This is a genomic window from Flavobacterium flabelliforme, assembly GCF_017948675.1.
In the GTDB taxonomy this organism is placed as follows: Bacteria; Bacteroidota; Bacteroidia; order Flavobacteriales; family Flavobacteriaceae; genus Flavobacterium; species Flavobacterium pygoscelis.
Map to the genome: position 1 here is coordinate 230686 of NZ_JAGFBU010000004.1, position 57671 is coordinate 288356.

At 31.8% G+C, this 57671-nt stretch carries 51 protein-coding genes (2 of these 51 only partly in view); 12 read left to right on the plus strand and 39 right to left on the minus strand.

Going from position 1 to position 57671, the window contains the following annotated elements; genetic code table 11:
• Nucleotides 1–331 carry the final stretch of a response regulator transcription factor gene (locus J3S90_RS11560; RefSeq protein ID WP_188050455.1) on the plus strand. Its footprint begins 386 nt before the window's first position, so the window shows 331 of its 717 coding nt (coding positions 387–717); its start codon lies off the left edge, out of view; the stop codon is at nucleotides 329–331.
• Nucleotides 332–388: 57 nt separating this feature from the next.
• Here the strand turns inward: J3S90_RS11560 and J3S90_RS11565 are convergent, their stop codons facing one another.
• The 8 genes from J3S90_RS11565 to J3S90_RS11600 all read right to left on the minus strand — a co-directional run bounded on the left by J3S90_RS11565 (nucleotide 389) and on the right by J3S90_RS11600 (nucleotide 8457).
• Entirely contained in the window at nucleotides 389–1129 is a 741-nt protein-coding gene (locus J3S90_RS11565; protein WP_210646315.1) for an acyl-[acyl-carrier-protein] thioesterase, read from the minus strand.
• Between the two features lie 30 nt (nucleotides 1130–1159).
• Entirely contained in the window at nucleotides 1160–2080 is a 921-nt protein-coding gene (gene miaA, locus J3S90_RS11570) for a tRNA (adenosine(37)-N6)-dimethylallyltransferase MiaA (RefSeq protein ID WP_210646316.1), read from the minus strand.
• 158 nt (nucleotides 2081–2238) lie between these two features.
• Nucleotides 2239–3069 carry an ion transporter gene (locus tag J3S90_RS11575; protein WP_188050458.1) on the minus strand — a complete coding sequence of 277 codons (831 nt, stop codon included), beginning with the start codon at nucleotides 3067–3069 and terminating at the stop codon, nucleotides 2239–2241.
• A gap of 25 nt (nucleotides 3070–3094) precedes the next feature.
• Nucleotides 3095–4456: an exonuclease domain-containing protein gene (locus J3S90_RS11580; RefSeq protein ID WP_210646317.1), complete on the minus strand. Its 1362-nt coding sequence runs from the start codon at nucleotides 4454–4456 to the stop codon at nucleotides 3095–3097.
• Nucleotides 4457–4563: 107 nt separating this feature from the next.
• The gene (locus J3S90_RS11585; RefSeq protein ID WP_210646318.1) at nucleotides 4564–5226 is read right to left on the minus strand and encodes a YggS family pyridoxal phosphate-dependent enzyme; all 663 of its coding nucleotides are present in this window, start codon (nucleotides 5224–5226) and stop codon (nucleotides 4564–4566) included.
• A 34-nt stretch (nucleotides 5227–5260) separates the two neighbouring features.
• Nucleotides 5261–6481: a DUF1015 domain-containing protein gene (locus tag J3S90_RS11590; RefSeq protein WP_210646319.1), complete on the minus strand. Its 1221-nt coding sequence runs from the start codon at nucleotides 6479–6481 to the stop codon at nucleotides 5261–5263.
• Nucleotides 6482–6560: 79 nt separating this feature from the next.
• The gene (locus J3S90_RS11595; protein ID WP_210646320.1) at nucleotides 6561–7448 is read right to left on the minus strand and encodes a 3-hydroxyacyl-CoA dehydrogenase family protein; all 888 of its coding nucleotides are present in this window, start codon (nucleotides 7446–7448) and stop codon (nucleotides 6561–6563) included.
• A gap of 43 nt (nucleotides 7449–7491) precedes the next feature.
• Nucleotides 7492–8457, minus strand: coding sequence for a Gfo/Idh/MocA family protein (locus J3S90_RS11600; protein ID WP_188050463.1), 966 nt, complete (start codon nucleotides 8455–8457; stop codon nucleotides 7492–7494).
• 154 nt (nucleotides 8458–8611) lie between these two features.
• Here J3S90_RS11600 and J3S90_RS11605 point away from each other — a divergent pair, with 154 nt between their 5' ends.
• Entirely contained in the window at nucleotides 8612–9253 is a 642-nt protein-coding gene (locus tag J3S90_RS11605) for a protein-L-isoaspartate(D-aspartate) O-methyltransferase (RefSeq protein ID WP_188050464.1), read from the plus strand.
• Between the two features lie 42 nt (nucleotides 9254–9295).
• Here J3S90_RS11605 and J3S90_RS11610 read toward each other — a convergent pair whose 3' ends face one another.
• The 3 genes from J3S90_RS11610 to J3S90_RS11620 all read right to left on the minus strand — a co-directional run bounded on the left by J3S90_RS11610 (nucleotide 9296) and on the right by J3S90_RS11620 (nucleotide 11441).
• Nucleotides 9296–10345 carry a Fic family protein gene (locus tag J3S90_RS11610; RefSeq protein ID WP_210646321.1) on the minus strand — a complete coding sequence of 350 codons (1050 nt, stop codon included), beginning with the start codon at nucleotides 10343–10345 and terminating at the stop codon, nucleotides 9296–9298.
• An 84-nt stretch (nucleotides 10346–10429) separates the two neighbouring features.
• Nucleotides 10430–10882: an SsrA-binding protein SmpB gene (gene smpB / locus J3S90_RS11615; protein ID WP_210646322.1), complete on the minus strand. Its 453-nt coding sequence runs from the start codon at nucleotides 10880–10882 to the stop codon at nucleotides 10430–10432.
• A 73-nt stretch (nucleotides 10883–10955) separates the two neighbouring features.
• A complete protein-coding gene (locus J3S90_RS11620; RefSeq protein ID WP_210646323.1) occupies nucleotides 10956–11441 on the minus strand; it encodes a histidine phosphatase family protein in 486 nt (161 codons plus the stop codon).
• Between the two features lie 48 nt (nucleotides 11442–11489).
• On the opposite strand from J3S90_RS11620, the gene J3S90_RS11625 reads away from it, so the two are divergent.
• Nucleotides 11490–11717 carry a VF530 family protein gene (locus J3S90_RS11625; RefSeq protein WP_210646324.1) on the plus strand — a complete coding sequence of 76 codons (228 nt, stop codon included), beginning with the start codon at nucleotides 11490–11492 and terminating at the stop codon, nucleotides 11715–11717.
• Here the strand turns inward: J3S90_RS11625 and J3S90_RS11630 are convergent.
• The 3 genes from J3S90_RS11630 to J3S90_RS11640 form a co-directional block, all read right to left on the minus strand.
• A complete protein-coding gene (locus J3S90_RS11630) occupies nucleotides 11714–12265 on the minus strand; it encodes a DUF3575 domain-containing protein (protein ID WP_210646325.1) in 552 nt (183 codons plus the stop codon). The two genes, J3S90_RS11625 and J3S90_RS11630, sit on opposite strands and share 4 nt — an antisense overlap.
• A 109-nt stretch (nucleotides 12266–12374) precedes the next feature.
• Nucleotides 12375–12923 (minus strand): GNAT family N-acetyltransferase, encoded by a 549-nt coding sequence (locus J3S90_RS11635; RefSeq protein ID WP_210646326.1) that lies wholly within the window; start codon nucleotides 12921–12923, stop codon nucleotides 12375–12377.
• 125 nt (nucleotides 12924–13048) lie between these two features.
• Nucleotides 13049–13786 carry an aldose 1-epimerase family protein gene (locus J3S90_RS11640; protein WP_317192541.1) on the minus strand — a complete coding sequence of 246 codons (738 nt, stop codon included), beginning with the start codon at nucleotides 13784–13786 and terminating at the stop codon, nucleotides 13049–13051.
• 180 nt (nucleotides 13787–13966) lie between these two features.
• Between J3S90_RS11640 and J3S90_RS11645 the strand changes: the two genes are divergently transcribed.
• Complete coding sequence (locus J3S90_RS11645; RefSeq protein ID WP_210646327.1) at nucleotides 13967–16231, plus strand: M1 family metallopeptidase; 2265 nt, start codon at nucleotides 13967–13969, stop codon at nucleotides 16229–16231.
• Between the two features lie 80 nt (nucleotides 16232–16311).
• On the opposite strand, the gene J3S90_RS11650 is transcribed toward J3S90_RS11645, so the two are convergent.
• From J3S90_RS11650 to J3S90_RS11660, 3 genes are all read right to left on the minus strand, one after another.
• Nucleotides 16312–17352 carry an agmatine deiminase family protein gene (locus J3S90_RS11650; protein WP_210646328.1) on the minus strand — a complete coding sequence of 347 codons (1041 nt, stop codon included), beginning with the start codon at nucleotides 17350–17352 and terminating at the stop codon, nucleotides 16312–16314.
• A 2-nt stretch (nucleotides 17353–17354) separates the two neighbouring features.
• Nucleotides 17355–18242: a carbon-nitrogen hydrolase gene (locus tag J3S90_RS11655; RefSeq protein ID WP_188050474.1), complete on the minus strand. Its 888-nt coding sequence runs from the start codon at nucleotides 18240–18242 to the stop codon at nucleotides 17355–17357.
• A 515-nt stretch (nucleotides 18243–18757) separates the two neighbouring features.
• Nucleotides 18758–21469 (minus strand): S8 family serine peptidase, encoded by a 2712-nt coding sequence (locus J3S90_RS11660; RefSeq protein ID WP_210646329.1) that lies wholly within the window; start codon nucleotides 21467–21469, stop codon nucleotides 18758–18760.
• Between the two features lie 607 nt (nucleotides 21470–22076).
• Here J3S90_RS11660 and J3S90_RS11665 point away from each other — a divergent pair.
• The 4 genes from J3S90_RS11665 (at nucleotide 22077) to J3S90_RS11680 (ending at nucleotide 29225) form a co-directional block, all read left to right on the plus strand.
• Nucleotides 22077–22907 (plus strand): M57 family metalloprotease, encoded by an 831-nt coding sequence (locus J3S90_RS11665; RefSeq protein ID WP_210646330.1) that lies wholly within the window; start codon nucleotides 22077–22079, stop codon nucleotides 22905–22907.
• A gap of 400 nt (nucleotides 22908–23307) precedes the next feature.
• Nucleotides 23308–27693, plus strand: a complete 4386-nt coding sequence (locus tag J3S90_RS11670) for a PKD domain-containing protein (protein ID WP_210646331.1) — start codon at nucleotides 23308–23310, stop codon at nucleotides 27691–27693.
• Between the two features lie 17 nt (nucleotides 27694–27710).
• Nucleotides 27711–28712, plus strand: a complete 1002-nt coding sequence (locus J3S90_RS11675; RefSeq protein ID WP_210646332.1) for a PorP/SprF family type IX secretion system membrane protein — start codon at nucleotides 27711–27713, stop codon at nucleotides 28710–28712.
• Nucleotides 28713–28943: 231 nt separating this feature from the next.
• Nucleotides 28944–29225 carry a hypothetical protein gene (locus J3S90_RS11680; RefSeq protein WP_188050477.1) on the plus strand — a complete coding sequence of 94 codons (282 nt, stop codon included), beginning with the start codon at nucleotides 28944–28946 and terminating at the stop codon, nucleotides 29223–29225.
• Between the two features lie 152 nt (nucleotides 29226–29377).
• Here J3S90_RS11680 and clpB read toward each other — a convergent pair whose 3' ends face one another.
• The gene (clpB, locus tag J3S90_RS11685; protein WP_188050478.1) at nucleotides 29378–31981 is read right to left on the minus strand and encodes an ATP-dependent chaperone ClpB; all 2604 of its coding nucleotides are present in this window, start codon (nucleotides 31979–31981) and stop codon (nucleotides 29378–29380) included.
• Between the two features lie 145 nt (nucleotides 31982–32126).
• Between clpB and ytxJ the strand changes: the two genes are divergently transcribed.
• Entirely contained in the window at nucleotides 32127–32516 is a 390-nt protein-coding gene (ytxJ, locus tag J3S90_RS11690) for a bacillithiol system redox-active protein YtxJ (RefSeq protein WP_210646333.1), read from the plus strand.
• A 74-nt stretch (nucleotides 32517–32590) separates the two neighbouring features.
• Here the strand turns inward: ytxJ and J3S90_RS11695 are convergent, their stop codons facing one another.
• From J3S90_RS11695 to fahA, 14 genes are all read right to left on the minus strand, one after another.
• Nucleotides 32591–33775: a hypothetical protein gene (locus J3S90_RS11695; RefSeq protein ID WP_210646334.1), complete on the minus strand. Its 1185-nt coding sequence runs from the start codon at nucleotides 33773–33775 to the stop codon at nucleotides 32591–32593.
• Nucleotides 33762–34757 (minus strand): DUF2157 domain-containing protein, encoded by a 996-nt coding sequence (locus tag J3S90_RS11700; protein ID WP_188050481.1) that lies wholly within the window; start codon nucleotides 34755–34757, stop codon nucleotides 33762–33764. Before J3S90_RS11700 ends, J3S90_RS11695 begins: the two co-directional genes overlap by 14 nt.
• 193 nt (nucleotides 34758–34950) lie before the next feature.
• Nucleotides 34951–35523, minus strand: a complete 573-nt coding sequence (locus J3S90_RS11705; RefSeq protein WP_188050482.1) for a hypothetical protein — start codon at nucleotides 35521–35523, stop codon at nucleotides 34951–34953.
• A 106-nt stretch (nucleotides 35524–35629) separates the two neighbouring features.
• Nucleotides 35630–36910: an argininosuccinate lyase gene (gene argH / locus J3S90_RS11710; RefSeq protein ID WP_210646335.1), complete on the minus strand. Its 1281-nt coding sequence runs from the start codon at nucleotides 36908–36910 to the stop codon at nucleotides 35630–35632.
• Nucleotides 36911–37118: 208 nt separating this feature from the next.
• The gene (locus J3S90_RS11715) at nucleotides 37119–38189 is read right to left on the minus strand and encodes a M20 family metallo-hydrolase (protein ID WP_210646336.1); all 1071 of its coding nucleotides are present in this window, start codon (nucleotides 38187–38189) and stop codon (nucleotides 37119–37121) included.
• Between the two features lie 52 nt (nucleotides 38190–38241).
• Nucleotides 38242–39087: an acetylglutamate kinase gene (gene argB, locus J3S90_RS11720; RefSeq protein WP_210646337.1), complete on the minus strand. Its 846-nt coding sequence runs from the start codon at nucleotides 39085–39087 to the stop codon at nucleotides 38242–38244.
• An 11-nt stretch (nucleotides 39088–39098) separates the two neighbouring features.
• Nucleotides 39099–40079 carry an N-acetylornithine carbamoyltransferase gene (locus J3S90_RS11725; RefSeq protein WP_210646338.1) on the minus strand — a complete coding sequence of 327 codons (981 nt, stop codon included), beginning with the start codon at nucleotides 40077–40079 and terminating at the stop codon, nucleotides 39099–39101.
• 182 nt (nucleotides 40080–40261) lie between these two features.
• Complete coding sequence (locus tag J3S90_RS11730) at nucleotides 40262–41398, minus strand: aspartate aminotransferase family protein (protein ID WP_210646339.1); 1137 nt, start codon at nucleotides 41396–41398, stop codon at nucleotides 40262–40264.
• 145 nt (nucleotides 41399–41543) lie between these two features.
• Entirely contained in the window at nucleotides 41544–42521 is a 978-nt protein-coding gene (gene argC / locus J3S90_RS11735; RefSeq protein ID WP_210646340.1) for an N-acetyl-gamma-glutamyl-phosphate reductase, read from the minus strand.
• A 42-nt stretch (nucleotides 42522–42563) separates the two neighbouring features.
• Entirely contained in the window at nucleotides 42564–42968 is a 405-nt protein-coding gene (locus J3S90_RS11740) for a hypothetical protein (RefSeq protein ID WP_210646341.1), read from the minus strand.
• A gap of 31 nt (nucleotides 42969–42999) precedes the next feature.
• Nucleotides 43000–44193, minus strand: coding sequence for an argininosuccinate synthase (locus tag J3S90_RS11745; protein WP_210646342.1), 1194 nt, complete (start codon nucleotides 44191–44193; stop codon nucleotides 43000–43002).
• Nucleotides 44194–44301: 108 nt separating this feature from the next.
• On the minus strand, nucleotides 44302–44919 hold the full coding sequence (locus tag J3S90_RS11750; protein ID WP_210646343.1) for a GNAT family N-acetyltransferase: 618 nt from the start codon (nucleotides 44917–44919) through the stop codon (nucleotides 44302–44304).
• A gap of 470 nt (nucleotides 44920–45389) precedes the next feature.
• On the minus strand, nucleotides 45390–46577 hold the full coding sequence (locus J3S90_RS11755) for a hypothetical protein (protein WP_210646344.1): 1188 nt from the start codon (nucleotides 46575–46577) through the stop codon (nucleotides 45390–45392).
• Between the two features lie 433 nt (nucleotides 46578–47010).
• On the minus strand, nucleotides 47011–48294 hold the full coding sequence (gene fahA / locus J3S90_RS11760) for a fumarylacetoacetase (protein ID WP_188050493.1): 1284 nt from the start codon (nucleotides 48292–48294) through the stop codon (nucleotides 47011–47013).
• A gap of 107 nt (nucleotides 48295–48401) precedes the next feature.
• Here fahA and glyA point away from each other — a divergent pair, with 107 nt between their 5' ends.
• Together glyA and miaE are read left to right on the plus strand one after the other, a co-directional pair.
• Nucleotides 48402–49676: a serine hydroxymethyltransferase gene (gene glyA, locus J3S90_RS11765; RefSeq protein WP_188050494.1), complete on the plus strand. Its 1275-nt coding sequence runs from the start codon at nucleotides 48402–48404 to the stop codon at nucleotides 49674–49676.
• Between the two features lie 114 nt (nucleotides 49677–49790).
• Nucleotides 49791–50384, plus strand: a complete 594-nt coding sequence (gene miaE / locus J3S90_RS11770; protein ID WP_188050495.1) for a tRNA-(ms[2]io[6]A)-hydroxylase — start codon at nucleotides 49791–49793, stop codon at nucleotides 50382–50384.
• Between the two features lie 33 nt (nucleotides 50385–50417).
• Here miaE and J3S90_RS11775 read toward each other — a convergent pair whose 3' ends face one another.
• Complete coding sequence (locus tag J3S90_RS11775) at nucleotides 50418–50987, minus strand: pentapeptide repeat-containing protein (protein WP_210646345.1); 570 nt, start codon at nucleotides 50985–50987, stop codon at nucleotides 50418–50420.
• A 78-nt stretch (nucleotides 50988–51065) separates the two neighbouring features.
• Nucleotides 51066–51500, minus strand: coding sequence for a DUF6526 family protein (locus J3S90_RS11780; RefSeq protein WP_210646346.1), 435 nt, complete (start codon nucleotides 51498–51500; stop codon nucleotides 51066–51068).
• A gap of 218 nt (nucleotides 51501–51718) precedes the next feature.
• Here J3S90_RS11780 and J3S90_RS11785 point away from each other — a divergent pair, with 218 nt between their 5' ends.
• Nucleotides 51719–52762: an NAD(P)-dependent alcohol dehydrogenase gene (locus J3S90_RS11785; RefSeq protein ID WP_210646347.1), complete on the plus strand. Its 1044-nt coding sequence runs from the start codon at nucleotides 51719–51721 to the stop codon at nucleotides 52760–52762.
• Between the two features lie 122 nt (nucleotides 52763–52884).
• Here the strand turns inward: J3S90_RS11785 and J3S90_RS11790 are convergent, their stop codons facing one another.
• The 5 genes from J3S90_RS11790 to kdpB form a co-directional block, all read right to left on the minus strand.
• Nucleotides 52885–54612 carry a histidine kinase dimerization/phospho-acceptor domain-containing protein gene (locus tag J3S90_RS11790; RefSeq protein ID WP_210646348.1) on the minus strand — a complete coding sequence of 576 codons (1728 nt, stop codon included), beginning with the start codon at nucleotides 54610–54612 and terminating at the stop codon, nucleotides 52885–52887.
• Nucleotides 54613–54629: 17 nt separating this feature from the next.
• A complete protein-coding gene (locus J3S90_RS11795) occupies nucleotides 54630–55757 on the minus strand; it encodes a sensor protein KdpD (RefSeq protein WP_121926613.1) in 1128 nt (375 codons plus the stop codon).
• Nucleotides 55758–55907: 150 nt separating this feature from the next.
• Nucleotides 55908–56993 carry a porin gene (locus tag J3S90_RS11800; RefSeq protein WP_210646349.1) on the minus strand — a complete coding sequence of 362 codons (1086 nt, stop codon included), beginning with the start codon at nucleotides 56991–56993 and terminating at the stop codon, nucleotides 55908–55910.
• A gap of 73 nt (nucleotides 56994–57066) precedes the next feature.
• Nucleotides 57067–57627, minus strand: a complete 561-nt coding sequence (locus J3S90_RS11805) for a K(+)-transporting ATPase subunit C (RefSeq protein WP_210646350.1) — start codon at nucleotides 57625–57627, stop codon at nucleotides 57067–57069.
• A 13-nt stretch (nucleotides 57628–57640) separates the two neighbouring features.
• Nucleotides 57641–57671 carry the final stretch of a potassium-transporting ATPase subunit KdpB gene (gene kdpB, locus J3S90_RS11810; RefSeq protein WP_188050504.1) on the minus strand. The gene runs 1979 nt beyond the window's last position, so the window shows 31 of its 2010 coding nt (coding positions 1980–2010); the start codon falls outside the window, past its right edge — the gene reads right to left on this strand; it ends in the stop codon at nucleotides 57641–57643.

The window sequence follows — 57671 nt, forward strand, 5'->3', positions numbered from 1 at the left end:
AACAGAACAAGTACAGTTTGAATTTAATATTGGTAAATTCCATTTGAATTCTAAATTGCGTTTCTTGACGTTTAACAACGAAGAACCAATAAAACTGTCTCCTAAAGAGAATGAATTATTAAAGATGCTAATTCTTCATGAAAATGATTTAATGCCAAGAGAGTTGGCTTTGACTAAAATATGGAGAGATGACAACTATTTTACTTCAAGAAGTATGGATGTTTATATTGCTAAGTTGAGAAAATACTTGAAACTTGATGAAGATGTTGAGATTTTAAACATTCACGGAGAAGGATTTAGATTAGTTGTTAAAAACAAAGTAAAGGAATAAATAAAAAAAGGCTTCAATTTATTGAAGCCTTTTTTATTTACTGTATTTTCTATTATCTTACTTCCAATTTAGTTGGAGCGCAAAGCTTGTCTTATCTTCTTTAGTGATACTAAAAATAGTTTCGCTCTGAGATATACTTTCATGAATAAGTACATGATCTTTTAATGATAATTCTTTTAAAAAGTTCATTTCAAAACTTTCTATTTTTTGACTTAAAATTAAATTTTCATCTACTAAATCCATACACCATTCTAAATATTTTACATTATTTACATGGTTTACAATATCTAAATCGGATAGGAAGACCTTTTTTTCAAAAAGAACTTCCTTTTCATGATTCAAATTAATTTTAGAAAATCCGTGATTTGTAGCTTTTTTTTCTGGATATAAGTCAAAGTGTTCAAAGGGCAATGCTAACGCTTCTGGACGACGTTTTTGGGTATTGAAAACAGCCCAAAATGTCTCAGAGCCAATTATTTTTTCACCATTCAAGTGCATTTCTAAGGCACGAACAGAGCGTGAATTTTCAAGAGAGTTAATCCATGTGGTAACTGTTACTTTATCACCAGATTTAGGTAGTTTTTTGATTTCAACTCGCATTCTGCTTAAAACCCATGCTTGATCAAATTCTTGCATATCTGTAAAACTAATTCCCCCAGTTTCAGAATGCGCTGCCGCTGTTAATTGTAAAAGATTACATAAATCTGTATATTTTAAATATCCGTTTGGAGCACATTGTGTAAAGTTGATATCCCAATCTTTGCTTAATATTGAGGTGAAATTTGAAGCTATTGGCATTGATAGTTTTTTTAAGAATTAATTATTTAATTATTGTTTAATGGAATTGATATATGAAATTACTTTTTCAATTGGAGTTTCAAAATCAAACCATTTTGTTTTTTCATTTCTTTTAAACCAAGTTAATTGCCTTTTAGAAAACCTTCTCGTGTTTTTCTTTATTTCTTCGATGGCAAATTCCAATGAAATAGCATGATGAAAATAACTAAATAATTCTCTATAACCTACAGTTTGAAGTGCATTTAAATCTCTGTAAGCATATAATTTTTTAGCTTCGGCTAGTAATCCTTCGCTCATCATAGTATCTACACGCTCGTTGATTCGGTTATATATTATTTTTCTATCTGCTTCAAGACCTATTAAAATAGGAGTGAAGTTTCGAGTTTTTTCTTTTTGATTTAAAAAAGAAGAATAGGGTTTGCCAGAACCCAAACAAACCTCGACAAAGCGCATCATGCGTTGCGGATTTTGTAATGTTTGTGGATTTTCAAGATTTAAAACAGCATAATACGTTGGGTCTAGTTCTTGTAGTTTTTGCTGCAAATAACCAATTCCTAATTTTTCATAACTTGAATTTACTGCTGTTCTTAATGATGTATCAATTTCTGGAAATTCATCAAAACCTTTAAGAATGGCATCTACATATAGTCCGGATCCACCCACTAAAATGGCATGATCGTTTGTTAAAAATAATTCTTCTAATTTTGAAAGGGCTTCTTTTTCATAGTCGCCTACCGTATAATTTTCGAAAACTGATTTATTTTGTATAAAGTGATGTTTGGCTGCTGCTAATTCTGAAATGCTTGGTACAGCTGTTCCTATACTCATTTCTTTGAAAAATTGTCGGCTATCGCAAGAGAGTATTTCGCAATTAAAGTAATTGGCCAAAATAATACTCCAGGAAGTTTTTCCGATGGCTGTTGGTCCGACTATAGTGATTAGATATTTCATATTTTTTAGCCCAGATAGAAACGAAAACCCCGGAAGTAGTAAAGTTTTTTTTCTTGGTATAAAAGAGCGATCAGAGTGAGCTCCTTTTATGCCTTAGAAAAATTACTGTAATAGTGAGGAGTTGTAGTGTAAAGCTGGATTGGCTTCTGGTTAATAAATTAAAGTGCTACTCCACAATGATAACAAAATTTTGCGTTATATTCTTGTCCCTCAGTACCACAATTGGGACAAGGATTTGTTGCTTTTGGAATTCCTTTTTTTGCATTATAATTGGCAAATTCTGCCGATACAATTCCTGTGGGAACTGCAATTATTCCGTAACCCATGATCATAACAATTGATGCAATTGATTGTCCTAAAGGTGTTATAGGAGATATATCGCCATAACCTACGGTTGTTAATGTTACAATTGTCCAATAAATACTGATAGGAATACTACTAAATCCGCCTTCTTTTCCCTCTACAACATACATTAGAGAACCTATAATTACGCTACTTATGAGCATAAAATACATAAAAATGAGTATTTTTCCTTTGCTGGCAACCAAAGCTTCTTTTAGATTAATAGATTGATTGGAGAATTGTGGATGTTTTAATATTTTAAATAATCGTAAAAGACGTACGGCACGCAAAACAGATAAAACACTGGTTCCTACGAAAAATAATGAAAAATACATAGGCAAAGTAGCCAGTAAATCGATTATTCCGTAAAAACTAAAGATGTATTTTACAGGTTTTTTTAGTGATATGATTCGGAGAATATACTCTATTGTAAAGAAAACAGTAATTACCCATTCTAGTGCAATAAGTTCGAAATGGTATTTTTGATCGAATCCTTTTACGGTTTCTAACATTACAATGATGACACTTACGACTATTACTCCCAGTAATACGAGATCAAACAATCTTCCGTAAGCTGTATTGGTTCCGTATATGATAATATTTACTCTTTGCCTGAAGGTGTCGAATTTTGACTTTATTCTTTCCATAAATTAGGTGTTGATTAATATATGTTTAGAATTTTAGAGTTTTAATTGTTTTATTTTTTCGAATATGTGCCTGAATAATATTCTTGGTGTCTCTGTTGTTTTGCATCGGAATAATAATATTTCTCAGTATATCGATATTATTAATTTGATAGTTTAAATCGTAAAAAGCATATCCTTTATAGATTCCGTTTTCTATTAAAACTGCCGATCTTTCACTAATAGTTCTCCCTTTGTCTTGGATAATCATGTTTTGATTTTCAAAACTGTTTTTATTCATAAATTCAGTTACTCTGGCATTGTAAACTTCGGGACTTACCTTATCAATACAAGCTCCATCACATTCTTTTATGCTGTATTGAAAACAACTTGTTTTAGTCTCATAGAGACCAGTAAGTTTTTGACACAAATTATAATGGGATGTAATTCTAAACAAGGCATTTTTTGCTTCTTGCAAAGAGGCAAAAGAGGTAATTTCTTTTTTACGACCGTCTGCTTTTTGTATTTTTAAGTTTAGATATCCTTTCTCATCCTTTTCAGTGTACAAAGCATATTGAAATATACTTTTTCGCTGTGCTCTGTTTAAAATAGGTTTGTTTATTTTTATTTCTTGACTTTCTTTCAATAAGGCAATCAATTCGCTTCCGGTTTCTTCATAAGTAACCGTAAAAACTTGTGTTTGAATTTTTTTGCATTTAGCAGAAGTTCCAGTAAAATGCTGGTTGATTCGCTTTTTTATATTTCTACTTTTACCAATATAGATTAAATTGCTCTTTACATCATGAATATAATAAACGCCTGTTGTTGTTGGCAATTTTGAAACGATATCTAGTAATTTTGGAGCTATTCCTTTCTCTACTTCTAGTTTTATGAAATCTTTTACAATTTCTTTTTCTATGTCTTTTTCTAAAAGTATTTTGAATAATTTGATAGTTGCAAGTGCATCTCCACTGGCTCTATGTCTGTCTGCCATTGGTATTCCCAGTGCACGAACTAACTTACCTAAACTGTGTGAAGGTTGTTCAGGTAATAATTTTTTAGATAATTCTACGGTACATAATGTTCTGGCTTGAAAATCATACCCCAATCGTCTAAATTCTGTTCTTAAAATTCGGTAATCAAAAGAGGCGTTGTGGGCTACAATAACGCAATCGTTTGTTATTTCGATGATGCGTTTGGCTACTTCAAAAAATTTAGGAGCAGAGCGCAACATGGCGTTATTAATTCCAGTGAGTTTAACTACAAAGGGTTGTATTGGAATTTCAGGATTTACTAAACTAATGAATTGATCAATTACTTCATGACCATCAAATTTATAAATGGCGATTTCCGTAATTCCTTCTTCGTTAAATTGACCTCCTGTGGTTTCTATGTCTAGTATTGCGTACAAATTTCAGTATTCAGTTTTTAGTAATCAGTGTTCGGTGATTATTCTTCGGGATTAAAAATTTGTTTTTCAAAATCTGAAATCAAAAATAGTTAATCAGAAATCACCAATCAGTTTCTTCCGCCAAAGATACTACTTCCTATTCGAACCATTGTGCTTCCGCAATCAATTGCCATTTGATAATCACCAGACATTCCCATAGAAATAGTATTAAGTTGAGAATTTTTAGGATTAATTCTTTGTAGATTTTCAAAAATATTTTTTAAATGCGAAAATTCTTTTTTCACTTGGTCTTTATCATCTGTAAAAGTTGCCATTCCCATTACACCTATTATTTGAATGTTTTTCATTTCCTCAAACAAAGAGGAGGAGACAAGAGCTATTAGTTCCTCTTGGTTTAGTCCAAACTTAGTCTCTTCTTCTGCAATGTGAATTTGTAACAAACAATCAATAATTCTGTTGTTCTTTTTTGCTTGTTTATCAATTTCTTGTAACAATTTTAAACTATCTACACCATGAATTAAATGAACAAATGGCGCCATAAATTTAACTTTATTGGTTTGAACATGTCCAATCATATGCCAGATTATGTCTTTTGGCATTTCTTGATATTTCTCGGCCATTTCTTGAATTTTGTTTTCACCAAAAATTCGTTGTCCAGCCTCGTAAGCTTGCATTAAATCTGATACAGGTTTAGTTTTTGACACAGCAACCAGCGTTACTTGTTTTGGTAAAGTAGATTTTATAGAAACTAGGTTTTCTGCTATTGCCATTTTTTAATCTTTTAATAGTGTTTTTTAATATAATTTAAAATTCATAAATCACTAAACCGCTTCTAAATTTAGGCTCTATAAAAGTGCTTTTTGGAGGCATTATTTGATTTTCATGGGCCAAAGCTTTAATTTCTTCAATATTTGAAGGGAATAAAAGGAAGCCAACTTCAAATTCTCCTTGATCAATTTTATTTTTCACCTCTAAAACAGATTGTTTTCCTGAAAGGTACTCAATTCTTTCATCATTGCGCAAATCCTCTATTCCTAGTAGTGGTAATAATACTTTTTTGTATAAAATTTGAGTGTCCAAAGATTCTAAAGAACTATTAATTTCATCCTTCTCTTTTCTTAATATTAAACTATAAAATTCAGAATCAAGATACATTCCAAAATGATGTTTTTCAAGCGGTTGAAAAGGCTGCTGGTATTTGTTTTCGATAATGAAATTATTTTCTAAAGCCTTAATGAAATCGTGTTTTGACAATCCATTAAGATCTTTTATCAATCTATTGAATTCGTATATTTTTACATTATTTTCTGAAATTAAATAACTTAAAATATGGTTTTTTGAAGTGTTCTGTTCGTCTTTATTTTCTTGAGAAAGCATTTTCAAGGCTTCGGTACGATGATGACCATCAGCGATATAAAGACTTTCCGTTTTTTCGAAAATATTTTGCAACCAATTAATTTCTAGAGTGTCTTCTATTTTCCATAGATAATGAATTTCTTTTTTGGTTGTCGAAAATTCAAAGTCAGCCAATTTTTGGCAACAATTAAAGATCCAATTTTCAATGGTTTTATTATCAGGATACGTCATTAGTACAGGTTCTGTATTGAACTCTGCATGTTGCATATACTCTTTTAATAATCGCACTCTAAAAGCAATTATATCTTCGTGTTTTTTTATAACATTATTGCAATAATCCTCTACACTTGTTCCTACGATAATACCTGTAAAGGAGTGTGTTTTGGTTACAATTTTATGAATATAAATAGCAGGTTTTTTATCTTTAATTAAAATAATTTCATTTTTAAATTCCTGATACTTTTGATGTACTTGTCGGTATCTTTTTTCAAAAGAAACGGTTTCTTGATTGGTATAGGCTGGTTTTAATATGTGCAAAAAGGACAATGGATTAAAGTCTAATTGCGCTGCTAATTCCGCATTTACATATTCTTCGTAGGAACGACAAGTCACTAAGCAGACTTTGTCTCTTGTAGGTCTGACTGCTTGAAAAGGAACAATTTTAGCCATAAAGCATTAGAAATTAAAAATTAAAAGTCAAAAGTCTCTGTACAATAATACAAAGACTTTTGACCTTTAAGAATGAAAATTATATAAATTGTTTCGAAATTTTTTCTGCTTTTTTATTTACAGAATAATCGTAAAAACCTTCACCAGATTTAACACCCATTTTCCCTGCTCTAACCATATTTACCAATAGTGGACAAGGAGCATATTTAGGGTTTTTGAAACCATCATACATCACATTTAAAATAGCCAAACAAACATCAAGTCCAATAAAATCGGCTAGTTGTAAAGGTCCCATAGGATGCCCCATTCCCAGCTTCATTACCGTATCAATTTCATAAACACCTGCAACCTTATTGTATAAAGTTTCGATTGCTTCATTGATCATTGGCATTAGTATTCGGTTAGCAACAAAACCTGGATAATCGTTTACTTCAACTGGTGTTTTTCCCAATTGAACAGACAACTCCATAATCGTTTTTGTTACTTCGTCAGAGGTATTGTAGCCACGAATAATTTCTACCAATTTCATAATAGGAACTGGATTCATAAAATGCATACCAATTACTCTTTCAGGATTCGTTACAACGCTTCCAATTTGAGTAATAGATATAGAAGAAGTGTTGGTAGCTAGTATCGTATTGTGAGCACAAGCCTCATTGAGTTGTTTGAAAATATTCAGTTTTAGTTCTACATTTTCTGTAGCCGCTTCTACTACTAAATCTACTCCAACAACACCATCTTTGATATCAGTATAGGTGATAATATTGGTGATTGTTTTTGCTTTGTCCTCATCAGTTATTGTTCCTTTAGAAACCATTCTGTCCAGATTCGCAGCTATAGTAGCCATTCCTTTATCCAATGATTTTTCGGATACATCAATTAATTTAACTGTAAAACCACTTTGAGCAAAGGTATGTGCTATACCATTTCCCATTGTTCCTGCTCCAATAACTGCTATTGTTTTCATTATTTATTTAAATTATAATATATGATTAGTTTTTTTTTGAATATTATTTATCAAAACAGTCAATAATTTGATAGGCCACTCTTAAAGCTTCAGTTGCTTGTTCTAAAGTTACTATGGGACTGGTATTGTTTGTAATTGCATCGGCAAAAGACTCTAATTCATCCAAGATAGCATTGTTTTGCTCTACATCAGGATTAGAGAAGTAGATTTGTTTTTTTACTCCTTCGGCATTTTGCAAAATCATATCAAAATCTCCAGGAACTTCTGGTGCATCTTTCATTTTTACGACTTCACATTTCTTTTCTAGAAAATCAACAGAGATGTAAGCATCTTTCTGGAAAAAACGTGATTTTCGCATGTTTTTCATCGATATTCTGCTTGCCGTTAAGTTGGCAACACAGCCGTTTTCAAATTCAATACGAGCGTTTGCTATATCTGGAGTATCACTAATTACGGATACACCGCTGGCGCTAATTTTTTTTACTTTAGACTGAACCACACTCAAAATGGCGTCAATGTCATGGATCATTAAATCTAAAACCACGGGAACATCGGTACCACGAGGATTAAATTCTGCTAAACGATGGGATTCTATAAACATTGGGTTATCAATCATGTTTTTCGTTGCAGAAAATGCAGGATTAAAACGCTCCACATGACCGACTTGACCCTTTACATTATATTCTTTTGACAAAGCAATTATTTCCTCGGCTTCTTCAACAGTATTAGAAATAGGTTTCTCTATAAAAACATGTTTACCCGATTTAATTGCAACTTTAGCACATTTATAGTGAGAGAGAGTAGGGGTTACAATGTCAATAACATCAACAGCATGTATTAGAGTGGCAATAGTACTGAAATTTTTATAACCAAATTCTTTAGAAATTTTTTCTGCATTTTCTTGATTAGGGTCGTAAAAACCCACTAATTCATATTTTTCAGATTGTTGTAATAAACGCAAATGTATTTTTCCTAGGTGACCTGCACCTAATACTCCAATTTTTAGCATAATGATGTTCTTTCTACAAAAATAGGAATAAAAATTAAAATTCAATTTTTTAAAATACCAAATTGTATTGAAATCATAATAAATTCATCTGTAATTTGCTACTTGCTTATTGGTTTTATTACTTCTATTTTTACCAAAAAAATAATATTTAATTTTGAAAGATACAGCCAAACATCAAGGACTTCGGAATCAATTAGTAAGCGTTTTAGAGCAAAAAGGTATTACTGATAAAAGTGTTTTGGATGCGATAAAAAAAATACCAAGACACTTATTCTTAGATTCAAGTTTTTCGGATCATGCCTATCAGGATAAAGCATTTCCCATTGGCGCAGGTCAAACTATTTCTCATCCCTATACCGTAGCTTTTCAATCCCAATTGTTAGAGGTGCAAAAAGAAGATAAAGTCCTAGAAATAGGCACGGGTTCAGGTTATCAAACAGCGGTTTTATGTAATATGGGTGCAAAAGTGTATAGTATTGAGAGACAGAATGAGCTGTTTAAGAAAACATCTATTTTGTTTCCAAAACTAAATATTAGACCCAAACATATTTCATTTGGAGATGGTTATAAAGGATTACCGGGTTACGCTCCTTTTGATAGTATTATTGTAACTGCTGGAGCTCCTTTTATACCACAACCTTTGATGGCACAACTTAAAATAGGAGGTAGGCTCGTTATTCCACTTGGTGAAGAGGTGCAAATTATGACATTATTAATTCGAGTAAACGAAACTCAATTTGAAAAACATGAGTTTGGAGAGTTCCGATTTGTTCCTTTATTAGAAGATAGAAATTAATAAAAATGCCCAATTCCTTTTTTTAAGTAGTTGGGCATTTTTTTATTGACTAATAATCCCGATGTAACGTGCTAAGTTTTCTTTTTGAGTTTGAGCAACAAATAGCATAAAATCTTCTTTATTATTTTTATTTTGAATGGTTTCCAGTGTTTGATTGTATTGTATTCTACTTTCGTAATCTCCTTTTATATTTGTAATTACATAACCATTTTGCAATAAGATTAAATTCATAACTAATCGAGCGGTTATTCCGTTTCCATCAATAAATGGGTGAGTTTTTGCTAAACGCTCGTGTAGTTCTGCAGCCAAAACAATTGGATGTATCTTATTTTTATTGGCTTCATACCAAATAAAAAACGCTTCCATTTCATTGGGAATAGCATTTGGTTGAGGCGGAATGTAGGTACTTCCTTTTATCATTACCTGCACTTTTCGATACCGTCCAGCCTCTTGAGGAAGAATTCCTCTCAAAATTAAATTATGAATGGATAAAAACTCCGCTTCATTAAACGATATTTTTTTTTGAGCCAAATCTTTTATAAAAGTTATAGCTTCCTGATGATTAATTGCTTCTAGATGTTCTCGCATGCTTTTTCCGGCAATTGTTATGCCTTCATTAATCACTAAATCCGTTTCGCGAAGCGTCATGGTATTTCCTTCCAGGCGATTACTCTCATAAGTATATTCTAACTCTAACGCTGTAGTAATGCTAGAACTTTCATACTGACGGAATGTGTCTAATTTTGCTTTTAATATATCTATCTCAGTTAAAATTTTCTGTAGTGCTGCAGATAATATAATGGTTGTTGATTTATTTTGAGATCTAATTTCTTGCTCTGCGACTATCAAAGCTTTTAATGCAAATTCATCTTGACCAATTTCGTGAAGAATTTTTTCTTTGAGCCATACAATCATTATGGTTTCTAAATCAATTTCTAATAAAGAAGCTAGTTTAATAACTTGATCTCTGGTGGGTTTACGAGTTCCGCTTTCAAACTTGCTGATTAATGCTTGATCAATCCCTAATAGTTGTGCTACTTCTCTAGTTTTGAGATCTTTTATTTCTCTTGCGTTTTTAAGTAGTGTTTTCATTATTAAGTATTGATTGTGTTTGTCTTGACAAATTCAGTCAATTTTTTAGCTACAAAGAATCGATTTTATGTTTTAAAATTAATTTTAAAACGCTTTTTTTATTCTATCAAGATCTCTTTTTGTGTCTTGTTCTTTCAAGGATTCTCGCTTGTCATACGTTTTCTTTCCTTTACAAAGACCAATTTGTAGTTTAGCTAATCCTTTTTCATTGGTAAATAATTTCAAAGGAACAATTGTCAACCCTTTTGCTTGGACACTTTTCAGTAAACCTTTGAGTTCCTTTTTTTTCAAAAGTAATTTGCGTTCACTTCTGGCTTTATGGTTGAATTGATTACCAAAAGTATATTCTTCAATATAAGTATTAATAGCAAAAAGTTCATTATTACTAAATTCACAAAAACTCTCTGTGATATTTGCCTTGCCCAATCGTATCGATTTTATTTCGGTTCCAGCCAAGACGATTCCAGCAGTAAATGTTTCGATTATTTCATAGTCGAATTTAGCTCTTTTATTGAATATGTTTATAGTTTTTAGCATAGTGTTGCAAAGGTATAATAAAAAAGAAAAGATCCTTAATAATCAATAATAATTAGATTTTAGAAGCATTCTTTTAGCGTAATTTTAAGAGTTGATAATTTATGGCCTCTCCAACTATTGTTACAATATAAAGATTTCCAAAAGTGTTGTCCGGAATATCAGTATAAATATTTTGTTCAATCATTTGATTAACAAAATTTGGTATGGTATTACTATGACCAACAATCAAAACTTTTTTGCCTAAATTTTCTTTTTTAAAAGATTCAATATCAATCATTTTAGGATTGTATTTTGTAATACTGAGTTTTTGACTTAGTGCTGTTGGTGTTACCGTTTGTAGGGTTCTATTATAATCAGTTGCATAAATGGCATCTAAATTTATGTTAGAAAATAATTCGTTCCATATTTTGGCTCTTTCAGTACCCATTTCAGATAAATTAGGATTTTTAGAATCATCTACTTTCTCTGCATGTCTAATAAAATAATAGGTAGTTACTTTGTTTTGTGCAAAACTAACTTGCAAAACAAAAAAAGTCACTAACCATAAATATTTTTTCATTTTTACTAATTTTAAAATTTGTTCTTTATCGTTTTATATATTTGCAAAATGGAAAATTCAAAATCAAAAGATCCTCTTCACGGAATCACATTATTAAAAATAGTAGAGCAATTAGTAGCACATTATGGCTTTGATACCTTGGGGGAGCTGATAAAAATTAAGTGTTTTACAGATAATCCAAGTGTTAAATCATCTTTGACTTTTTTACGAAAAACAGATTGGGCTAGAAAACAAGTAGAGGAATTATATATTAGTTCACTACCAAAATTCAGTTAATTTAATTTGTAGGAAACCATTACACCGCCACGATAAGGAAGCCATTCGCCACTTTTGTTGTATTTTTTAGCACCATCATAGCGTATTTCTGTATTAAAATCATATGCTTTATAAAAACCTTGATGTGATCCTCCTCCTAAAAAACAATCCAACATAAATTTCTCATTTATTTTTACCTGATAGCCAACAGTTGCTCCAATAAAATAGCCAAAACCTTTTTCGTAATATGGTGTATTTAAATAATTCCATTTTTGAAAATTGAAAATACTCATACCGATATGAGCCCCAGCATAAAAACCATTATATTTTTCTTTAAAATGGAAGCGATATTCTGGTGTAAAAGTGTAAAACTCTCGAGGTTTGCCATTGACAGATTTCCATAAAGAGGCTAAAACATCAAATTGTAACGTTGATTTTTCACCAATACTTGTTTCAATACCAACATTTGGAACTGTTAATAAGGTAGTCAAAGCATTTGCTTTAATGTAAGTTTGACCAATTGATAATACAGAGAATAAAAGAAAAGAGGTAATAAAAAATTTTTTCATAAAAAGTAATAGCTAATGCTTTTAAATTATAGGTATTAATAAAAGCGCTACAAATATAAAGATTTATGTTTTGTTTTTGGTTAAGGAATCTAATTTAGTGTTATCCTTATTATTTATTTAAAATAGTATAAACGGCACTATCTAAAAAGCGTCCATTAAAGAATTCGTTTTCTATGAAGTGAGCTTCTTTCTTAAAATTATTCTTTTCTAAAACTTTTGCCGATCCTAAATTATCAGGATCAATAACCGCCTCAATAGAATGTAATTTCATGACTTCAAAGCCATATTTTACTACTTCTTGAACGGCTTCAGTCACAATTCCCATTCCGTTAAATTCGGGTAATATCATATAACCTATTTCAGCTCTATAATGTTCTGGTTTTATTCTATAATGACCTATAATTCCAATTAGTTTTGGATCTCCTTTGTAAGTTATAGCCCAATTAATTCCCTCATTACTTTCTATTTTCGATTCTATCATTGCTATATGAGCTAAGGCTTCTTCGTTAGTTGTAACTAAGGGTCTTGGGATATATTTCATTGTTTCGGGGTTAGATCGCAATGCGAAAACCTCTTTTAGATCATTATTATCGACTCTTCTTAGGAGTAGGCGCTCTGTTTCTAAATTATGAAAGGGAGTAAAATTTATATTTAGCATAACTTTAATTTTTAGAATATTTCGATACTGAATTTTGATTTGAAAGTTTCTGATGCATTTAGAATCTGGATTCCCTCTTTTTCATCTAGCTTTCCGGAACTTTTATTTGTATCGGAATATCCAAACTAAGGTTCTATGCATATAAAAGGCGCATTTGGTTTTGTCCATATTCCCAAATCTTGAAAATCTTGAAAGCAGACCTTTAAACGAGGTTTTTTATTATCTATAATTGTCAATGATTTAGATTGTATGTTTTTAAAAATTAACGCATCATTTTTGAATAGTTCGTAGTTCAAATCTATTTGTTTGTTTTGCAATTCTAGACTTTTTGTTCGATCAGAAATCAAATTATTTTCTAAAAGGTAATATTGTAAAGTATCTTGTTTTTCAAATTCAATTGAGTAATTTTCAAAATGATTTGGTAAAGCAAAAGCAGGGTGAGCACCAATAGAAAATGGCATTGATGTACTACTGTTGTTAAATACGGTATAATCTACTATTAAATTTTTTTCAAGCAAAGTGTATTGTATTTGTAGCTCAAATAGAAACGGATAAACTTTTAATGATTCTTCTGAAGATTGCAAAGATAAAACAACACTATTTTCTTTTTGATCTAGTATTTTAAATTCCATTTCTCTGGCAAAACCATGTCTTGACATGTTATATTCTTTGTTGTTTATAGTATAACAGTCATTTTTTAAAGTGCCAACTATAGGAAATAGAATAGGAGAATGTTTCCCCCAGAAAGCAGGATCTCCTTCCCACATATATTCCTGTGCATTGTTATCTTTTAAGGAACATAATTCGGCTCCCAAAGTTTCAATTTGAGCTTTTAATTTTGAATTTGTAATAGTAATTGTCAAAATGGTTCTTAATAATAGTTATAAAAATAATAATGTAAATATATTTTAATTTTCCTGTAAAAAGAATATAAAATAGGGAGGAATTTTTCATAAATTTTATTAATTTTTAGGTATTACAATGAATATAATTTAAGATTTGAATTATTTTTCATTAATTTGGTGCTTAAATAATAAAATAAAATGAAAAACATTCGCATCGGAGTCATTTTAAAATTGACTTTATTAATGGGAGTTAGCTCGATCTGGGCTCAACAAAATGCTACTAATGCACCAACGAATCCTATTTCCAAATACGATTATCATGATGCATTTGCACCGTTTTTTTACAACAATAACGGAACAAGTACTCGATCTGCTAGTGGTCAGCCTGGTGCTGAATATTGGCAAAACAGAGCAGATTATAAATTAACAGCTAAACTAAATGAGGCTACCAACGAAATCTTAGGTTCTGGATTAATTACTTATACTAATAATAGTCCAGATAAAATGAATTTTGTTTGGATGCATTTAGATCAGAATTTATTTAAATCAGACTCTAGAGGAAATGCAGTTGTACCCCTAACAGGAAGTCGTAATGGAGCACAAGGACAAGCATTTGATGGTGGTCATAAAATCAAATCAGTAAAAGTAGTCAGTACTATAAAAGGTAAAACTACCGAAACAGAAGCTAAATATTTAATTACAGATACAAGAATGCAAGTTTTTCTTCCTCAAGTATTAAATCCAAAAGGAGGAGCAGTTAAAATTAAAATTGATTTTTCTTTTACTTCTCCATTAGAAGGATCGGATAGAATGGGAGTGCTAGAAACTAAAAATGGTAAAATTTTTACAATAGCACAATGGTATCCTAGAATGTGTGTGTATGATGATATTAGAGGTTGGAACACCAATCCGTATTTGGGTGCTTCAGAATTCTATTTAGAATATGGTGATTTTGATGTAAGTATTACTGTTCCTTCTAATCATATTGTGGTGAGTTCAGGAGAATTGCTAAATCCTAATGCAGTTTATTCTGCCGAAGAATTGAAACGTCTAGAACAAGCAAAGCAAAGTGATAAAACTGTTTTTATACGTACTGCAGAAGAAGTAGCAAAATCTTCAAAAATGGCTGTGTCGTCAACTAAAACATGGAATTTTAGAATAAAAAATTCACGTGATTTATCTTGGGCCTCTTCTGCCGCTTTTATTTTAGATGGAGCAAAAATTAATTTACCAAGTGGTAAAAAATCTTTAGCCTTATCTGTTTATCCTCAAGAAAGTGCTGGTAATGATGCATGGGGACGTTCTACAGAATATACTAAGGGATCTATCGAGAACTATTCAAAAAGATGGATGGAATATCCTTATCCTGTAGCTACCAATGTAGCAGGAAATGAAGGTGGTATGGAATATCCAGGAATCGTTTTTTGCAGTTGGGAGTCTAAAGGAGCAGATTTGTGGGGCGTTACAGATCATGAATTTGGTCATATTTGGTTTCCTATGATTGTAGGTTCTAATGAACGAATTTTTGGATGGATGGATGAGGGATTCAATACTTTTATCAATTCTGTGAGTTCAGTAGATTTTAACAATGGTGAATATAAAGAACCAAAAGCCGATTTGCACCAAAGAGCAGAATATTACACCAATCCAAATCTTGAGACTATAATGAGTTCTCCAGATAATATGAAAGAAGCTAATATTGGTGTACTAGCTTATGCAAAACCAAGTTCAGGTTTAATTATTTTAAGAGAACAAATTTTAGGAGAAGAGCGTTTTGATCTCGCTTTACGTACTTATTTAGAGCGTTGGGCATACAAACATCCTATGCCAGATGACTTTTTTAGAACTATAGAAAATGTTGCTGGTGAAGATTTGGGTTGGTTCTGGAGAGGTTGGTTTCAAAATAACTGGCGTTTAGACCAAGGAATTAATAGTATAAAATATGTAAAAAATGATCCTAAGCAAGGAATTGTAATAAATATTGAAAACTTCGAAAAAATGGCAATGCCAGTAATTTTAGAGGTGAAAACTAAAAGTGGTAAAATAAGTCGTATCAATCTTCCGGTTGAAATTTGGCAAAAAAATAAATCATGGTCATTTAAACACGAATCAACAGAAGAAATTGAAAGTATTGTAATTGATCCAGATCATATTTTGCCAGATAGTAATGTTACAAACAATACATGGACAGCAGATAAAGGTTTAGTAGAAAAGGATATTATATTAGATGGCTATTTAGGTGTTTATTCTACTAAAATGTCCCCATTAAAAATTACTTTTTCAGAAAAAAATGGTGCTTTAAAAGCATTGATAACAGATTATCCTGCCTTTACAGTGCAACCAACTGGTAAAAATAATTTTGAATCAAAACAAGCTGGTCTTAAATTTGAATTCAATGAAAACCTTAAAGGTTTCAATATGATTACTTCGGATGGTCAAAAAATTGAATTTACTAAAGATTAGTGTTTTTTAAGGAACAAAAAAAAGACTTGTAGCATTTTGCTACAAGTCTTTTTTTGTTTACTGTATTTTAGAATATTAATCTATTCTGGAATTTGTTGGCTTAAACAGTGTAAAGTACCAAAACCCCAAATAAAATCAGTACAACTAATTCCGATAACTTCTCTATCAGGAAAACATTCTGAAAGTATGTTTAAAGCTACTCTATCATTTGAATCGTTGAAAGTAGGAACCAAAACACAATTGTTTAAAATTAAGAAATTAGCGTAACTAGCCGGCAAACGCAATCCTTCAAAATCCAAACGTTTTGGCATTGGTAAAGCTACAATTATAGGTGATTTACCATTTTCTAATTTGGCATTTTGTAACCTTTTTAAGTTGTCTTGCAAAGGTTTGTAATTATGATCTTTTGGATCTGTTTCCACGATTGTAACAATAGTGTCTTCGTTTACAAAACGACATAAATCATCAATGTGTCCGTGTGTATCATCTCCTTCAATTCCATCACCTAACCAAATTACATTTGTGATACCCAGATATTCTTTGAACACAGCTTCGTAATCCTGTTTGGTGAAATTTGGGTTTCGAACCTGAATACTTGGATGCATCAAGCATTCTTCGGAAGTTAATAAAGTTCCTCTTCCGTTGCTATCAATAGCGCCCCCTTCTACAATTACGGGTTTTCCTTTGTACATTACTTGCGTAACAGGAATATTTAGAAACTCGCCTACAGTAGCAGGAACATGTTTATCTAATTGAATGTTTTTATATTTTGCCCAACCATTAAAATTAAAGTTTAATGCTTCTCTTTCATTTCCGTTTTTAACAATAATAGGACCTGAATCACGCATCCAACTTCTATTGGTTTTCTGAATGATATAGGAAATATTAGTCAATACAACATGAGCTGTTTCAAGCATTATATTGACTTTTTCTTTTTGATTCTCATCTGCAACAACTAAAAAAACAGACTCGAAAGAAGCCACTTTTTTAATAAATTCTACAAAAGCCCATTTAACGGCTTCATATTTCCCAGGCCAATCATTACCATTGTGAGGAAAACAAAGTAAAACACCTTGTTGTTTTTCCCATTCAGCAGGAAATCTTCTGTTAGTTGTACTCATAATTAGTCGATTGCTCTTTTTGTAATATCCCCAAAAGCGTCAATTCTTCGGTCTCTAAAAAAGGGCCAGTTCTGACGTACGTTTTCTTGTAAATCCAAATCAACTTCGGCAATAAGGATTTCCTCTTTATCATGTGAAGCTTGCGCTAAGATTTCTCCTTGAGGTCCTGCTATAAAAGAAGCGCCCCAAAACTGAATTCCAGCTGTATCAGGTAAATATTGTTCTAAACCAATTCTGTTTGCAGCAGCAACATAAACTCCATTCGCAACTGCATGACCTTTCATAACGTTCATCCAAGCGCCATACTGGTTTTCGCCATATTGCTCTTTTTCTTGTGGATGCCATCCAATAGCCGTAGGATAAAATAAAACCTCAGCACCTTTAAGCGCAGTCAATCTTGCTGCTTCAGGATACCATTGATCCCAACAAATTAATGTTCCAATTTTTCCTTTTTGTGTAGGGATTGTTTTGAAACCTAAATCCCCAGGGGTAAAGTAGAATTTCTCATAAAAATGGGGGTCATCTGGAATATGCATTTTACGATATAAACCTGCTTCAGAACCATCTGTATCAATGATGTAAGCACTATTGTGATAAATTCCAGCCATTCTTTTTTCGAAGAAAGGAACAATGATTACCACACCTAATTCTTTTGCTAAAGCGCTAAAAGCTATAAACGAAGTACTGTAAAGAGGTTCTGCTAAAGCAAAATTATCTACATCCTCACTTTGACAAAAATAATGACTGCTGTATAATTCGGGTAACGAAATTACTTCGGCACCAAGTTTTGCAGCATCACGAACCCAGCTTATGCATTTTTTTAAGTTGTTTTCGGCAATATCATTTAGGTTCAATTGAATGACTGCTATTTTGTATTTTTTGTTTGGCATGACTAAAATATTTAACTGCAAAAATAGTGAATTTTATAAGGATAAGAAAATATGTTTTTTATGTTGTTGAAATGATTTTACTAAGAAAAAACCTTTAAAATACTTTTGTTAAAACTTAGGTATGTCTAAATTTTTATGTTAAATCTCGCTATAATACTTTATGGAACTATAGAGTTTTAATTTGATGTTACTTTTTATTTTTATGATCGCTCTAACATTTAATCTAGCCTTTTCAAAATTTATATAAATCATTAATTTTTTTTAGCTCCGATTGCATTATTTTAATAGAAAAAAAAGAGAAAGGCACAAGTAAATTTTCTAAATCTCGCTCATGAGATTTTTTGTTTAGTCATAAGTTTAAATGCAGGATTTTTGTTAGTACTAATTTTATCTGTTTTGTACTTTAATTTAAGTAGGGTAAAAATAAAATCAATTATAGTAATAGGACGATAAAAATGCAATCTAATTTTGTATAGTTTGATTATTTTTATAGCTTTTACTAACTTAGTTTATAATTACATAATTATAATTTTTCCCGTTTCAATTTGACCTTTTTTGGTTACTATTTTATAGATATATATTCCAGCAAATATATCGTTGAGCGGTACACTGCTGATTTTTGAAAGAAGAGGAGTTGTAATCACATTTTGCCCAGTTAAATTATATAAGTAAAATAAAAATTGTTCTTCATTTTTAGCTTCTATGTAAAGACTTTCATTTTTTCGTACTAGAGTAGGAGTTACTAAAAATAAACTGTTAGCTAAATAATTGGTATTAATTGTGGTTGAGTTTATTATCGTATTATTCATTAGCGTTAATTTTATCTTATACTGATTATTGCCTTTTATTGGATTTTCATCCAAAAGATAAAAGTCCTTTGAACTCACATTGCTATTGGTGGCAATTATTATTTCAGATGAATTAATAATTTTAATTAAATCGATCTTTTTAATATTAAATATACTAAAGAGACCAACGTCAATTTTTACTTTATTTTCTTCATAAACTTCTGCTGCAGCTAATTTAAAATAACAATTTGAATTAGACTCGTAGACTAATGTTGACTGACTTTTAATTCCTTCACTTTTGCCAAATACTGGAGTAACTGTGTAGTTTTTTCCATCGGTATAGTGGTAGGTTGAACCAGATATTTGCTCTGTGAATTGTAAATGATCGCCTATTAATTTATAAATATTGAATAAATTAACATCAGTCGGCTTATTCCAATTTATTTCTGTAGTTCCGTCGCAAACTAAACTGGAATTTATATTTAAATCATACGAAATTGTAAAAAGATCTGATAAATAATCAACATTATTTACAGTCATTTTTAATCGTGCTTCGGCATACTTTTGTTCGGTAGGTGAATATTCAAATTGTTCTTTTTCTAAATTGACTTCTGTAGCTATTGTTTCCCATGACTGTCCCTCATTATAACTAATTGCTAATTGGCCTGTTTTCCCTGACAAAGTAGAATCCCATTTAAAAGGAGAAATTGTTTTACCATCAAACGGAAAATTATCAGTTCTAACGGGATAGTTCCATTCGAATTTATTTTCTAATTCAAATTCATAAGCTATACTGTAATCTTGAGACAAATTAGATAATAAATTTGCACTTACACCAATTGAGTAAATTCCAGCAATGGGATTGGTGACTATTATTTGCTCAATTGTATTAAGGTTATCTCTTCCCGTAACTGCTAATTCCTGGGGAGAATTAGGATTTAAAATATATGGTAAATAAACCGTTTTATTAGCTGAAATCAGCTCTAAGTCGAGGTCATTTACTAAACTAAATGCACTATTTATAGCTGCAGGCATATCGTTCCAAACCAATGTAATTTTAACATTTTTGGTTGCTGGTGGTATAGTAAGGTTATGCAAATTACGCTGATTATGATTGATGTTGCCAATTATAAATCTGTTCTCACTAATTGTTTTTAAAGATTTGTCCGCATCAATGCTACCGTAACCATATGTATAATCAGGACCCTTAGGACCTAGATCTTTAGCACTATTAATTAAAATAGCTTTTGCTAAAGCGTTATTTAAAGGTGCATTTGTGATCTTCTTAAAATGTTCTTTTAGTAAGGTCACAATGCCAGATGTAAGTGCTGTAGCATTTGAAGTGCCTTGCGTACTGTAGGCGACTAATTCCGGCTTAATTCTGCCATCATAAGCAGGACCTTTTGACGAAAAAGACATGATTTTTTCATATTGGTCAATGCAACCTATAACTATACTATTTTTTGACTGTTTAAAATTTCCAGAGAGACTTTTGAAACCTTCAGCACCTCTATTTCCTGATGAAAAAATATGAGTGAGAAAAGGGTTTGCAAATAATTGCTCATCATATGTTGCTGCTAATGATCCATAAAAATTTTCAATTTCGGTTCCATACGAATGATTTTGTGTAGTAGCTCCTTGTAAAGTTGATAGATCGTCCGGAAAAATTTTTAAAAAATCTGAGGACTGTATTTTTGATTTTTGTGCTACTCCTTTTCCTAAAATAGAGCTATTTCCCAATCCAGAAACAATGGTAGCCATGGCAGTTGCATGATCAGAGAGTTTTGTCGACTGAATACTGGAAGGAACAAGTTTATTTAGTAAGTCGATATCATTTATGTTTAAAAATTCGTCTTTTATAGAAATAATTTCATTCTCTCCTAATAGTGTAGGGAAATTATAATTTGCTTTGTTTATTTGATTAATAGTGAAATTTTGGTCTGCAATTTTAGATTCCGTTACTGGAATTAATGATTCACTGGAAACGGCTAACACACTATTTGATGAGATGACTTTGCTAATATTTTTAGAATTTGATTTAATTAGTATTAAATTATTTGTTGCTGTTCTGATAAATTGTATGGCAGCTTCATTGAGTTCATCAATTAAATCATCAATATTGTCTGTTGCCACTATGTATTGTTTGCTTTCGTCATGACTTTTGAAAGTAGCGGGTAGTTTCCAAAAATTATTTGCTGGCAAAATATTCTTCAAATCGTTTTTATCTAAAAGACTTTTTGTTTCAATAATACAATAATTTAAATCTAATTTTTTTACAATTTTCCACGATTTTTTGTGCGCATTTTCTAACGTAGAAAAATAATATTTTTGATTTTTTGCTTCACTTTCTTTCTTTATCAAATGCTTCCAAAAAGAAGAATCTTGAGAGAAGCTCATGGAATGAATTAGAATTAGCAGGTATATAAATTTTGTTTTCATTTTTTAGATTTTATTGATCCAATTTTAAGCCTGTTTATTTTACTTTGGAATAGATGCACTACTTTGATAGTAGCTTTTTTTTTGAAATTAATAGTCGATTTATCTTCTACGTTTTCATCGTAAATTGGGTTATTTATTTCTTCTAAAAATCTAAATCTTAACATTTTTAGACCCTCCTGATTTTAGTTAAAATATTTGTAAAACCTTATAGTAAAGCTTTAAAATCTAAAAATATTTCTCTAAAACAATAATTTTTTTCTTATTAAAAAAGTTAAAATTTAATTTAATTTTTATTTTTACATCGTATTTTATGATTTTATATTTGTTTTATTTTTAATTAATTATTTATTTTTTTATTGAAAAAAAAACAAATATAATTTTTTTTGATCATTTTTGATGCAATATGTGCTAAATAGTAGAAAACATTAGCTCTTTGGGATCTCAGTTAATATGTGTTAAATTGAAAATAGCAAAAATAAAAATTTGTTTTTGTTAAAATAATTTAATTTTTATTTTTAATGACTTTAATTTGTTAGTTTAGGCGTTTTGAATTTTGTAAAGCGTTCGAAAAAAGTAATATTTAACTAACCAAAATAACCATTAAAAAATGAAAAAAATTAAATCAATTTTAGCATTGACTTTCGTAGCATTGGTAGCATTATCTTGTAATAACGATGATGAGTCAAATCAAGCCAAAGCACAAGCAACAGAAATTACTCCAGAAGTTTTAAATAAACTTAGCGCATTATCTTTTAATAATAAAGATGTAAAAGTAGTAAAGCACACTAATTTAGACGGTACAATCGAAGACGTATTTTTGATTGAGGGTGATATTATTATGACTAAAAATCAATTGGAAAAAATGGATATTCACGGAGGTATTACGACAGAGCAATACCGAACTAACAATTTGGTTTCAGGACCAAGAACTATTAAGGTGGTAGGATTATCTGGAACAGGTGCATCTGCATTAAGCAATAACATGCGTGCAGGATTACAAGCAGCAATAAATAGATACAATAATTTAAATTTAGAACTAAAATTTAGTTTAACTTTTAGTTCTAGTACTAGTGGAGCAAATATAGTTGTTCGTAGAGAACAAGGTGGTGCAGGCGGAGTTGCAGGTTTTCCTTCAGGAGGTGCGCCGTTTAATTCAGTTACTTTGTATTCAGGTTTAGATACTTACAGTACTGGTGTTAATGCACACGTAGCAGCTCATGAGATAGGACATAGTATTGGTTTACGTCATACAGATTGGTTTAGCCGTCAAGGCTGTGGATCAAATTCAAATGAAGGGACTGCAGGAGTGGGAGCTATCTTGATTCCAGGAACGCCTTCAGGATATGATGCAACTTCATTAATGAGAGCTTGTTTTGGAAATAATGAAACAGGAGCCTTCAACAGCAATGATGTTACTGCTTTAAAATATTTATACTAAAGAAGTTTTAAGAACGCTTTACAAAAATAAAAGAGGCTGTTTCCTATTGTGAAACAGCTTTTTTTTTCTCCAGAAAGAAGCTAATCATTTCTCATTTATTATGTAAATAGTGTCTACTAAATACAAGAGAACATGTTTTTAAGGTAATATTTTATTACTTCACCTGAACTTCACTGAATTTTTTTAACATCCAGTAGTGTTTCTGCAGAACCGATTTTTTACACCATAAATTTAAATTATTTATTTTTATAATAATATTATTGATAATTATGTATTATTCGTATTTTACTGCCTATATGGTATTTATTATAATAAAAATTAAAAAAAAATGAAGTTTTTCGCGTAAAAATATAAATAAATATATATACTTTTACAGCCAAAAATTAACGAATTTTATTACATGAGGAATCTCTATTTTCTTGCTTATCTTTTTTTGTTACTGAATGCGTTCTCTATTTTTGCAAACAGCAAAAGAGTTGAAAAAATTGAAAAAAAAATAGAAGCCGACACAATTTATAACAAAGCATTCTTAGCCCCAGGAGTTTCTTTTAGTTTTGCAAATGATAATAGTTGTTCTGGTTCTCCAATACTATTTAAGTCAACCGTAAGTGGTGATGCTCCATTTAAATATTTATGGGATTTTGGTGATGGCAATACTTCTACTGCCATTAATCCTACTAATACATTCACATCGGTTGGTTGCGGTGTGCAAAATTTCGATGTAAAACTAACGGTTACTGATGCTAAGGGGATTAGTACATCGGTGACTAAAGTTATTTTGGTAAAACAAAAGCCAGATTTAAAATTTATAAATTTAAATGCTTTGTCAGGATCCAATTTATCTTTTGAAAGATGTGGTGATAATAATTTCAATCCAAAATATACCATTAATGTAGGTAACTCTTCTAATTCTATTTCTTGTATTTCGTCTTATACTATTGATTGGGGTGATGGGAATGTAGAAAATAATGTTACTTTCCCACGCGCGCACACTTACATGAAATTAGGTTCCTATAATATGATCATTACAGGAGCTGGAACGAATGATTGTTCTAGTGCAATTACTTATGTAGTTAAAAATTCTAACAATCCAATTGGAGCTCTTATTGCTCCAGGTAATACAACAAATTTTTGTATACCCGTTGCACCAATGGATTTTGCCATAGGTTCATGGGCATTAAACCCTTCCGATACAAATTATCAAGTGAATTATGGAGATGGAATCGTTACGAATTACACTCAACAAGATTTAGAAAGTTCACCTTATTATAATTCTCTAATTCCATCGGCTTCTCAAAATTTTCCCATACCACATACTTTTACACGTTTTAATTGTCCATCTGGTAACAATGTAACCCTAACAATAACTACTTCTTGTGGCAGTACTTATTTGATTGCTGGCCCAATTATTATATTAGATGTACCAAGAGTAAGTTTTTATGCAAATGATATTGCTTGCGTTGGTAGTGGTGTCACTTTTCATAATAATTCAATTGCTGGGTTTACAAATGGTTGCAGTACTAACAATGTGTACACTTGGGATTTTGGTGATGGAAGCGCTTTTTCAAGAGCAGTTGAGCCTATTCATTCTTATTTAACGCCAGGGACTTATACTGTTACTCTATTTGCTGAAACGCCTTGTGGTATATCGAGTAAAACAACAAAAACCATTTGTATAGAACCTGTATTAGAACCAAATTTCACCTTTGAAAAAGCTTGTGCTGGCAGTCCTTTGCAAATTACAAATACGACAGATACACGCCTAAATTGTGCTGCTGAAAGCTATTTTTGGGATATAAAAGGGTATTATGAAAGCTACTGTGGTAAAAAACCTGTGCAATGGTTTTTTACTAATGGTACGAATTCTTATTCTAAAGATCCAGTTATTAATTTTATAACACCAGGTACCTATGAATTAAGTTTGAGAACTAGAAATTCTTGCGGAATAGATCGTTATTCAAATAAAATTATAATGGTTAAGCAACCACCAGTAATTATTTTGAAACCCATTTCAGATTATTGTAATTCTGCAACAATATCACCTGTAGGTGAGGTGGTGCAAAGTTGTTCACCCGATAGTGAACTTACTTATTTATGGACCTTTCCAGGAGGTACACCATCTACATCAAACTTATTAAATCCGGGTCAAATAAATTATTCTGTCACAGGAAATTATCAAGCAATTTTTAGTGTTAGTAATAGTTGTGGTACAACAACAAAAACAGCAAATTTTTCAGTAAACACAGTACTATCTCCTATCATAAATTCAAAATCAGTAGAAATTTGCAGTGGCGGATCCTTTTTAATACAACCCTATACTAATGCTGTTGATAATGTACCTACAAATACAACTTATACTTGGTCAGATCCAATTATTAGTCCATCAGGTTCTATATATGGTGCCTTCTCACAAAAAAATCCTGTAACCAGTATTGGTCAAACACTAACTAATTACAGTAGTAGTCCAGTAACAGTTACCTATACCGTTTCTCCAAGCTCTGGGAGTTGTGCAGGCCCTAACTTTACCGTTACTATAATTGTTAATCCATTAATAATGGTTGCTGAGACGATCAAAAAAAGCAAATGTTTTGGATCTGATGATGCCAGTATTAACATCAATGTTTCAGGTGGGATTCCATTTCCTACCTCCAAACCCTATGTTTTTTCTTGGTCAGGTCCTAATGGATTTACCAGCACAGAAAAAGATCTTAGTAATCTTAAACCAGGAACCTATACTTTAAGTATTACCGATAATGGCACTTGCCCCTTTTCAAAATCTTATTTTGTTATGGAACCAGATAAATTTATTTTTTCTGGATTTAAAAATGATATTAGTTGTTTTGGACTTAATGATGGGAATATTAATTTAACCACTTCAGGCGGAACTTTGCCTTATAATTTTGTTTGGACTAAAAACGGAAGCCCTTATGCCACAACAGAAAATATTGGTAATTTGTCTCCAGGTGTTTATAAAGTAAGCATCACTGAAGAAAATAATTGTGAGACGCTTACAAATACATACACTATCATCGAACCTTCAATTTTAGAATTGAACCTTGTAAGTCAAGTTAATATTTTATGTTATGGAGATTATACAGGTGAAATTAATGTAAAAGCAAAAGGCGGTAGGGCTACTGAAATTTCAAGTGGTGTTTTTAATTATATTTACAATTGGAGTGGGCCAAATGGATTTTCTAGTACTAATCAAAACTTAACAAATTTAGCAGCTGGAACATATGACTTAGTCGTTACCGATAATTCTGGTTGTAGGATTAATTTACAAGTCATTTTATTACAAAATAGCGAAATATTTTTAGAGTATACTAAAACAGAAATAGCTTGTTATAATGATGCAAATGCCTCTATTACTATAACCAATATTAAGGGAGGTATTCCTTTTACAACAGGAGTTCCTTATCTTATAAAATGGAGTAATTTAGGAACAGGACGTGTACAGAATAATCTTTCTGCGGGAGATTATGCAATTACCATTACAGACGCCCTGAATTGCGAAAAAACATTTAATATCATTATTGATAATGCTCCTATATTTACTATCAATCCTGATGTTAAAGATGTTTCGTGTTTTGGGTCAAAGGATGCTCACATTAGACTGAATTTAATTGGAGGTAAAGCGCCAGTAGTACTAGTTTGGGATGACGATCCAACTGCTGGTATGGAAAGAAATAATATTGGGCCCGGTAAATATTCGTTAACAATTACAGATGCTAAATTATGTACAATCAAACAAACATTCATTATTAATGAGCCTTTGCAATTAGAATTAAGTGCCGATGTTTCAAACCCACTGAATTGTTTAAATGCTAATACAGGAGCAATCAATTTAATCGTTACTGGTGGTCAGTCTCCATTTAAATTTGAATGGTCCAATGGTGCTACAACAGAAGATTTACAAAATCTTTTACCTAATAATTACACTGTTATCGTTACAGATGCCAATGGCTGTAAAAAAACAGAATCATGGAAAATTATTCGTTTTGAACAACTTACACCTTCTATTGATGTGATGACTGATTATGATTGCAATACAAAATACGTTCATCAGACGTTTTATGGAAAAGTCAAAGGAGGAATTCCTCCCTATCAATTAACTTGGTCAGATGGTACCGTTAGCGGTGCTAATAATGAGATAATGAATACAAACAACAATGGTTTGATCATTTTTAGCGTTAAAGATAGTTTTGGTTGTACTGCAGAAATTACTTATAATGTTAATACACCGGTTTTGGGTAAAGCTAATTTCGAAACGAGTTCGTATGGTAATGATGTTTATGGTTTGTATTCTATTTATGACCCAATTTTATTCAAGAATTTAGCAACTGGAGACTTTACCCAAGTTTCTTGGGATTTTGGAGATGGTAATTTTTCTGATGAAGAAAATCCCAAACACATTTTTACTAAAACCGGAAATTACTCCGTCAAACAAACGGTTACTTACCCTTTTGGTTGTCAATATACCCAAACACTTGTACTAAAAGTTGAAAAAGGATATAGTTTAAAAATGCCAACCGCATTTACACCAAATGGAGATGGAATAAACGATTCTTTTTCACCCGTTTTTTTAGGTTTTGTAGAAATGACCATAGACATTTATGACACATGGGGCAGTATAGTATATACTGAAAAAGGGGAAACTTTGAAAGGATGGAATGGAAAAGTGAAGGATCTAGACGCAGAAAATGGAAATTACTATTTTAAACTTACTGCTAAAACATTTTATAATCATACCATCATCGAAAAAGGTACTTTAACATTAATTAAATAAAGCGAAAAGGCCAACTAATGAAAATTAAACTATTATTTATAATTATATCTTTTTGCATTTATTCTAAAGCAAAAGCTCAAGATCCTGTTTTTACACAATATTTTCTAGTTCCAGAAACTTTAAATCCTGGTTTTTCGGGCTTTATGGAAACTACATATACTGGTATTATTCATCGTGAACAGTGGCCAGATTTAGATTTAAAAATTGATACGGACTATGCTTTTTTAAATACTTGGAATGAAAACATCAGTAGTGGATATGGAATTAGTGTTTTAAACCAAAGAGAAAATGCGAGTAAATATAATTTTACTCAAATTAATGCAAATTACGCTTACAGAGTTAGAATTAATGACGATTGGTATTTTAGACCTGCTCTTGAAGTAGGGTTTGGATTGAAATCATTTGCTTTTCAAAATTTACTATTAGAAGATCAAATAAATATTAGAACGGGAATAACAAATGCAAGTTCTATAGATCCACTTTTAAGAAACGATAAAATTACTTTTTTTGATGCTAGTGCTGGAATGGTTTTTAATACGGATAACATGTGGATAGGATTGTCTATGAAACATCTTAATAAACCTAATATTTCATTTTCTGAAGATGGAAACTTACCTTTAAATACTTTTTTTTCATTGAGCACGGGTTATGAATTTCTTTTGGCAAATTATATTGATGTTCAGTTTTTTCCTTATGCAACCAAAATGTTTGTTACATCAAACTATATGCAACAAGGGCGTTACAATCGTCTTGATCTTGGTGCCTCAATACTTTTTGAAAAAATGTTTTTTGGCGCTACTGCGGTTACTAATCCAGCTAAAAATGGGTTGAATAGCCAATTGGTTACCTCTGTAAATCTTTTTACAGGATTGCAATACGAACATTTAAGACTCGGTATTGCTTATGATTTGAATACCTCAAAAATGGGAAAAACTGGTGGAGTCTATGAGTTGTCATTAACCTATCAATTTAATCTTGATAGAAAATGTTTTGGTTGTCCTAATTATTCAGGTAAATAGTTCAAATAAAAATAAAATGTCTTTTAAATAAGACCTATTAAGTTAGTTTTCTAAATTAATTTAAAAAATAATAACAATAAATTTTAATATTTTAATTTACTATAAAAATTAATATAAAATTGGCACAGTGAACTTAAGGAGGTGCTATTTTTGTGAAATGTAACAAAGCTTGAAAAAAGCTTATGTTTTGCAACATGCAAATTTTTTATAATTAATTAAATTTTTACAATTATGACAGATGGATTTAACATCATTGATAAAGAAGACGTAGCGCTTCTTAAATTTCCACAAACAGATGTTCTTACTGATGATCAAGAAATAAAAACTAGATTGAGCGAGATTAATAGAGCTTTATCTTTGGGTAATTTAGAACATTCAAAAATTAAAATTTTCTTTGAGGATACCGAATCTAAAAAAGTAGTCGATACTACAGTTTGGGCTGTTACTGATAAAAATGTGATTTTAAAGCAAGGAGTAATGATTCCGATTCACAGAATTCATAAACTGTTTTAAGAATATATTTTTGAAATAATTTACAATAGCTCTAGATTGCAACCGTTTTATTTTACATTAAAAAAAAATCACCAATCTTTCGACTGATGATTTTAAAAAAAACTTTGCCAAAGTTCAATCATTTGGCAAAGTTTTTTATTTTAAATTCATTATTATTGAACTAATTCCGTTTGATTTCTAAAAACTAGTTTGCCATCAAACGCATCAATTAATACAATGCTATCAGTAGTTATTTTACCAGATAGAATTTCCTTAGAAAGTTCGTTAAGTACCTCTCTTTGAATGACTCTTTTTACTGGTCTTGCTCCAAATTGAGGATCATAACCTTTCTCCGATAAATAGGCAATTGCATCTGGAGTAGCATCCATAATAATACCTTGTAATGCTAGCATTTTAGTAACACTTTTTAACTGTAAACCTACAATTTGCGCAATATTTTCAGTAGTAAGTGGGGTGAACATTACAATTTCGTCAATACGATTAATAAATTCTGGGCGAACCGTTTGTTTTAATAATCCCAGTACTTCTACTTTTGCCGCTTCGGTTGCTGCTTCAACACTACCTTTTAAATTCTCAAATTTATCTTGTATAATTTGGCTTCCCATATTAGAAGTCATGATGATAATCGTATTTTTAAAATCGGCCAAACGTCCTTTATTATCCGTTAAACGTCCTTCATCTAATACTTGAAGCAAGATATTAAAAGTGTCCGGATGTGCTTTCTCAATTTCATCCAATAATATCACAGAATATGGTTTTCTTCGAACGGCTTCTGTTAATTGTCCCCCTTCATCGTAACCAACATATCCTGGAGGCGCACCCACCAAACGGCTTACGCTATGGCGTTCTTGATATTCACTCATATCAATTCGCGTCATTGCATTTTCGTCATCAAATAGATATTCGGCTAATGCTTTTGCTAATTCGGTTTTTCCAACTCCTGTTGTTCCAAGGAAAAGAAATGTTCCAACAGGCTTTTTCATATCCTGCAAACCAGCGCGACTTCTTCGTACTGCATCACTCACAGCTTCGATTGCTTCTTCTTGTCCAACCACTCTATGGTGTAACTCATCTTCTAGTTTTAGCAATTTTTCACGTTCGCCTTGCAACATTTTCATCACTGGAATTCCAGTCCATTTTGCCACTACTTCAGCAATATCTTCTCGAGTAACTTCTTCTTTTATTAAAGAAGTTCCAGATTGATTTTCTTGTAATTGTTTCAACAAAACATCCAATCGTTCTTGGGCCTCTTTAATTTTTCCATAGCGAATTTCAGCTACTTTTCCATAATCACCATCGCGCTCTGCACGTTCTGCTTCATATTTAAAGTCTTCGATTTCTGTTTTTACCGCTTGAATATTATCTACGACATCTTTTTCTGATTTCCATTTAGCATAGATCTCGTTGCGATCTTCTTTGAGATTGGCCAAATCCATTCCCAAAATTTTGAGTTTGCTTTCGTCTTTTTCTCTTTTGATTGCTTCGATTTCAATTTCTAATTGCATGATTTTTCGATCTAAAACATCCAGTTCTTCTGGTTTAGAGTTGATTTCCATGCGTAATTTTGAAGCGGCTTCATCCATTAAGTCAATCGCTTTGTCTGGAAGAAAACGGTTCGTAATATAACGTTGTGATAATTCAACCGCAGCAATAATAGCATCATCTTTTATTTGAACTTTATGATGCGTCTCATATTTTTCTTTAATACCACGCAAAATAGAAATAGCACTTTCGGTATCTGGTTCTTCCACTATTATTTTTTGAAAACGTCTTTCTAGGGCTTTATCTTTTTCAAAATATTTTTGATATTCGTCTAAAGTTGTCGCACCAATCGCACGTAATTCTCCACGAGCCAACGCTGGTTTCAAAATATTAGCAGCATCCATAGCACCTTCGCCACCACCAGCTCCTACAAGCGTGTGTATTTCATCTATAAACAATACAATATCACCTTCTGAAGAGGTAACTTCTTTAACGACTGCTTTCAATCGTTCTTCAAATTCCCCTTTGAATTTAGCACCCGCAATCAGCGCTCCCATATCCAGCGAATAAACAATTTTATCTTTCAAATTGTCCGGAACATCACCATCTACAATTCGATGTGCTAAACCCTCTGCAATAGCCGTTTTACCAACTCCTGGTTCTCCGACTAACATTGGATTATTCTTGGTTCTACGAGTTAAAATTTGCAACACACGACGTATTTCCTCATCTCGACCAATAACGGGATCAAGCTTACCATTTCGAGCTAATTCGTTTAAGTTTTTAGCGTATTTATTTAGCGAGTTATAGGTTTCCTCAGCAGATGCAGAGGTTACTCTTTCTCCTTTACGCAATTCCTCAATTGCTGCTTTTAATCCTTTGCCAGTTACACCTTGGTCTTTTAATATTTGTGCCGCTTTAGTCTTTGAATCAAAAATGGCTAAAATTAAATGCTCAATAGAAACGAATTCATCATTCATTTTCTTAGCAATAATTTCTGCTTCATTAAGCGTTGTATTTGCTGTTCTAGACAGCATTATTTCACCACCAGAAACTTTTGGAAAGCTCTGAATCGTACTATCCAATATTTGGATAAATAAAGGCACATTTACATTGAGTTTTTTAAGTATAAAAGGAGCAACATTTTCATCGACTTCAAAAATTGCTTTGAAAATATGTTCATTTTCTATTTGTTGTTGCCCATGGCTTTGCGCCAATTGTTGCGAAAGCTGAATGGCTTCCTGCGACTTAATAGTAAATTTATTTATGTTCATGATTTTATATGGTTTTGTTGTAATTTGATTAACTTTGAAAACTAGTATTCAATTTATATTCCATCACAATAATACAGACAAAATGACAGAATTTTCATGATTTTTATCATATTAAAATGTCAAATTGACTTAAAACAAGACAATTATGAGCTTTTTTAAAAATATTTTTAGCAGTTCAGATGAAAAAGATTCAAAAGAAAGTAAAATCGATTGGATTGAACTAACAGATTTAGGACAGTTAAATGAAATCAGTGCGTTATCCAACGAAAAACCAGTCGCTATTTTTAAACACAGTACGCGATGCAGTATAAGTAGGATGGCCTTGAAACAGTTTGAAAATGAGTTTGATAGCTCAGATAAAGTTACGCTTTATTTTTTAGACTTGATAGCCCATCGCGATGTTTCTAATGAAATAGCGAGTCGTTTTGGTGTAACGCATCAATCACCACAATTGATTTTAATAAATCAAGGAAAAGCGGTTTATCATGTTTCGCATAGTGATATTGATGCAGAAGCATTAGTTAAGCAAGTTTAGTTTCATACTTAAAAAGGATACCGCATTTCATAAATTTATTTGAAAATAAATTTATGAAATGCGGTTTTGTTATTTTAAAATTCACCACTAGATCCTCCTCCGCTAAAACCACCTCCACCAAATTCTATAGGAGAATCTTCAACTTTAACTTCAGGTTTTATTCCTAATTGCGAAGCAGAGACAATAATTTGAAGGTTTGCAAAAGCATCAGGATTTGTAAAACGATCTACTTTAAAAGTAATTCCTGTCTCCTTATATTTAGTTTTCTTTATAGCAAAATAAGTAAAAGCAAACAACAATAATCCGCCAATGCTTAAAGCCACTTCTGTTGGTAAAATATGATGATAGATTCTAAAAGAAAAAATACTAAAACAAAAGGCTAGGAAACCAATCCAAAGCATCATTCTGTCTTTGTTTTTCAATGAAAAAAAGAGATAGGCGATAGGAGTTATTATTGTAAAAGCCCAAAAGAGTAGGGCAAAAGGAATTTCTGGGCTTCCTCCTTCAAAATAACTTTCAGATAACGATGCATTCAGTTCTCTAACTACATAATAATTGCCGGCGAGATAAAATAAAATGAGACAAAATCCTTGTACAAGCTTTAATCCTTGATAATAGTACGGTAAAGTTAAATTTTGAAGTGCTTTTTTTGCTAAAAAATAAAAAATCCCAGAATACAATAAAAACACAAAAGGCAATATAGTTTTTCCTATTATTAAATAATTAAATACCGAATAGGCAAGTGTAGCAGTTATTCCCATACAAACCAATAATGCTAACGTAATATTTAAATAACGCAAATAAGTAACACTCGATATTATTGCCATAACAACAAGAATAGCGAGATAATTGGTATCGTAATTTTTTTCGAAAGTTAATCCCACGGCAATTAGCAAGGCCGAAATAGCTCCTAATATAAATGCATCATCTAAACCATAACCAAAATACAGCAGTGCTTTAGACATATATTCCTTGGTAGCAAAACCAATAAGAGCAAAGAAATAAATAAAGTATAGATATTCATTTTCAGAATTACCGAGTACAAGAAGTGATAGCATTCCACAAATCGAACTGTATAAGAATAGACCTAAAATAAATAGACCTATTCGCATAAAGATATTGTTCTGAGTTTTAAGTTGAGGATGTTTTTTCTCAAATGTATTTTGTTGTTCAGGATTAATAAAGCCTGCTTTTTTTAATACACGTACTTCTTCGTTTAGATAAAAATTGTCTAAAAGTGTTTTGTTATAGGCTATCATTGCTCGTTTTTTTATTGAAATGTTTAATAAGTTTTATAAATCCAAGTATGGATCCAATAAAGTAAAAAGGAGTTAACACTAAAAATAGCGATAAAAAGTCCTCTACATGAATAAGGTCTATTATTCTAACAAAAAAGATATTCATTCCTATGAATCCGTATAATACCGTAAATATAAATAAGGACATCGACTTGGTTTGAAAACTTAAATTGTAAAAGTAATAAGCAGCAATTGCCATAATGATTCCAGCAGGAAACCAAAAGTCATCGCACAAATTGACAATGCAAGCAATACCAATTAAATGCAGTGAAAAACTTAGATAAACGAGATTAAAATGCTTTTTTAAATTTATTTTGATGGAATATAAAGACCATAACAATAAAAACAATCCAAATGCTAAACCGATATAACTTAAAGTACGATTGTTAAACATTTCGTTTTCAAAATAGTGTTTAGGATCAACTGATAACCCCAAGTAAGCTGCCATTCCGGTAATTCCTATAGATAGCACACTTTTGTTATCGAAATAATAGCCGCAAAATAGACTAATAACGGTTGGAATTATAGTCGCTAATCCATAATGAGTTCCAAAAGCTTCGTATTGAAACTGTAAATAACCAACAAACGAACAACTTAAAATAACTGCCGTAAGTACTAAATAATCATATAAGGGATTGGAAAAAGGAACTTCTCCCTTTTTGAAACCTTCATGATTTTTAAAACAAAAATAAAAACAAACTAGTGTCATTATTAATAACAGTCCTAGCAAAACAGTATGACCAATGGTATCAATATTTTGATAAATCAGAATACCTACGCCTGTTGTGAACAATAAAATAGATAAGTATAATAAAAACTTTAATTCATTATGAACCGAAAATAGATTTAACGCTCTATAATCCTTAATCTCTTCGAATTGTTGCTTCGTTATTTGATTATGTTCTAGAAGGGTTTGTGCAGACTGTTCTTCGAAATTGACCATTTTCTTTAATTAAGATTTTTCTCAAATATATAGAATTTTTAGTACTAAATTAATAAGCACTTCTACTATTCCTTTACAATTGAAAAGCATTTTGTTTTAATTCCTTTGAGTTTAGGTAATTATTAGGCATAAAAAAACCAATATTTCACAAGCGAAATATTGGTTTTTTCCAGTTTTAAAATAATTATTTATTTTATTTCTGAATTTTTATATCCACAACAATTTTTGGATCATACCCAACTCTTTGTACTGATTTTATGTAAATAGCTCCTTTTTTTCCAGCTGCATTTTTGAACAACACAACATTTGGAACATAGCTATCAGGAAATGATTTGTTATCATCAGCATCGACTTTGATTGCATCAAGATCCGAACCTTTTTCTAATTTATTAAATTGTTCTAAAGTAAGTTGCTCTCTTTGGTAATTAATGTAAAGTGTGGTAGCCCCATTTTTTATTCCGTATTCTACATTACTTGGGCTCACAAAATAGTTAAAAGAAAAACTTCCGCTATAAAAAACAACATCTATTTTTGGTAAAATAGTTGCATCAATTTGTGACTTTTTATAAGATTTACCTAATTCTGTCGAAAAATATCTTCCTGCATCAAAACCTTCAGTAAAATCTAAAGAGAATTTAACGTCTTTAAATGTTTTTAAGGTTGAATTGTCTTTTTGAACTTCATCAGCCGAAGAATCATCTTTTGAACAACTGTTTAATGCTAATGATAAGCTTAGGAATAAAATAATTTTGTAATGTAATTTCATGTTTTTTATTTTTTTTGCAAACGTAAGAAAATTATGTGTAATATTAATGATTATTAAGAAATATTTTTCTGACAATTGTGAAGTATTACATTACCTATATTTTTAATTAAAAGCTGGCTTTCATTTTTTCTTTAATCTCATTTAAACACAAATTGTTAATACTACCTTCATGAGTATGTCTAGTTTCCTTTGGTGAAGTATAAGTGCCGTTTTCGAGTTGTTCTGCAACACTTTTATAGGCATCTCTAAAAGGTATTCCGGCTACAACCATTTCATTTAAAGAATCTACGGTGAACAAATAATCGTATTTTTTATCTTCTAGGATATGCTCTTTTACTTTGATATCTTTTATCGAAAACAGAGCAATGTCTAGACAAGCTTTTAGGTTTTGAATCGCTGGAAATAACCCCTCTTTTAGCAATTGTAAATCTCTGTGATAGCCACTTGGTAGGTTATTTGTTATTAAAGTTATTTCATAAGGCAAGGCTTGAATTTTGTTGCATTTGCCACGAATGAGTTCAAATACATCTGGATTTTTCTTGTGTGGCATGATGCTGGAACCCGTGGTAAGATGTGCTGGTAAACTGATGAAATCAAAATTTTGGCTCATGTACAAACACACATCCATTGCGAATTTTGACAAGGTTGCTGCCACGCTGCTCATAGCAAAAGCAACTGTTTTTTCTGATTTTCCGCGGCTCATTTGTGCTGCAACCGAATTGTATTTTAAGGTTTCAAAACCTAATTCCTGAGTTGTAAACGTTCTATTAATAGGGAACGAGCTTCCGTAACCCGCAGCAGATCCTAATGGATTTTGGTCTACGATTTTTAATGCTGCGTTTAGCATTGTAATATCATCAATTAATGTTTCAGCATAAGCAGAAAACCACATTCCGAATGACGATGGCATAGCAATTTGCAAATGTGTATAACCGGGCAATAATATATTTTGATATTTTTCTGCGGATTGCATTAACAAGTCGAATAGTTGTTTTATTTGTGCTTTAAGCTCTATAATAACGTCTTTTAGATATAAGTTTACATCTACTAAAACTTGATCATTTCTAGAGCGTGCGGTATGAATTTTTTTACCAGCATCGCCTAGTTTTAGTGTCAATAGATATTCGATTTTTGAATGTACGTCTTCAAAACTATCCTCAATTACAAAGTTTCCGTTTTCAATGTCTTTGATAATTACTTCTAAAGCCACCACTAAAGAAACTGTTTCCGCTTGTGTTAGCAGACCAATTTCTCCTAGCATTTTTGCATGAGCGATAGAGCCTAATGCGTCGTATTTAGCTAAAACCAAATCTAATTCTCTATCGTTTCCAACTGTGAATTGTTCGATTTGCTTATCTGTTGGTATTCCTTTTTCCCAAAGTTTCATAATGTTATTATTTTCGATTCAACTACTATTTACTTAAAAGTAGTTTGAAGCAATTTATTATTTTTTTAATTTGATTTTTAACGATTTTAGAAACTAAAAAAGTTCTCGTTTGACTAAAACCTAGCCCTGATAGCAGTGAAAATCCTTTTTTGAGGTTTTTACCGAAAAAAAGATTGTAGCGGATAGCAGGAAATAGCTCCAGAAAAAATTACTGTTGAAAGAAATCGCTTAGTATTTTAATGTACAATTGAATTCCTTCTTCAATTTCATTGAGGTAAATAAATTCATTTGCTGAGTGTGACCGCAACGTTTCTCCAGGACCTAGTTTTAAGGATTGACAAGTCAAAACCGACTGATCTGAAAGGGTAGGAGAGCCATAAGTTGTTCTTCCCAAGGCTATTCCGGCTTTTACTAAACCATGATTTGTAGGAATAGAAGAAGCATTTAAGTGCATGGAACGAGGATTTACTTCGGCCGAGATATGATTTCTGACTGTTTCTAAAATTTCGGTGTTAGTGTAACAATCATTTACTCTAATATCGACCACTAAATCGCATTGTGATGGAACAACATTATGCTGTTTTCCGGCGTTTATTTGAGTTACAGTCAATTTTACAGGACCTAAAATTTGGGATATTTTATCGAATTTATAACTGTTAAACCATTCTATAACTGGAACTGCATTATAAATTGGATTGTCAGGATTATGGTGTGCGGCGTGACTTGCTGTGCCTTTTATAACGACATCAAGAACGAGTAAGCCTTTTTCGGCGATGGCCAATTGCATTAAAGTTGGTTCCCCCACAATGGCACAATCTAATTTTGGTAAATGTTTCAAGACGCTATTCAACCCGTTTTTACCACTGCTTTCTTCTTCTGCAGAAGCTACGATGACACAATTATAGGGCAAGTTTTCAGTAGCGTAGAAATACACAAAAGTAGCGAGCAAGGAAACTAAACAACCGCCTGCATCATTACTTCCGAGACCAAATAATTTACCGTCTTGTACAAAAGCTTGAAAAGGATCGTTCGTATAGCCTTGATTTGGTTTTACGGTATCGTGATGCGAATTCAGTAATAGCGTGGGCTTAGTTTCGTCAAAATGTTTATTGAAAGCCCAAACATTATTATTTTCTCTTTTAAAAGGGATTTCGTTTTGTGTAAACCAATTTTCGATTAAAAGCGCTGTTTTATCTTCTTCGCTAGAAAAAGAAGGCGTTTCTATCATTTTTTTTAATAGTGTAATCGCTTGTTGTGTTAGGTTTTCTATAGTTTTCATAGTTTACGGTTTAGTTGCGATGACGCTATTTTTAAAATATGCTTTTCGTCTTTTATAGCTTAATTGTTGTTCCAGCACAATCAGTATTTTGTAACATACTGTGATGACCAATTTTTATATTAGTAACTCCTTTTTTTAAGCTGTTGAAACAGTTTTCTAATTTGGGAATCATACCAGAATGTATTGCTTTTTCTTCTTTTAGTTTAGAATACAGTTCTTCATTGATACTTATAATTAGGGATTTGTCATCATCAGCATCCAATAAAACGCCAGTTTTTTCAAAACAATAATTTAGAGTCACGTTGAATGTTTTTGATAAAGCAATAGCTAATTCGCTTGCAATGGTATCTGCGTTGGTATTTAATAATTGTCCTTTTCCGTCGTGCGTTATCGCGCAAAATACAGGAACAATTGTGTTGTTTAGTAAATTGGTTAAAAGCGTTCTATTTACCGATTTTATATCCCCAACAAAACCATAATCAATAGTTGGATCATTTCTTTTTTCAGATTGAATTAGATTACCGTCTGCACCGGAGAAACCCATCGCATTACAGTTGTTCGCTTGCAGTTGTGCAACAATGTTTTTATTTATCTGTCCTGAATAAACCATCACAGCAACATCAAGCATCGGCGCGTCTGTGATACGTCTGCCATCAATCATCTTTGGCTTTAATCCAAGATTTTCAGCCATTTTTGTTGCTGATTTTCCACCGCCATGAACCAATATTTTAGGTCCTTTAATTTTTGAAAATGCTACTAAAAAAACAGCTAATTCTACTGGATTATCAATAATGTTTCCTCCAATTTTTACAATACTTAGCTCGTCTAAAAAAGAAGAGTTCGGCGAAGTGGAGAGAGGCAATTGCTGACTTTTGGATTCTTTAGATGATAAATTCATTCTTTGATTCTTTATTTTTTAGACTTTTTTGTTGCCTTCTTAGGATCTAGCTTGGTTTTTAATATTTTTTGTAGCACTAATTGTGCTGCAAATGTTCTGTTATTGGCTTGTTCGATGACAATTGAATTCTCGCTATCCAGAACCTCATCAGTTACAATTACATTTCTTCTTACTGGTAAACAGTGCATGAATTTTGCATTATTGGTGCGTTTCATTTTCTCGGCAGTAATGGTCCAACTGGTATCCGAATTAGTGACTTGTCCGTAGTCCTTATAACTACTCCAGTTTTTGGCATAAATAAAATCAGCATTTTCAAAGGCTTTGTTCTGATCGTATTCTACAGTAACTCCTTTTGTGATGTCAGGGTTTAGTTCGTAACCTTCTGGATGTGTCAAAATAAAATCCGCGTCCTGTAACTGCATCATTTCCAGAAAAGAATTAGCTACAGCTTGTGGTAACGCTTTAGGGTGTGGCGCCCAAGAAAGCACTACTTTTGGCTTGTGTTTTGTTTTGTACTCTGCCATAGTAATAGCATCTGCCAAGGCTTGTAAAGGATGCGCAGTGGCACTTTCCATATTTATGATGGGAACAGTAGCGTGTTTTATAAAACCAGATAATACGGTTTCGGCATTGTCTTTTTCTTTGTCTATCAATCCTGCAAATGCTCTAACAGCAATAATATCGCAATATTGAGAAACTACTTCGGCAGCTTCTTTAATGTGTTCTGATGCACCTGAATTCATTATAGCACCATCTTCAAACTCAAGTGTCCAACCTTCGTTTGTGAAATTCATTACCATTACATTCATTCCTAAATTTAGCGCTGCTTTTTGAGTGCTTAAACGGGTTCTTAAACTCGAATTAAAAAATAACATTCCTAAGGTTTTGTCTTTGCCTAACTTTTTGTTTTTTAATGGTTTTTTCTTGATTTTTAACGCTTGTTTTACCCATTTGCTGAGTGAATCGATATTTTGTATTGTAGTGTAGTTCATGATTTGAAAGTTTAATTGGAGTAATCTTAATTTATAAAAGACCTTTTTAATTTAAATAAAACCTACCTCGATTAAATCTATGAGTCGATTTTTAGATTTGATTTTTTAAAATGTATTTTAATTTTTTTTAGTAGAAATGATGTCTTTATTTAATGTCTAAATAATCAATTTAATTTAGATTTTTAATTAACTTCTTTTAAAGATTCTTTTAAAGCGATGATAAAAGTATCGATATCTTCCTTGTTGATTGTCAATGGTGGAAGGATTCTTAATAAGTTTTTATTGTTAGCATTTCCTGTAAAAATATGTTTGTCAGTAATCATTTTTTTACGAAGCCCACTTACGTCAAAATTAAACGCTACACCCAACATTAATCCTCGTCCTTTTACCTGGATTACTTCTGGAACTTGTTTGATTGCTTCTAAAAAGTAGGCATAAATAGCATTTACGTTATCCATTAATTTCTCGCTTTCAATCACATCCAACACTGCTATTGCAGCAGCACAAGCCAAGTGGTTTCCGCCAAAAGTGGTTCCTAAAAGTCCATAGCTTGCTTTGAATTTTGGAGCAATCAAGATGCCTCCAATAGGAAATCCATTTCCCATTCCTTTGGCTATGCAAATAATATCTGCTTTGATATTGTGATGTTGATGAGCAAAAAACTTTCCACTTCTTCCATATCCCGATTGTACTTCATCTAAAATCAGAACAACGTCGTAAGTCGCACATATTTTTTCTAAGCCTTGAAAAAACTCCGTTGTTCCTTGGTCTAAACCTCCAACGCCTTGAATTCCTTCGATAATTACAGAAGAAACATCTCCTTTTTTAAGTTCAGCTTCTACTAATTCAATAGCATTCAAGGGTAAAAACGTAACCACTTGTTGTGCATTTATTGGCGCAACAATCTTTTTGTTATCGGTAACTGCAACTGCTGCCGAAGTTCTTCCGTGAAAGGAATTATCAAAAGCAATTACACGGGATTTATTATTGTGAAAAGAAGCTAATTTTAATGCATTTTCATTGGCCTCGGCTCCAGAACTACATAAGAATAAGGTGTAATCGTTTAATCCTGATAATTTTCCTAGTTTACTAGCTAATTCTACTTGTAAAGGATTCTGAATGGCATTAGAATAAAAACCAATTTTATCCAATTGATTTTTCAACTTAGCAACATAATGGGGTTGGGTATGACCAATAGAAATTACGCCATGACCGCCGTATAAATCTAAATAATCAATTCCGTTTTCGTCTGTTATGGTACAATCCTGTGCTTTTACAGGAGTAATGTTGTATAATGGGTAAACGTCAAATAAGTTCATATTGTTCCTCCCCCTAACCCCCTCCGAAGGAGGGGGAATAGATAACAACGGGGGGTGTTGCTTTTAAAATAAATGAATATCTATAATATAATTTTTAATTTTTTGTCAATAATTATGTTCAGTTACTCCTTCGGGGATTAGGTGATTAAAACCCTGATGGTTTCAAATGCAATCCGGTACTTTCCGCTAAACCAAACATTAAATTCATGTTTTGTATCGCTTGTCCTGAGGCTCCTTTTACTAAATTATCAATAATGGAAGTAATCAGTAAGCGGTTCCCTTTTTTCATTAAGCTAATAATACATTTATTGGTTTGTACTACTTGTTTCATATTAATCCCAGTAGTCGTTACCGTTACAAAAGGTTGGTCTTTATAAAAAGCTTCATATTTTGCTACTATATCTTCTAAGCTTTCTTCTACTGTAGTGTATAAAGTGGCAAAAATTCCTCTAGCAAAATCTCCTCTGTTAGGAACGAAAATCAATTCGTCTTTATATTCTGATTGTAATTGATTGACAGTTTGATTTATTTCTCCCAAATGTTGGTGATCAAAAGCTTTATAATGCGACATATTATTGGATCTCCAACTAAAATGTGTCGTTTCTGAAGGAGAAACTCCAGCTCCTGTACTTCCTGTTGTAGCATTAATATGCACATCATTATGCAATAATTTGGCTTCTGCCAAAGGCAATAGCGCTAATTGAATGGCAGTTGCAAAACAACCTGGATTAGCAATAAACTGAGCGTTTTTAATATCAGATTTATTCAATTCAGGTAATCCGTAAACAAATGATTTTCCAGCTAACTCTTTATCTTTTAGCAAACGAAAATCATTTCCTAAATCGATGATTTTAGTATGGCTTGCCAATTGGTTTTGTTCCAAAAAGGATTTCGATTTACCATGGCCTAAACATAAGAATAGCACATTTACATTTGGATTCACAGTATCGGTAAAATCCATTTCGATATCGCCCAACAAATCATGATGTGCTACCGAAAGTGGTTTTCCTGCGTTTGTTGTGCTGTATACAAAATCTAATTTGGCATTCGGGTGAAACATCAGAATTCGAATTAACTCTCCTGCTGTATAACCTGAACCTCCAATTATTCCGATATTAATCATATTTTTGTGTTTTTTAAGATTTCACAAGAAATCTTTTAATTTTTAATCAATCGCAAGAACGAATTCAGCGGATACAAATTTTATTGACTTCAATGTTCCTAAAGTTGGATTAAGAGCACTTTCAACATCATAACTAGCAATATAAAAGGAGTTTGCTTCAATTTTATCGTAAGGATTGTCGTTGGGTACTTTTGTGATGGGAGTTAAAATAAGTCCATCGGCGTCATATGTTATTTTATAATTTCCTCTTACTGCAACATTATTAGGATTATTAAACTTTATTTCATAGCGAAACCTAGATGTATTATTACCAGTATCAGGAGTATATTCAAATAATAAAACTTCATAAGTAATATTTTTTAATGTCTCTTTTTCAAGTTTGTCATCACTACTACATCCTAAAAAAATAAGAAATAAAGGGATTAAAAAAGCTAATTTAATTTTCATAGTTTTAAATTTAAATTGTTACAAAAGTTAATTAATTATAGTTTTCATTATTTACAGACGAAAATATGTTTTGGGCATTTCCTAAAATCTTAATAAATCCTTTTGCATCATCAGATGTCCAAGCATTATTCATTTCACCGTATTGACCGAAACCAGTATTCATTAAATCATTTTCGGATTCAATTCCGTCTAATGAAAAGTGGTACGGTTTCAAGGAAACTGTTACCGTTCCATTTACTGTTTTCTGAGTGTCTTCAAGGAAAGTTTCGATATTTCTCATTACAGGATCCAAAAACTGGCCTTCATGAAATAACATTCCGTACCAGTTTCCTAGTTGTTCTTTCCAATATTGTTGCCATTTTCCAAGAGTATGTTTTTCCATTAAATGGTGCGCTTTGATAATAATTAAAGGAGCAGCAGCTTCAAAACCAACTCTTCCTTTTATTCCGATAATAGTATCACCTACGTGAATGTCTCTACCAATTGCATAAGCATTTGCTAGTTTTTCTAAAGCTACAATATTATTAGAAGGTTTGTCTTTTTTACCATTTATAGCAACTAATTCTCCTTTTAGGAATTCTAAAGTTACTTTTTCTTCTCCTTCTTTTTGTAATTGCGACGGATAAGCTTCGCTCGGTAATGGTTTTGACGAAGTTAACGTTTCTTTTCCGCCAACACTAGTTCCCCAAAGCCCTTTATTAATTGAATATTGTGCTTTTTCCCAAGAATAATGAACCCCATTTTTTGCTAAATAGTCAACTTCTTCTTGTCTCGATAATTTTAAATCTCTAATAGGAGTGATTATCTCAATTTCGGGAGCAATGGTTTGAAAAATTAAATCAAAACGGATTTGATCATTTCCCGCTCCAGTACTTCCATGAGCTATAGCGCTTGCACCAACAGATTTAGCATATTTAATGGCTTCAATAGCTTGAAAAACGCGTTCTGCACTTACCGATAATGGATAAGTATTGTTTTTTAATACGTTTCCATAAATCAAATACTTAATGGCCTTGTCATAGTATTTATCAACAATAGTCAAGTTAACGTGTTGTGCACTTCCTAAATCGTAAGCTCTTTCTTCGATTGCGGCCAGTTCCTCCTCATCAAAACCTCCTGTATTTATAAGTACAGTATGAACTTCGTATCCTTTTTCATTTTTTAGATATTTTAAACAATAGGAGGTATCTAATCCTCCGCTATAGGCTAATACAACTTTTTTCATGATTTCATTTTTTTCTCTCTAATACATTTGATTTATAATCGGTGTTCTTTTGTCTAAAGAGTATTATTTTTTATTTAAATTTTGAATTTTTTCGTTTTGTAGAGGGAATTAATCCTCTAAGAACAAGGCTTGCTTTATTTTTTTTAAACGATTCCATATCCGGACATTAAACGGATGTTTTGGTGGGTTTTTAGGTTTTTCTTTTGGGTCGTAAAGCATTCCAGTACACAAACACATTTTGTTGTCTTTACTTTTTAAAATTTCATAATTGGTGCAAGTTTGGCATCCTTTCCAAAAACTTGGATCAGTAGTTAATTCAGAGAATGGTACCGGTTTGTAACCCAATTCCGAATTGATTTTCATAACTGCTAAACCTGTTGTGATACCAAAAACCTTGGCTTCGGGATATTTTTTCAAGGAGTAATCAAATACAAATGATTTGATTTTTTTTGCCAAGCCTAAGTTTCTAAAATCAGGATGAACAATTAATCCTGAATGTGCTACAAATTTTCCATGTTCCCAACTTTCGATATAGCAAAAACCAGCAAATTTGCCATCAACTAGTGCAATGACCGCATCGCTGCTTTCCATCTTTTTCTGGATGTATTCTGGCGTTCTTTTAGCAATTCCAGTACCTCTCAGTAAGGCAGATAATTCAATAGTATCGCATATTTCTTGCGCATATTTATAGTGATTTTCATCAGTTACAAGGATAGAAATGTTCATTTCAAGAGTTGAATTTGTAGTTAAAAAATATACTAGGATTTGTTTTTTGAAATAAACTTACACAGGAATTTAGTGCTATAAAGAAAATATTGATCAGAGAGCAATACATTAAATTACAGCATAAAGCCAATAAATTACAAGTAGTTATCAGAGCTAATACTCCAATACAAAATAAGGTTGATTTCAAAACGAAAAAATGAAAAATGAATAAAAATATTACAGATTACTGCTGGAAACTATAGTTATAGTGTCCGTACTTCGGGTGAAGCCGTAGGTCTGTTTGTCCGTGAGATAGGAGTTATATTTATATTGTTGTTATTCATCGGGGCAAAAGTACATAATTTTTTGAAATACGAGTCTACAATTATCTTTTGTAACAAAAAAATAAGATATTGTTACTTTTTATTTCAAAAAAAAAACTCCTTGACATTTTATTGTCAAGGAGTTAACTTTAATTTGAATAAATATTTTTATTGATTTCTAAACCTATTTTGAGTTACAATACCTTTAATTTTAGCTTTCAAATCTTCGCCTGTATCATAAATCATTTGCTCGCTGCTAGGAAAAGACACTTGTTTTTTATCAAAATAAGAGTAATAATTATCATCAGATGCTCGTCGATCTCCTTTGTAAGTAGCGTAAATATTTTCGAAAACATATTCACTTGTTATCGGAAACGTTTTCAATAATTGGTTGCTTTTAAGGTTTATATAATCAATTTTAGCTGTAATTTGGCAGGATTTAAATTGTCGGTATTCATAAATACTTGCCGTTACAGTTCGCAGATTATCAACCATAACTACTTTTCCTTTATCATCTACTACTTCTTTTCCGTTGGCATCAATTAGTTTTTTTAGACCGTCTTTGATGATGCGCTCTTTTGTAAATTCCTTCTCTTTAATTTGCTCTGGTGAAATATAAATTTCTCTAAAATTAATAAGTAAACCATAATCATAATTAATTCCTTTTTGCTTTGTACTATGATAAACGGTCCATTTGTCATTTAACCCTAACGTGCTAAAATCTAATAAATCATTTTGAAGACGATTAGGAATAACCATATTGGTCTCGTTTTTAGTGTAAACAGATATATAATCAGAACCCTTAAACAAAGCTTCGTCTAGCAATTGCAATACATTTTTATAATTTGGATTTATTTTGTTTAAATAATCCAAGTCATCATACGCTTTTCTAAAATTCATTTTATCAGTAGTAGTCATTAGCTTTTTTGCATTGTTATACAAGTAAACAGACAAAGCATTTTTACTATCAATAATTTGATTATTATAATTTTCAAAAGGAAAAATGGCATTTCGACCTTCTCTCAATAATTTCAAAGGGAGTACTGGTTTTATTTTTTCCTGACGTTGGTTAAGTTGCAAATAAGTAGTATAAATCCTTTCTAATTGTGCAGGATTAGCTTCTTTTACGAGTAAGTTTACCGTGTTTAAATCACGCTCTTTTGCTTTTGCAAATGCCTCTTCCAGTAAATAAACATAATCTTGTTTCCCTTTTTTATCTTTATTAGTTCTCAAACTAGATACCGCATTATCAATGGCTTCATCATAATTTCCAGAACCTAATAAATTTTGAGTTTGCTTTACTCCACACCCTGTAGCAAGGATAATTAAGGAAAGTAGGATCGTAATTTTTTTCATAAATAATACATTTTAGTAAGTCTCGATAATAAAGACCTCTTTTTGAGTATCCAAAAATAGGAAAATTATTAGAGTTTTTATTTTATTGCTTTATTTAAAGTTGACTTATTTATTTCTTTAAAAGCATATTCCAGCTCTCCATTACAATTTTATTGGTATCAGTTAGTTTTATTAGTCCTAAAAGGAGCTTCTTTTAGTCGCTCTTTTAGGCCTATAAAACGAACCTTCTCCTGCATAAAGATTTTCATTACTATCTGGACTAAAACAGGAATACAATACCCGTTTTTAATTTAAAGTACCGCACTAAATTAACTTATTAGTATGAAATAGTGTTATCAAAATAATTTTATAGCAATAAATCTAAAATTGATTTTTAGCACAAAAAAAACTCCAAAAGCAAAAGCTGATGGAGTTTTTTTAGGAAGGCTATAATTTATTTTCTTACGAAAGGTGGTAATAATTTACTAGAAACTTCACCGAATCCGATTCTCACGTTTTCGTTTTGAGAATATCCTTTCATAATAACAGTATCGTTATCATTAATGAATTTGCGCTCTGTTCCATCATTTAATTTAATTGGGTTTTTTCCGCCCCAAGTTAGTTCTAGCATAGAGCCATAACTATCAGGAGTCGGTCCAGATATAGTTCCGGAACCCATCATATCACCAGAGTTTACACGACAACCGTTAGAGGTATGGTGTGCTAATTGCTGACTCATAGTCCAATACATATATTTAAAATTAGAACGCGAAATAACAGTTGGTTCTGATTTCTCAGGCTGAATCGCTACTTCTAAATGAATGTCAAAAGAATGTTTTCCTTTTTGTTGCAAGTAGGGAAGTGGTGTTGGTTCTTGCTTAGGACCTTTGGTTTTAAAAGGTTCTAAAGCATCCATAGTTACAATCCAAGGAGAAATTGAGGAGGCGAAATTTTTAGCTAAAAATGGACCTAATGGTACATATTCCCATTTCTGAATATCGCGGGCGCTCCAGTCATTTAGTAAAACCATTCCAAAAATATATTCTTCGGCTTCAGTTACCAAGATATTTTCGCCCATTATATTTACATCTGTAGTGATAAAGGCCGTTTCCAACTCAAAATCAACCAAACGAGAGGGTCCAAAAACCGGAGTCGTTTCACCATTTGGTAAAGTTTGTCCCATTGGTCTGTGTACCGGAATACCTGAAGGAACAATTGTAGAACTTCTACCATGATATCCTACAGGAATGTGAAGCCAGTTAGGCAAAAGTGCATTTTCTGGGTCACGAAACATTTTCCCCACGTTAGTAGCATGCTCTTTACTAGAGTAAAAATCAGTGTAATCACCAATAAGTACTGGTAATTGCATCTCTACATCTTCCATATTGAAAATGATGATTTCTCTATCTTTTGCGTTGTCTTGCAACTTTGGATTCTCAATGTCAAAAATCTCTGCAATTCGGTTACGAACCAAACGCCATGTTTTTTGACCATCAGAAATAAAATCATTCAAAGTATCTTGCATGAACATATCATCAGTAAGTTCGATACCTTCAAAATAGTTTAATTGTTGTAAGGCTCCTAAATCAATAGCGAAATCTCCAATTCGTGTTCCTACGGTTACTACATTTTCTTTTGTAAGAAAAACACCGAAAGGTATATTTTGAATAGGGAAATCACTCTCTGGACGAACTTCAATCCATGATTTTCTATTTATATCGTTGGCTATTATTGGCATATTCTGTTAATTATTTTGTTGAAAATTACTCATCAAATATATTATAATCTAACTATTAACCAAACGTTTTTTTGTATTTTTGCATCAAATTAACGAAAATCAAAAAAATGCAACGCGACGAACAAATTTTTGACCTTATTCTTGAAGAACAAGAAAGACAAATTCACGGATTAGAACTAATCGCTTCGGAGAACTTTGTAAGTGACGAAGTAATGGAAGCAGCTGGTTCTGTATTAACTAACAAATATGCCGAAGGATATCCCGGAAAAAGGTATTATGGAGGTTGTGAAGTAGTTGATGTAGTAGAACAAATTGCAATTGATAGAGCCAAAGAATTATTTGGAGCTGCTTATGCAAATGTACAACCACACTCGGGATCTCAAGCCAATACAGCAGTTTACCATGCTTGTATTAAACCAGGAGACAAAATCTTAGGTTTTGACTTATCTCATGGTGGTCACTTAACTCACGGTTCTCCAGTAAATTTTTCTGGACGTTTATACACGCCTTCATTTTATGGTGTAGATAAAGAAACGGGATTATTAAACTACGATAAAATTCAAGAAATAGCGACTAGAGAACAACCAAAATTAATCATCGCAGGAGCTTCGGCTTACTCACGCGATATGGATTTTGAGCGTTTTAGAGTAATCGCTGATAGTGTAGGCGCTATTTTATTAGCTGATATTTCTCATCCTGCAGGACTTATTGCCAAAGGTTTGATGAACGATCCTTTGCCTCATTGTCATATTGTAACAACAACAACACACAAAACCTTACGTGGACCTCGTGGTGGTTTGATCTTAATGGGTCAAGATTTTCCAAACCCATTTGGTTTAACAACTCCAAAAGGAGAAATAAGAATGATGTCTTCATTATTGGATCTTGCTGTTTTCCCAGGAAATCAAGGTGGACCATTAATGCACATCATTGCTGCAAAAGCAGTTGCTTTTGGTGAAGCATTAAAAGATGAATTTTTTACCTATGCTTTACAATTACAAAAAAATGCAAATGCTATGGCAGACGCTTTTGTAAAAAGAGGATACGAAATTATTTCTGGAGGAACGGACAATCACATGATGTTGATTGATTTAAGAAACAAAAATATTTCTGGAAAAGAAGCTGAAAATGCATTGGTAAAAGCAGAAATCACAGTAAATAAAAATATGGTTCCATTTGATGACAAATCTCCATTTGTAACTTCAGGAATTCGTGTTGGTACTGCAGCAATTACTACTCGTGGTCTTGTAGAAGCAGATATGGAAACTATTGTTGATTTAATCGACAGAGTTTTAGTAGATCCTACCAATGAAGACGTTATCGAAGCAGTTGCTAATGAAGTAAACGAAATGATGAGCGAAAGAGCTATTTTTGTATATTAACAAATAGTTCAAAATTTTTAAAGTCGAAAGTCAATAGCCTGAAAAAGACATTAATCTGTTCTTTTTTGAGTTTGATTTTCGACTTTATTACTTTATAAATTTAAGACTAAAATTATGTCTGTACTAAGATTAAAATTGCCAACGGATCCTAGATGGGTAAATATAGTAGAAAAAAATATTGAAGAAATATTGACCGATCACGCTTGGTGCGAGCAAAAAGCCGCTACTAATGCGATTACGATTATCACCAATAACTCAGAACATCAGGATTTAGTTCAGGATCTTTTGGCTTTGGCCAAAGAAGAAATTGATCATTTTGAACAAGTTCATAATATTATTATCAAACGTGGACTTAAATTAGGTCGTGAACGCAAAGACGATTATGTAAACGAATTGTATTTGTACATGAAAAAGAACGGTAATGGGAGCCGCGTTTCTAGTTTAGTAGAACGATTACTGTTCTCCGCTATGATTGAAGCTAGAAGTTGTGAGCGCTTTAAAGTACTTTCTGAAAACATACAAGACGAAGAATTGTCTGTTTTTTATAGGGATTTAATGGAAAGTGAAGCAGGACATTACACTACTTTTATTACCTATGCAAGAAAATACGGAACCGGAATTGACGTAGAAAAAAGATGGCGTGAGTGGATTGAATTTGAAGCTTCGGTGATTGCAAATTATGGTAAGAGCGAAACCATTCATGGATAATATTTTACATTTCAATAATTATAGTTGTTATAATTATTGAACTGTAATATCATGTTTATAAAGCAATCCTTTGACTCCTTCTAAAGAAAACAGAGCTTTCTTAATTTTTGTTTTGGTAGGATCAATCGTATAGTTGTAACTCGTTTGAAAATTGGCTTTGTTAGCGATTGCTTTTGCAAATTCTGAGCGGTACAAATCACAATTATCAAAAACAACTTCAGTTAGATCCGTATTCATAAAATCTACAGCGACTAGACTGCAATTTGTAAAGGAAGTTCTTTTTATTTTTAATGTATAAAATTTAGAAAAATCCAGAATACAGTTATTAAAGGCGATTTCGAAAATTAGTTTATCGCACATTGCAAAATTCACCTCTTTAATTTCACAATTATTAAAAACTACGGTTCTAAAGGCTACATAATTAATTTTGGCTTCGCTAAAAATACAATTATTAAAAGTACAATCTATAAAAGTTACCGCGACAAAGATACATTGTGAGAAATTACAATTTGTAAAAGTACAGCATTCAAATTCTTTAAAATTAACTTGCTCTTCAGAATAAGTAATTTCGTTGTATTCAATATCTAAAAAATATTCTGGCATTTTGTATTTTTCAATTCCTAGCAAAGAAACAAATTCTAAATTGTTGTTCAAATTAAACAGTAGTAATCTTCTGTAATATTATACTCTTTCGTAATCGCCTTTCCAATTCTTAATTGATTTTTTGATGGTATCTTCGGATAAATTTTCGGTGACTACTCTTTGAGTTAGTGCAGCGAGCTCTTCATCTGGAGCAAAACGCAAGGCAAATAATTGCGAATCATCTAATTGATCTTCAAAAACCTCAAATCTATTTCCAGTTGTAGCAAGATATCGGTATCTTAATTCGAGACGTACGATTCGGTTTTGTAGTGTTAAGGCATAATGTTGTCTTAGCATGAAAGCCAGACAAAATAACACTATGAAAATAGCGCTGATAAACGACCATAATAATACATCAGGAGTTGTGAATGCAAAGTAAATGCTAAAGGCAAGAAAAGCCATTATAATAGGATAATAAACAAAATGATGCGGTGGATAAAAGCGAATGTGATTTTTATAAGACTGGTTTTTCATAGTTTTTTTATTTTTTTAAAGATACTTAAAAACAATTAAATTCAAATTAGCCAATCTATATTAGTTTTAATAAAGCTGAAGAATTGCAATTTGTTTTTTCTATTTATAATTATTTATTCATTTGTAAAAAAGTAACTAAAATTAAATTATGTAAATATTATGAATTGCTATTCTGTATAAAACTAATAATTCCATAATTTTAGTAAAAATTAAAAATTATGATACCAACGAAAGGATATGCAGTTCAGGATGCAAAAACAGATTTAGCCCCTTGGAATTTTGAAAGAAGAGAAGTAGGACCTCACGATGTACAATTTGACATACAGTTTTGTGGTGTTTGCCATAGTGATTTACACCAAATAAAGGACGATTGGGGTGGCGCTATTTATCCTATGGTTCCCGGTCATGAGATTGTAGGTAAAGTAGTGAAAGTAGGAACTCATGTCAAAAAGTTTAAAGTTGGTGATCTTGCCGGAACGGGCTGTCTGGTAGATTCTTGTAGAACCTGTGATAATTGTAAAGAAGGCTTAGAGCAGTTTTGTTCTAATGGAAGCACAGGAACTTATAATGCTTTAGGTCAAGATGGTAAAACGCCTACTTATGGTGGTTATTCTAATACAATTGTAGTGCATGAAGATTTTGTACTTCATGTATCAGACAAATTAAATTTTGCGGCAGTAGCGCCATTGCTTTGTGCAGGAATAACAACTTATTCGCCATTAAGACACTGGAAAGTGGGTAAAGGGCATAAACTAGCTGTTTTAGGATTAGGTGGTTTAGGACACATGGCCGTAAAATTTGGAGTTTCATTTGGAGCAGAAGTTACGGTTTTAAGTACTTCTCCTGAAAAAGAAGCTGACGCTAAAAAATTAGGAGCTCATAAATTTATAGTAACTAAAGACGAAGAGCAATTAAAAAGTGTAACTGGTTATTTTGATTTTATTTTAGATACTGTTTCTGCACCACATGATTTGAATTTATACCTTTCTTTGTTGGGTGTTAATGGAGTTCATATTTGTGTAGGAGCGCCTCCAACACCCTACCAAATCCACGCTTTTAGCCTTATTGGAGGTAGAAAAAGTTTAGCAGGCTCATTAATTGGTGGATTACCAGAGACACAAGAAATGCTGGATTACTGTGCAGAACATAATATCGTTTCTGATATTGAAATGATAGATATCAAAAATGTTCACGAAGCGTATGATCGAATGATGAAAGGAGATGTAAGATATCGTTTTGTAATTGACATGGCAAGTTTGTAGCAAAATCAAATTCGTAGAACATAAACATAAAAAACGCTGCAGATTACTGCAGCGTTTTTTTAATTAGGAATGTTTCAATTTTTTATTGTAAATAAAAACATGTTTATAAATTGTTTTTCTTGCTAGGTATCAGCTTGTAGTGCAATGCTAAAAGTACTTCCTAATCCCAGTTCGCTTTTTACACTTATTATACCATTTTGAGCTTCAATAAATTCTTTGCTAATGGCTAAACCTAATCCAGTTCCTAATTTATGACTTCCTGGAATTTGGAAATATTTATCAAAAACTTTATTCTTGTAATGACTATCAATCCCTTTTCCTTTGTCTATAACTTCAAAAAGGATTGTGTTATTCTCTTGTCTTACTTTGACAATAATATTACTATTTTCAGAGGAATAGGTGATCGCATTTGTTAAAAAGTTGATAAGAACCCAAGCAGTTTTATCGGTATCGGCTTTTACAAAAGGCAAGTTTTCTTGGGCATCAATAATGATTTTTATTGCTTTTTGATCGGCTTTTACTTTTACAGCCGCTATCGCATAATTTATTATTTCGTAAGGATTGTTGTTTTCTATAGTTAGATGTATGTTTCCCGTTTCTACTTGAGATAAATCCAGTAATTCTCCGGTAATTTTCAGCAATCTTTCGCTATCTTCTTTGATACTTGTAATTAGCTGTTTTTGATCCTCATTCATCTTTCCAGTATCTTCTTTCTCAAGAATTTGTAAACTCATTTTTATCGAAGAAATAGGCGTTTTTAATTCATGAGAAACCGTAGCTATAAAATTGGTTTTTGCAAAATCTAGCTCTTTAAAAACAGTAATATTTCTTAGAATGATTACATCACCAATATCAATTGTTTGGTCTTCACCCGTTGGTTTAATAGTAATATTTACAATTTCTTTTTCGAAATAACTTTCAATATTATCTGCAAAAATCTTCATCGGTTCCACTTTCTGTTTGCCATCAAGCAGTGTACTTACTATAAGTGATTTCATCAAATCATTAGTAAGAGCTAGAGTAGTGGCCAATTGTCCTACAACTTCACTAGACTTTAAACCAATGATTTTCAATGCTTCATTATTTACAAATAATATAGTTCCTGTATTGTCCAATCCAATAATTGGATCGTGCATATTATTGATCAAGGTTTCTAATCGTTTTTTCTCAAATGATAATTTGTGTAAGTTACTGCTACTGTATTCTTGTAATTTCTCCGCCATTGAATTGAATGATTTTGCTAAATCTCCAAATTCATTATGATTCATAAAGTGTACTCTTTGCGAATAATTTTTGTTGGCAATTTCCTTGATACTATCTGTCAGTTCTTTAATAGGATTGGCAATATTATTAGGTAAATTTACTAGTAAATTAAAAGCAATCAAGAAACATAACGTTCCTGTAATAGCAATCCATAAGTTGGCCGTTTCAGCAGTATGAGTTGCCACATCGCTTTTTTGCTTAATGGCATTCATATTCAATTTCATTATTTCAAAAATATCTTGCCGAATTTGATTTTTTACTGACTCGTTGCTGAAATCATTTTTAAGTGTGATGAATTTTTTTTCCAGATTAATGTTAGCATTTTTTTCACCAATTTCAGTTGCATTTTTCATCTGCCTTTTAAGATTTTTTTCGAAAACAGAAAAATCTATATTTTTATCGGCACTAATTTTTTCTAATGAAAGCAACATATTACGAGAATATTCTAACGTATTATAATTCGCTTTTAATATATTTTGAGTGTCTATTTTTATCAAAAAAACAGAATAAGCACTTATCAAGGAAAGGATAATAATCATTAAGAACAACAATCCGACACCCAGATTCAATTTGGTTTTTATTTTCATAATGATGCAATTAACAGTTAGGACAAAATTACTAAGTCGATATTTGATGAAGATAGATTATTCAGTAATTTATTAAATATAGTAGTCGATAAAATTACTTTAAATAAATTTAAATGTGGTTTCCCAATGCAAACAGTTGTAATATTTTTCTGTTCGACAATTTCTAATATTGCATCGGTAATGCTATTATTTTCTACTTTGATAACTTCAGCATTTAATTGTGACGCTAATTTGAAATTATTGATTAAATGGCGCTGTTTATCTAAGGCTATTTTATTGGAACTTTCTTTTGGCGTTTCTACATACAAAACATACCATTTGCAATTGTAATAACTTGCCAATCGAGCTGTTTTCCGAATCACAATTTTAGCCATTTTATCATTACTACTAATGCAAGCGACTATTTTTTGAGGCTTTAAAGCTAAATTTTTAGGGACTTCATTTTCTACTTTGCGACCTACTTGATTCACCACTTCTTTCAAAGCTAATTCACGCAATTGTAAAATTTGATCTGATTTGAAAAAGTTATTCAATGCGGTTGGTATTTTATCAGCCGTATAAATTTTGCCTTCTTTCAATCGTGCAATCAAATCCTCTGAAGTTAAATCGATATTCACCACTTCATCTGCCATTCGCAACACATGATCTGGAATTCTCTCTTGTACATCAATAGTAGTAATTCGTTTTACATCTTGATTTAAACTTTCTATATGCTGAATATTTACTGCCGAAATTACATTGATTCCAGATTCTAGAATTTCTAATACATCTTGCCAGCGTTTTTCATTTTTGCTTCCTTCTATATTCGTATGTGCTAGTTCATCGACAATTACCACTTCTGGACGTAAATTAATGATCGCTTGCACGTCCATTTCTTCCAGTTGTTTCCCTTTATAGAAAATAGTACGGCGCGGAATAACAGGAAGACCAGCTAATAATTCATGCGTTTCTTTGCGATTATGCGTTTCAATATATCCTATTTTAACGTCAATACCGTTCTTTAGTAAGGTGTGGGCTTCTTGAAGCATACGGTATGTTTTTCCCACACCAGCACTCATCCCAATGTAGATTTTAAACTTTCCTTTGCGAGATTTCTGAATTAAATCTAGAAAGTGCTTGACATTATTTTCTTTTTCGTTGTCCATTTAGGTTAAATTATTTTTGTCGCTAAGGCACAAAGTCACTAAGAGTTTTTTGTAACAAAATTTAAAATACTTCTTGAAAAATAGATCTTTTCATTACTTTTTAGAAAAGAAAACTTTGAGTCTTTGTGCCTTCACGGCAAAACTTTTAATTTAAAATTTGATAGCCAAAGCAGTAACTATAGAAAAACTAGTATCTGATACTTCAGCGGTGTTTTTAGCAAAAACGGCATCTTCACTAGTGTAATTTTTAATTTCAGTTCTCCACAATAAATTTGGAGTGATTTTATAATCTGCGTTCAAAGAAAGACCATAAGTTTCAAAACCATTTGGGGTTCCTGATGCAATTATTACTCCTTTTTTATCTTGGTAATATTCTCCTCTTACGGCAAAATTTAATTTTTCAGTTGCCATCAATTGTGCCATTACAGAAGCTCCGTACCATTTGTTATAATCCTCACTTTGAGGTGCGGCTTGCTCCCAACCGATATCAAATCCTGCTAAAAGTTTTACTTTACTGGTTAAATCATAAGCAGCATATAAATCATGGAAATAACGTTTTTGACGTACGTTATCCGCTTTATCATTTCCTATAAAAGAGCTACTGTTTATGGACATTTTTGACGAAGGTCTGTACACAATTTGATGACCAAAACTCGGTGTTGTATTACCATCGACACGCTGAATTCGTTGCCATCCGTTAAGATACAATCCCGTTAATTCCCATTCTCCACTTGGCGAAATGTACGTAATTTTGGCTCCAGCCTCAAAATAAGGAGAATTTTCAGCCATAATACTTCTAGTTAAGGTAAAGCAATCGGCTCCAACAGCACTTTCATAACCAATATGCGAAGGTAAAATTCCTGCTGTAATCCATAAATTTTGGTTCTTGGCCACTTTAAATCCTACGTTGGCTTCGTAAATATTTTTTAAAACTCCAGGTTCTGCTGCATAATTTGCATTCATATAGGAACCCGCTGCAATAGCTAGATTGGCACGTACCTTTTCAGTTTCATAATTTGCTTTTACAAATCCAAGGTTCAAACTAACCTCATTGTTACGGTTGTGGCTGTATATGAATCCTGGACGCGAATTATTGTCGGGATTATTAGCATCATATTGAAAATAGGTTTCAGCATATCCACTGATTTTCAATGGATTTTCAGATTTTTCTTCTTGCGCAAAAGCTACTCCTGAAAAACATAAAGTTAAAGCAGCTAGACTTATTTTTGTATTCATTTTGTATTTATTAAGTTGATTTTTTTAAAAAAAGGGGAGGTATGGCACAACCTCCCCAGCTCTGATTACGGTTTTATTTTAGTTGGTCTAGAGCAATATTTAGTTTTAGAACATTAATTTTTGCTGGTCCAAACATCTCTAATAAAGGTTGTTCAGTGTTCGCGTCAATCAATGTGTTTAATTTTTCAGGATCTATATTTCTTGCTTTCTGAATCCTTACAATTTGTATTTTAGCGCTTGCAACTGAAATATTAGGATCTAATCCACTTCCGCTTGCTGTCACTAAATCAACTGGAATCTCCGACTTTTTCACACTTGGATTTTTAAGTAAAAAAGTATCAATTCGACCTTGCACTACGGCTAGATATTCTTCATTTGAAGCTCCTTTATTACTGGCTCCTGATCCAGCAGCATTATAGTCTACGGCTGATGGTCTTCCCCAGAAGTATTCGTCTTTCGTAAAGCTTTGTCCAATGTTAGCGTATCCTTTGGTTTGTTTATAAGACACGATTTCGCCTTTTCCGTTGTTAGGAGCTAATTGAGCAACTGCCCATACCGATAGTGGATAAATTACTGTGAAAAGCACCACTAGCACTACGGTCATTCTAATTCCTTTTATTAAATTATTTTTCATGGTTTCTATTTTTTTAAATAAATAATGCAACTACAATATCAATC

What these genes read in the sequence shown, in the direction of transcription:
- J3S90_RS11565 (WP_210646315.1), bottom strand. Translation starts at nt 1,129, where the DNA reads ATGCCAATAGCTTCAAATTTCACCTCAATATTAAGCAAAGATTGGGAT.
- miaA (WP_210646316.1), bottom strand. Translation starts at nt 2,080, where the DNA reads ATGAAATATCTAATCACTATAGTCGGACCAACAGCCATCGGAAAAACT.
- J3S90_RS11575 (WP_188050458.1), bottom strand. Translation starts at nt 3,069, where the DNA reads ATGGAAAGAATAAAGTCAAAATTCGACACCTTCAGGCAAAGAGTAAAT.
- J3S90_RS11585 (WP_210646318.1), bottom strand. Translation starts at nt 5,226, where the DNA reads ATGGCAATAGCAGAAAACCTAGTTTCTATAAAATCTACTTTACCAAAA.
- J3S90_RS11590 (WP_210646319.1), bottom strand. Translation starts at nt 6,481, where the DNA reads ATGGCTAAAATTGTTCCTTTTCAAGCAGTCAGACCTACAAGAGACAAA.
- J3S90_RS11595 (WP_210646320.1), bottom strand. Translation starts at nt 7,448, where the DNA reads ATGAAAACAATAGCAGTTATTGGAGCAGGAACAATGGGAAATGGTATA.
- J3S90_RS11600 (WP_188050463.1), bottom strand. Translation starts at nt 8,457, where the DNA reads ATGCTAAAAATTGGAGTATTAGGTGCAGGTCACCTAGGAAAAATACAT.
- J3S90_RS11610 (WP_210646321.1), bottom strand. Translation starts at nt 10,345, where the DNA reads ATGAAAACACTACTTAAAAACGCAAGAGAAATAAAAGATCTCAAAACT.
- smpB (WP_210646322.1), bottom strand. Translation starts at nt 10,882, where the DNA reads ATGCTAAAAACTATAAACATATTCAATAAAAGAGCTAAATTCGACTAT.
- J3S90_RS11620 (WP_210646323.1), bottom strand. Translation starts at nt 11,441, where the DNA reads ATGAAAAAATATTTATGGTTAGTGACTTTTTTTGTTTTGCAAGTTAGT.
- J3S90_RS11625 (WP_210646324.1), top strand. Translation starts at nt 11,490, where the DNA reads ATGGAAAATTCAAAATCAAAAGATCCTCTTCACGGAATCACATTATTA.
- J3S90_RS11630 (WP_210646325.1), bottom strand. Translation starts at nt 12,265, where the DNA reads ATGAAAAAATTTTTTATTACCTCTTTTCTTTTATTCTCTGTATTATCA.
- J3S90_RS11635 (WP_210646326.1), bottom strand. Translation starts at nt 12,923, where the DNA reads ATGCTAAATATAAATTTTACTCCCTTTCATAATTTAGAAACAGAGCGC.
- J3S90_RS11645 (WP_210646327.1), top strand. Translation starts at nt 13,967, where the DNA reads ATGAAAAACATTCGCATCGGAGTCATTTTAAAATTGACTTTATTAATG.
- J3S90_RS11650 (WP_210646328.1), bottom strand. Translation starts at nt 17,352, where the DNA reads ATGAGTACAACTAACAGAAGATTTCCTGCTGAATGGGAAAAACAACAA.
- J3S90_RS11655 (WP_188050474.1), bottom strand. Translation starts at nt 18,242, where the DNA reads ATGCCAAACAAAAAATACAAAATAGCAGTCATTCAATTGAACCTAAAT.
- J3S90_RS11660 (WP_210646329.1), bottom strand. Translation starts at nt 21,469, where the DNA reads ATGAAAACAAAATTTATATACCTGCTAATTCTAATTCATTCCATGAGC.
- J3S90_RS11665 (WP_210646330.1), top strand. Translation starts at nt 22,077, where the DNA reads ATGAAAAAAATTAAATCAATTTTAGCATTGACTTTCGTAGCATTGGTA.
- J3S90_RS11670 (WP_210646331.1), top strand. Translation starts at nt 23,308, where the DNA reads ATGAGGAATCTCTATTTTCTTGCTTATCTTTTTTTGTTACTGAATGCG.
- J3S90_RS11675 (WP_210646332.1), top strand. Translation starts at nt 27,711, where the DNA reads ATGAAAATTAAACTATTATTTATAATTATATCTTTTTGCATTTATTCT.
- J3S90_RS11680 (WP_188050477.1), top strand. Translation starts at nt 28,944, where the DNA reads ATGACAGATGGATTTAACATCATTGATAAAGAAGACGTAGCGCTTCTT.
- clpB (WP_188050478.1), bottom strand. Translation starts at nt 31,981, where the DNA reads ATGAACATAAATAAATTTACTATTAAGTCGCAGGAAGCCATTCAGCTT.
- ytxJ (WP_210646333.1), top strand. Translation starts at nt 32,127, where the DNA reads ATGAGCTTTTTTAAAAATATTTTTAGCAGTTCAGATGAAAAAGATTCA.
- J3S90_RS11695 (WP_210646334.1), bottom strand. Translation starts at nt 33,775, where the DNA reads ATGATAGCCTATAACAAAACACTTTTAGACAATTTTTATCTAAACGAA.
- J3S90_RS11700 (WP_188050481.1), bottom strand. Translation starts at nt 34,757, where the DNA reads ATGGTCAATTTCGAAGAACAGTCTGCACAAACCCTTCTAGAACATAAT.
- J3S90_RS11705 (WP_188050482.1), bottom strand. Translation starts at nt 35,523, where the DNA reads ATGAAATTACATTACAAAATTATTTTATTCCTAAGCTTATCATTAGCA.
- argH (WP_210646335.1), bottom strand. Translation starts at nt 36,910, where the DNA reads ATGAAACTTTGGGAAAAAGGAATACCAACAGATAAGCAAATCGAACAA.
- J3S90_RS11715 (WP_210646336.1), bottom strand. Translation starts at nt 38,189, where the DNA reads ATGAAAACTATAGAAAACCTAACACAACAAGCGATTACACTATTAAAA.
- argB (WP_210646337.1), bottom strand. Translation starts at nt 39,087, where the DNA reads ATGAATTTATCATCTAAAGAATCCAAAAGTCAGCAATTGCCTCTCTCC.
- J3S90_RS11725 (WP_210646338.1), bottom strand. Translation starts at nt 40,079, where the DNA reads ATGAACTACACTACAATACAAAATATCGATTCACTCAGCAAATGGGTA.
- J3S90_RS11730 (WP_210646339.1), bottom strand. Translation starts at nt 41,398, where the DNA reads ATGAACTTATTTGACGTTTACCCATTATACAACATTACTCCTGTAAAA.
- argC (WP_210646340.1), bottom strand. Translation starts at nt 42,521, where the DNA reads ATGATTAATATCGGAATAATTGGAGGTTCAGGTTATACAGCAGGAGAG.
- J3S90_RS11740 (WP_210646341.1), bottom strand. Translation starts at nt 42,968, where the DNA reads ATGAAAATTAAATTAGCTTTTTTAATCCCTTTATTTCTTATTTTTTTA.
- J3S90_RS11745 (WP_210646342.1), bottom strand. Translation starts at nt 44,193, where the DNA reads ATGAAAAAAGTTGTATTAGCCTATAGCGGAGGATTAGATACCTCCTAT.
- J3S90_RS11750 (WP_210646343.1), bottom strand. Translation starts at nt 44,919, where the DNA reads ATGAACATTTCTATCCTTGTAACTGATGAAAATCACTATAAATATGCG.
- J3S90_RS11755 (WP_210646344.1), bottom strand. Translation starts at nt 46,577, where the DNA reads ATGAAAAAAATTACGATCCTACTTTCCTTAATTATCCTTGCTACAGGG.
- fahA (WP_188050493.1), bottom strand. Translation starts at nt 48,294, where the DNA reads ATGCCAATAATAGCCAACGATATAAATAGAAAATCATGGATTGAAGTT.
- glyA (WP_188050494.1), top strand. Translation starts at nt 48,402, where the DNA reads ATGCAACGCGACGAACAAATTTTTGACCTTATTCTTGAAGAACAAGAA.
- miaE (WP_188050495.1), top strand. Translation starts at nt 49,791, where the DNA reads ATGTCTGTACTAAGATTAAAATTGCCAACGGATCCTAGATGGGTAAAT.
- J3S90_RS11775 (WP_210646345.1), bottom strand. Translation starts at nt 50,987, where the DNA reads ATGCCAGAATATTTTTTAGATATTGAATACAACGAAATTACTTATTCT.
- J3S90_RS11780 (WP_210646346.1), bottom strand. Translation starts at nt 51,500, where the DNA reads ATGAAAAACCAGTCTTATAAAAATCACATTCGCTTTTATCCACCGCAT.
- J3S90_RS11785 (WP_210646347.1), top strand. Translation starts at nt 51,719, where the DNA reads ATGATACCAACGAAAGGATATGCAGTTCAGGATGCAAAAACAGATTTA.
- J3S90_RS11790 (WP_210646348.1), bottom strand. Translation starts at nt 54,612, where the DNA reads ATGAAAATAAAAACCAAATTGAATCTGGGTGTCGGATTGTTGTTCTTA.
- J3S90_RS11795 (WP_121926613.1), bottom strand. Translation starts at nt 55,757, where the DNA reads ATGGACAACGAAAAAGAAAATAATGTCAAGCACTTTCTAGATTTAATT.
- J3S90_RS11800 (WP_210646349.1), bottom strand. Translation starts at nt 56,993, where the DNA reads ATGAATACAAAAATAAGTCTAGCTGCTTTAACTTTATGTTTTTCAGGA.
- J3S90_RS11805 (WP_210646350.1), bottom strand. Translation starts at nt 57,627, where the DNA reads ATGAAAAATAATTTAATAAAAGGAATTAGAATGACCGTAGTGCTAGTG.